The organism is Dyadobacter endophyticus (assembly GCF_014641595.1).
In the GTDB taxonomy this organism is placed as follows: domain Bacteria; phylum Bacteroidota; class Bacteroidia; order Cytophagales; family Spirosomataceae; genus Dyadobacter; species Dyadobacter endophyticus.
In genome coordinates this window covers 1-57,671 of the sequence record NZ_BMIA01000008.1, presented here as the reverse complement: position 1 = coordinate 57,671, position 57,671 = coordinate 1, and the positions used below count along the sequence as shown (strand labels likewise).

Sequence of the window (57,671 nt, the reverse complement as noted above, 5' to 3'; positions counted from 1 at the left end):
GGCGCAACCACATACCCCGACCGTAACCCTGGCGCCAATGCCTTACAAAATGAGCCCACGTAAACGACCATCCCGGCCCCGTCGGCACTTGCCAGCGGAAGCACCGGACTGCTGTTGTAGTGGAAATCGTAGTCGTGATCGTCTTCCAGGATAATAAACCCATACTTCACCGACAAATTCAGCAACTCCACCCGTCGCTCGGCACTCAGCGTGACCGTCGTTGGATAATGGTGATGCGGGGTGATGTACAGCATACGGATCGGTGTGTGCTCGCAAAGCTGCCGCACGGCTTCCACAGAAATACCCTGGTCATCGACGGGTACCGAAAGGATATTCGCCCCGGCCTGCTGGAAGATCATATTAGCAACGTAATAACTCAGGTCGCCCACCACCACATTATCGCCTTTTTTCAGCAGCAGCGTAGATGCCAGGTAAATGCCCATCTGTATGCCTCGCGTTGTGATGATGTTCTCCGCGCCGATGTGCAGGCCGCGGGTGTTGTTGAGATAAGTCGCCAGGCGTTCGCGGAACCAGATATTTCCTTCCACGTGCGAGTAGGTAAGGTATTTCCGGTTGTTACTTCTTCTCAAAACGCTGGAATAGGCCTTCGCGAGCTTGTCCATGGGCGCGAGTCGGACGTCCGGGAGGCCGTCGGTGAATTCCAGATCCACACGCGAAAGTGACACTGGCCGGTCGAGCAGCATACTTTCCTCGAATGCGAAGCCGGTTTGTTGGGGATATTGTTTCAGATCGGTCACGCTCGCCGACAAGGCACTGCCCTGGATGAGCGGGCTCTTCCGGGTCACGAACGTCCCTCGGTTCGGCAGCATTTCGATCCACCCTTGCGCGTCGAGTTCGTTATAGGCGGCCACGACGGTTTTGCGGTGCACATCGAGCATTTCCGCAAGCGCCCGCGTACCAGGTAGTTGCACACCCGTAACGAGTACGCCGCGTTGAATGGCGTTGATCATCTGGTGCGCGATTTGCAGATAAACAGGTGTCGCGGACGCACGGTCCAGCAGGATCACATTTTTAAAAGGTATTTCAACCGGACTACTCATAAGATTCAAACCGGAGCATGTAAACGGGCCGGCAAGATAGTAGTTTTGGGTGAGAAAATGGTGGCCTGCGGCCGTCGGCCGTTGGTGGTCAAAAAAACACAAATCGTTACCAATCCCCTATGAAGCAACATTACGTAATCACCCTTCTATTATCATTCATCACAAACCTGTCCCTGGCGCAGGAAATATCGCTTGACCCGGTTACCGTTACATCTTCACTCGTAGAAAAGCGTGCGTCGCAAACGGGCCGGAACATTGCGGTGATCAAAGGCGAATATTTTCAGCAACTGCCCGTGCACAGCATCGATGACCTGCTCCGCTACGTGCCCGGCGTGGAAATACAGGCACGCGGACCGCAGGGGTCGCAAAGCGACATCATTTTGCGCGGCGGTACCTTCCAGCAAGTGCTCGTGATCCTCGACGGTATTCGCCTCAACGATCCCAACACCGGACATTTCAACAGCTACATTCCCATTTCGCCTGCCGAGATCGAGCGGATCGAAGTTTTGAAAGGCGCTTCCTCCGCATTATACGGTTCCGATGCAGTGGGCGGGGTTATTCACGTAATTTCCAAAACTTTCGCGGCGCGTCTGGCCGGCTCCGAAGAAGGTAACAGCGTACAGAAAACGCAGGTCAACGGGGGGATAAGTGCCGGTGAATATGGTTTGTTCAACGCCAATGTGGGTGCCTTTGTCCAGCGCGACAAGCTGGCGGTTTCCGGCGGATTTCTTTCAAATAATGCTTCCGGCGTGCAGCAACGGGGCATTAAGGGCTATTTCCACAACAATACTGCCTCATTATCGCTGAGTTATGCCATTTCTCCCAGCTGGAACCTCGCCGTTCGCAGCGCTTACGATCACCGCGATTTCGCCGCCCAAAACTTTTATACGGTCCTCAAATCAGACACCGCCAGCGAGAAAGTCAAAATATCGTGGAACCAGGTAAGGTTGAGCTACCAGAAGAACAAAACAGCGTTTTCAATCGACGGGGGGTATAAATCCGTGCAGGACACCTATCTTTTCAACCCGCATTCCATCGCGAACAGCAGCAAATCGAAACTATGGCAGGGGCTTGCTACTTTGCAGCAGAGGCTTGCTTCCAGCACGAACCTGATCGCGGGCGTCAATTTCCAGCAGCGCAACATTAAGTCCAACGACCGCGGCGACCATACCCTGAATCAGCTAGCACCATTCGTTTCGGTTGTGCAGAATTTTGGGGAGCATTTTACCGTGACGCCTTCCGTACGCATCGATTGGCGGGAAAGCATTGGTACCGAGGTATCACCACAAATCAATTTGTCCTACAAAAAATCAGGCTGGCAACTGCGCGCGAGTGCGGGTAAGACCATCCGCGACGCCGATTTCACGGAACGTTTTAATAACTACGCAAAAAAATTGGTCACCGGCGGCAGCGTCGGTAACCCCGACCTGAAAGCAGAACGCTCGTTCAGCTACGAAGCCGGTGCCGACTGGTTCCTTACCAGCAGCCCTGCCACACAGCTCAAAATTTCAGGTACATTTTTCCAGCGCCGTCAGAAAGACCTGATCGATTACGTGACGACACCCTATGCGCAAATGCCGCGCAAGGACAACCTCTCGCCTACCGGCACATTCGGTCTTGCATTAAACATCGCCGAGGTGAATACCACCGGTTTCGAACTCGATATGCAGTCGGCAAACGCCATTTCCGACAACCAGAAACTGATTTTCAATGCAGGCCTTACCTGGCTCGACAGCGACAACAAGAGCCAGATTCAGTCATTTTACCTGTCGTCTCACGCCAAGTTCCTAGCCAATTTCTCGGCCATTTACCAGATAGGAGGTTTTTCGCTGAGTTTGAATGGATTGTACAAAAAACGGGCAGAGCGTGAAGCATTGGCCATCGAAGCCGCTATTTCAAAAAACTACTTTATTCTCAACGCAAGGGCTGAATATGCTTTCCTGAAACGACGACTGGCCCTGTTTGTACAAGCGGACAACGCTTTCGACAAGCACTACAGCGACGTTTTGGGCTCGGTGATGCCTGGCCGCTGGCTGATGGGCGGCGTGCGCTTTAATTTTGTGAAGTAGTGCGCGGCATTGTTTTTGCAGGAGTTCGTATATTCGACGTGAAAGCACCCATCTATGTTTTCGAGTATACGCAACTCCTGCTTTTTATTGGCATTACTTTCATTTTCCGGCCCACAGGCTGTCAGCGCGACCGATAACGCTTCGGTCGATGTTTCCGTAAAGAAATTGAATGTTTACTTCATCAGTGGCCTTGGGGCCGACGAGCGTGTTTTTACCAAACTGAAACTCGACCCGAGGTTAAATGTGAAGTATATCAAATGGGTCAGACCATTGAAGAAAGAGTCGTTGCAGCATTATGCAGCGCGGTTGAGCAAGCAGATCGACACGTCCCAACCTTTTCAGCTCGTGGGTCTATCTTTCGGCGGGGTTGTTGCTTCAGAGATTGCCGATGTCGTTTGTCCGCAGCAGGTCACACTTATTTCGAGTATGTCGACTGGCGTTCCGCTTTCGAAGTTTTATCAGATGATGATCCGGTTTTTACTGATGTCACCATTGTCGGCACCGCTACTCAAATCAGCCAACCGGTTAACTTACAGCTATTTTGGAGCAGATACCCCTGAGCTGAAAAAGCTGCTCAAACAGATCCTGCACGACACCGACAGCAAATTTTTAAAATGGGCATTGACCCGCATGAGTGGCTGGAACCGAAAAGAGCGTGTCGAAAACCTGTTCCACATTCACGGTACAGCCGATAAGCTGATCCCGATCCTCATTGTAAAACCGGATATCATCATCGAAGGGGGTGGACATTTAATGGTTTATGCCCAGGCCGATCAGATTTCAAAAATCCTCAACCACCGGCTTACGGCCATTGATTCAGCAGAATAATCTTGCCGATATGGTCGCTGGTTTCCATTAATGTATGTGCTTCTGCCGCTGCTGCGAGCGGAAATGTCTGCGCGATCACCGGTTTAAACAAGCCCTTTTCCAAAACCGGCCACACGTATTTTTGAATATCGGAAGTTAATGCCGCTTTGAAAGCGTGGTCGCGGTTTCGCAGTGTACTGCCGGTCACTGTGAGCCGCTTACGCATAATCAAGCCAAAATCTGCCTCGTCAGCGCCTTTGACCTTACTGCCTTTCATGGTATTGATAAAAACCAACCGGCCTTCCTCGCGTAGCAAGCGCAAGTTTTTGGGAATATAATCACCGCCGACCATATCGAGGATCACGTCCGCGCCCTGCTCCCTCAATGCTTCCTCGAAGTCTGAAGTTTTATAATTAATACTAATATCGGCGCCCAATGCCTCGCAAGCCGCGCATTTTTCATCCGAGCCTGCCGTCGTAAACACCTTTGCTCCGAATGCCTTGGCCAACTGAATGGCGGTAATGCCTATGCCGCTACTGCCGCCATGCACCAGAAACCGCTCTCCCGCCTGCAACCGCCCTCTCTGAAATACATTATGCCAGACCGTGAACACCGTTTCGGGCAATGAAGCGGCCTGTATATTATCAAAGCCCTCGGGTATAGGCAGGCAATGCGCCGCCTGTGCGAGCGTGTATTCCGCGTAACCTCCGCCCGCGAGCAATGCACATACGCGCTCGCCAGGCTTCCATCCGGTCACATCGGCGCCTGTCTGCGCTATTACCCCGGCAACTTCCAGCCCCGGAACGTCCTGCGGCGCTCCCGGCGGTGGCGGATAGTTCCCTTTTCTTTGAAAAACATCAGGCCGGTTTACACCCGCCGCATATACTTTAATCAGCACTTCCGAAGCGGCGGGTGCAGGTGTTTCACTTTCGTGAATTTCCAGCACTTCCGGCCCTCCCGGCTTCGTGATCACAATGGCTTTCATGAATAAATCTCTTTACCAAAAGGTGTAAAAGACAAGCTCATCAGTTTGAAATGCTGTTTCGCGAAAGGCAGACCGATAATGGTGATCGCCAGCAGTATCCCGAAAATCAAATGCGTAAGCGCGATCCAGATCCCGCCCAGGAAAATCCAGATGATATTGAAAACGGTCGATAAACAACCGATATTCCCAGGGACTTCCCGCACATGCTGACCGAATGGAAAGAGCGTCATAATACCGATCTTGAAACATTGAATGCCGAAAGGAATGCCGACGATCGTCAGGCAAAGCGCCAGGCCGGCGAGCATATATTCGATAAAAACAACAAATCCGCCGAAAATTAGCCAGATAATGTTTCCAATGAGGTTCATGACGCGATCAGTTAATGTGAATGTGGGCTAAAACTAATCCCGCAGGCAACTAGTATGCAGGATTTTCGATGGACGGCTCTACCAGGAAATCGTCGGACGAAATCGATGACTTCCAGTTTTCTATTTTCAGCAGCCTGAAAAATTCGGCCTCCTCTATTTCCCTAACCCCGCCAGGCGGCAGATCACCCAGCTCCAAATCCTCGATACTGGCGCGAATAAGACGCCTGCAACGATGATTAGCCTCCCGCACCATCTTCCTGACCTGGTGAAATTTCCCTTCCGTGAGCGTGATGTTCAACCAGGTATTCGGCACATCGGGCTGGGCTTCGTTTTGATGTGTACTTAAAATCGGGGGGCGGTCGATAATCTCGACTTGGCAGGGTGCTGTGGTGTAATAAACACCACCCTTCACGCGAATGGGAATGCCCGTCCGTAGCAATTCTACTGTTTCAGTCGAAACGATATGGCCCACATTCACCCAATAGGTGCGCTTATGCGGCACTTCGCCCTGGAAAAGCAGATTAGTGACTTTTTTATTGGTAGTAAGGATCAGCAACCCCTCGGAGTGGCTATCCAGCCGCCCCACGGCATGAGTCCCCTCAGGAAATTCAAAATCCAGCGCACCCAGCAACCGGACATCATCGGTGCTGACGAACTGCGAAACCATATTGTGGGGTTTGTTGATAATAAAGTAGCGGCGCGGTGTTGGAGTCATCGATGATTTTAAAATTCCCACTCCAAATTTTCCGGATCCTGACGACTATTCCAAATCGTCAGAATATGTATTTCCGATTCCGTTTCCTCATAAATGACAAAATAGTCGCGGACGATCTTAATGCGAACGTGTTCAACATCGGTTCTCTTACCGATTTAGGGATGCATGGCAACCAACTCAATAGCCTCTTTGAAAAGCTTGTTAAGCTTCCGGCTGTATGTTTTGGATTGGTTTCGGTTAATCCAGTATTCTAATATATGTTTTCGATCAGTGTGTGCTCTGGCGGACCAGATTACTTGTTTAGCCATTCTTCGATTTCTTTGTCGGCCTGGTTATTGGTAAGGTATGCCCCATTCTTGATTTGCTCCCGCGCTTCGTCGATGGCCACTTTTTGCGCATTATTCAGTTTGAGAGGCTCTTCCAAATCGGATTCTGTCGCCAACAACCGGTAGGCCTCGGCCAGAATATCCTCATTATCGATCTCCCTGATCCTATCAATCAACCGCTCTTTCAATCCTGTCGCAGACATCTTTTTCCTATTTGTTTACCCTAATATACGAGTTTTCCCATGCACTTACTCACTTCTTATGCCCCGCCTCATAATGCGCCTGCAATAAATCCTCCCCAAAATCACTGGTCAAATCCCTTACAACGGAGTGAATATGATTCCCGCCGTTTTGCGTGTTGTCAAATTCGATCAGGAACGTCGGGCCGTGGATGCGGTAGTAGTGGCCATGCCCGGTACCGATCTCGGGTTGCTGGTCGCCGAGCCAGGCGAAATGGATTTTGTCGATACCGTTCTTTTCGAGCTCGGCCCATTGCTGGTTTTTGAGCGTGACGTGGTACCGTTGCAGGTAGGCCATAATCAGTTTTTTGAATGCCGTTTTTTGAGCCGCATTCAATTCGCCCATCGCAACGCCTTCCATTTTGGCCAGCGAGGCTTTTCTTGCATTGGATGTAAATATCTCGTTAGGCGCTTTCGCTCCGAGATTTGCTTTTTCGAGCTGAGAGGCATCGAGGCTGTGGAGTAAATCGAATGCAAGGTCCTGCTCGGCTTTGAGTATCCGCTTGCCTTTCTGCGGAACGTCGGCCATTACCTGGCCTGGGTTGCTGCCGAAAAAGCTGGGTGTGTAGGTGACCTGGTTGTCAACCGACGAAAAGTGCAGCGACAAATGGTGCCCTTCCACCCGCCAGCCCCAGGGTTCGTCGCCCGGTGTGCCAAAAACGAGGAATGCATAATTTTCAGGATCGCGGTAGGTGTCGTTGGCGGGTCGGGATTCCACGACGCGCAGTACGTTTTCGAGATCAATGATTTGCTCGGCTTTGCTGTAACCCTCCTGGCTAAGCACTACGCGCACCATCTCCATCGCAGCTTTGCGCTGGGCAGCACTCATAGTCTTAAAAGTAATGCCCTTGCGGGCTCTCGGCGTAAAATTCCAATCGAAACGGGCCAGATCGGCATAGGGAAGAGCGGTTTCCTGTCGCTGTTCGGGGGTAAGGGTTTTCAGAAATGTAGTTACCGCTTCGCGCATTTCACGGGTTAGCGCTTCGTTTTTCTGGGCCGACGCCGGCGAGCCGGTCAAAGCGGTTGAAATAACCCCAAAAAACAAACACCATGCTAGCTTTTTCATATTGTTTCGGTTTGAAATAAATCCTTATCTATGACCCTATTAAAAGCGTGCAGGCTGCCGGTTTCTACCTGAAACCCGCAATAGCTACCTTTCCCTGCACATTTTCGCCGAAAGCCATTAGTTTTGCCGTTTATTCGAAATCAATATGATGAAGTGGGAACAATTGCTGTCGGCCAAACGCTGGGGCAGCGAAGACAAGTACAATTCAGATCCGACCGAGGCCCGCTCGGAATTCCAGCGCGATTACGACAGGCTGATCTTTTCTTCTCCCTTCCGCAGGTTGCAGAACAAAACACAGGTTTTCCCACTTCCCGGGAGTATTTTTGTCCATAACAGACTCACGCACAGTCTCGAAGTAGCAAGTGTAGGCAAGTCACTGGGGCGGATGTTTTATAATAATCTGAAAACCCGGAACCATCAGATTGACGACGAGCTGCCGCTGATCAGTGAGATCGGCAATATCATTTCGGCCGCCTGCCTGGCGCACGATCTCGGCAACCCGGCATTCGGGCACTCAGGCGAAGCTGCTATTTCGCATTACTTTACGGACGGCGATGGTTTGAAATACCAAAAAGAGGTCAGCGAAGCACAATGGGCCGATCTGACGCACTTTGAAGGCAATGCCAATGCGATCCGCATCCTCACGCATCCGTATGCGGGCAAGGGTTATGGCAGTTTTGCATTGACCTACTCCACGCTTGCCGCCATTGCCAAATATCCCTGCGAATCTCTCGCAGGACATCAGAAGGCGAATATTTATACTAAAAAATACGGTTTCTTCCAGTCTGAGCAGGCTGGCTTTCGAAAGATCGCCGCCGAGCTTGGCTTATCGCAGGTTTCGGAATCGCCGATGGTATACAAAAGGCATCCGCTCGTGTACCTGGTGGAAGCTGCGGACGACATCTGCTACAATATTATCGACCTTGAAGATGCTCACCGGCTCAAAATCCTGTCTTATCAGGAAGTGGAAGCGCTGTTGCTTGCACTTTGCAACGATCCGCGGATGCCGGGCCGCCTGGCGGAAATCGAGGATGATGACGCAAAAATCGGCCTGCTTCGCGCCAAATCGATCAGTACACTGATCGGCGCTTGCTCGGAACTGTTTATCAATGAGCAGGAAACGATCCTGAACGGCGATTTCAACGCAGGCCTGATCGACCGCATTCCCGAGCCCCACCGGTCGGCGATGAAGGAGATCGCCCGCATTTCTGTTCATAAGATCTACAACTACTCGTCGGTGGTGCAGATCGAAGTGGCAGGTTATAAAGTAATGGGTGGATTGCTGGAAGAATTCGTACCTGCCTACCTTAATAATAATTCACATTATACCCGTAAGCTGGTGGAACTTATCCCCCGGCAATTCATCACAACCAAAACAGACCCTTATTCCAGAATACAGACCGTCCTCGATTTTGTATCGGGCATGACGGACCTTTACGCCGTAGAACTATTCCGTAAAATCAAGGGCATTTCGTTCCCATCTATTTCGTAGTATAAACCGATTTACATTTGCATTGCAGCGTCAAGCGTAAAATTAATTCGTTCTCAAAAGTTTTATGTAAATTGTTGATCGAATTATTAGTCGCAACCACCTGTATCTATGCAGATTGAACAGTTTGTCTATTCAAATAGGCCGTCTGAAATCCCGTTCTCCTTTTCTCCGCAATTGCTGTTTATCTTCGGCGACCGCGAACTGCTTGAAACGACGGATATTCCGCGCCAGTTGGCATTGCAATATCCCGATGCCGTATTTTCCGGATGCTCAACTGCCGGGGAGATCGCCAACGAGTCGGTAAAGGATCACTCCGTCATTGTGACGGGTGTCGCTTTCGATCAAGTTTCGATCAAAAGTTCTAAAATCAGTCTGGAAGACATTGCATTCGACAGCTTTGAGGCTGGCAAGCAGCTCGTCTCGAAACTTCCGATAAAGGGTCTGAAACATGTCTTCGTCATATCCGACGGGCTGAAAGTAAACGGTACCGATCTTGTGAAAGGCATGACGGAAGGATTGACGGACGGAGTTACGATCACCGGCGGCCTCGCGGGTGACGGCTCCCATTTCGCCCGTACGATAATTATTGAGCCCGATGGAAAAGTCACAACGGAAAGTGTGGCGGCTATTGGCTTTTATGGTGAGAAACTTTCGATCGGCTTCGGCTCGCGCGGCGGCTGGGATAGTTTCGGGCTCGACAGGCGGGTAACCCGTTCTAAGGACAATATTCTTTACGAAATCGACGGGCAGCCTGCGCTCGATCTTTATAAATCTTTTCTTGGCGAAAAAGCAAAAGACCTGCCTGCCTCAGGCCTACTTTTCCCGCTGAGCATGCGCGACAATGAGGACCGCGTCCCTGTGGTGCGCACCATTCTGGGTATCAATGAGGAAGAAAAGAGCCTTACGTTCGCTGGCGACATTCCCGAAGGCTCGTTCGTCAGATTAATGAAGGCCAATAACGACCGGCTCATCAATGGCGCCGAGGAAGCGGCCCAGGAAGCGGCGCGCAGCCTTGATAATAATGCCGAATTTGCGATTCTGGTAAGTTGCGTCGGACGCAAGCTCGTATTGAAGCAAATGGTGGAAGAAGAGGTAGAATCCGTCTCCGAAGTGCTGAACGGACCGGTCATGACCGGCTTCTACTCCTACGGTGAGCTAGCCCCGTTCAACCGCGATTCGTTGTGCGAGCTGCATAACCAAACCATGACTATTACCACTTTCAGTGAATAACCCATGCAAACGCTCGAACTGACCGAAACCACTTATCACCGGCTCTTAAAACGGCAGATCAGGAAGTCGTTACCCCCTGAACTCGCCGATCATCCCGACATACACGACTTCTTACTAGCTGTAAATCAAGCATATACTGAGTATCAAGACGATCTAACGCGGATGGAGCTGATATTGGAACAAAGCTCCGGAGAGCTTTTTAAGGCCAACCGCGAGCTCAGCCGCATTGCACAGGAAAAGACGGAAGAAGCCGCGCTCACAAATAAAAGGCTCGAAGAGGTGGTAGACAGCATTTCGGAAGTATTGGTGCAGCTCGATCGCGACGGCAACTTCACTTACCTCAACCATGCCTGGGAAAGCATCACGGGCTATCCGGTAAGCGCCAGCCTTGGTCAGCGTTTTGCAGGCTTTCTCCCCACTTCCGAATCGAGGGAAAAGCTGGTTGAATTATTAAAAAACGAATCCACAGGAAAAGAAGAAACCCTGAGGATATTCACCGCCGACGGATTGGAGAAATGGCTGGGAATTTCATTGAGCCCCTATTTTGCCAACGGCGAGCACATCGGCTTCACGGGAACGCTTTCGGACGTGACCGCGCGCGTAACGGCCGAAATGAAACTGACCTCCTACACCCGCGACCTGGAACGGATCAATGCGGAACTTGATCAGTTCGCTTACGTCGTAAGCCATGATTTGAAGGCGCCGCTGCGCGCGATCAATAATCTTTCGGAATGGATCGAGGAGGATATCAGCCACATGCTGGAAGGTGAGACTAAGGACCAGTTCAGACTGCTGCGCGGGCGTGTACACCGGATGGAGAACCTGATCAACGGCATTTTGTCCTATTCCCGCGCCGGCCGGATCAAAACCGTGAAAGAGAAATTCCTGATCAGAAGCCTGGTAGACGAATTGTGTGAATCATTCAGTACCAAAAAACCGCTTTCATTCCGGATCGAAGGCGATGCGGGTATGGAGATCGAAGCGGAAAGAATTGCGTTAACCCAAATCCTGCAAAACCTGATTTCAAACGGTATTAAATATAACGATAAGGCGGAGATCAATATAACAATTGGCTGGAAAGACCTTGGCAGCCAGTTCGAATTTTACGTGGCCGATAACGGCCCCGGCATCAGCCCCGAGTTCCACGAGCGGATATTTGTCATTTTCCAGACATTGCAGGCACGCGATGAAATAGAAAGTACCGGCGTTGGGCTGGCTATCGTCAAGAAAATCCTCGACGAGAAACATAGCAGTGTCCGGATCGAAACGGTCATGGGCGAAGAGACTACATTCCTTTTTACCTGGCCAAAAAACGAAGCAAAAGACATCGAGCATGTCAGATAACCCATTTTAACTACTCAAATTAACAAAATGTCCTCTTTTTCTAACCCTGTTCCGATGACCATACTCCTCGTAGAAGACGATGAAGTTGATGTGATGAATGTCAAGCGGGCATTCAAGAAAAACAATATTTCCAACCAGCTCGTTGTCGCATCCAACGGAATTGAAGCACTGTCGTTACTCCGGTCGGAAAGTCAGGATTATCCCAAGCCGAAAATAGTATTACTGGATCTGAACATGCCGAAAATGGGCGGCATCGAATTCCTGAAAGAGATCCGGCAAGACCCGTCGCTAAGCTCGCTGTCGGTTTTCGTGATGACTACTTCCAACGAAGACAGCGACAAAATTGACGCGTTCAACCTGAACGTTGCCGGCTACATCCTCAAACCATTGTCGATGGACCGTTTTATTGCGGCAGTATCCACACTGAACAGCTACTGGACGCTTTGCGAATACCCCCAGTAGCAACATTTACCACTATAAACCTCCGCTATGCTCCCTTTATCCATCCTGCTTGTTGAAGACGACGATATCGACGCTATGAAACTGAGCCGTGCGATCAGCAAGGCCCAGGTGGAAATAGGGGAAATCAGAATATGTAAATATGCCGAAGAGGCGCTCCGAATGCTCGAAAAATGGACGCCCGGCTGCATTTTTCTGGATTACCAGCTGCCCGGAACAAACGGGCTGGAGTTGCTGAAAACCATCAAAGAGCGGGCACCTCACCTGCCTGTGATTGTGCTCACCTCACATGGCGACGAACGCATTGCCGTAGAGATGATGAAGGCCGGCGCACTGGATTATTTTCCTAAGTCTGAGGTTACTTCCGAAAAACTGACGAAGGTGTTCCATACCATGAGCCAAATGCTCGAAATGGAAAAAGGCCGGGAGGTAGCTGAGCACGAACTGGCTGAAAAAGAAGAATTTATCAATAAAATAGCGCTCCTGTCCCCTAATATCATCTACGTAATCGACATCGAGAACTGGGTCAATATTTTCCATAACAAACAGATATGGAAAATATTGGGCTATTCGGAATGTGAGGTGGAAACCAGTACGCGAAAAGGCCTTGCCCGGATTGTCAACGAGCAGGACCAGCACACATTTCGTGCACATTATAATCACATGCGCTATCGTGTGAAAGATACGGAAGTGGTCGAAAAGGAGTTCAGGCTGAAACATAAGGACGGCTCCGAAATCTGGATCATCACCCGCGAAGTGCCATTTAAACGAAATGCGAGGGGGCGCGTACAGGAAGTACTGGGAACGGCCATTGACATTACCGCACGAAAAATAGCCGAACGGGAGCTGATTCAGGCCAAAAAAGACGCCGAAGAAGCCACGCGCATCAAATCGGACTTCCTCTCGACGATGAGCCACGAGATCCGCACGCCGATGAATGCGATCATTGGCTTTACGGACCTGCTGCTTTCGAGCGGTTTTACCGGGCAGGAAGAGCAGTATTTGAAAACCATCAAGTATTCGGCTGATAATCTGCTCGTTATCCTGAACGATATTCTCGACTTTTCGAAGATCGAAGCAGGTAAGTTCGGGTTGGAAAACTTTGAATTCGACCTGCGTGAGAAGTTGGGTTACCTGATGAAAACTTTTGACATCCGCGCCAGGGAAAAATCCATCGATTTTACCTTCGATTGCGGCAGCGAAGTTCCACAGATCGTCATGGGCGATCCTTACCGGCTGAACCAGATCATGGTCAACCTGATCGGCAATGCAATTAAATTCACCGAAGAAAGCGGTTTTGTGAAAGTCACTGTGCATCTCGATAAAGATTACGGCGGTAACATCGACCTCAAAATAGCCGTTTCGGACTCCGGAATAGGCATTTCGGAAGACAAACTCAGCGTTATTTTCGACAGTTTTTCACAAGCGCACAACAACAATGCCGTACGTAATTTTGGCGGCACCGGGCTTGGTTTGAGCATTACCCGGAAAATCACCGAGCTCATGAACGGATCTATTTCCGCTCAAAGCACGCTAGGGAAGGGCAGCACATTCACGGTTGTCCTCAACTTCGGCAAAGGAAGCACCTCTTATGAAGAAGAGAAAACCGATGCGCGCTCTACGTTGTCCCTAAAAGGTTACCGCATTCTGGCCGCCGAAGACATCCTCGCCAACCAGATCCTGCTCAAACATTTGCTTAACAAATGGGAAGCCGAGTTTACGATCTGTAACAATGGAAAAGAAGTGCTGCATGCACTCGAAACCAGCGATTTCGACTTGATTTTAATGGATATTCAAATGCCGGTAATGGATGGTGTGACCGCCATGAAAAAGATCCAGAGTTCCTACCCGAGGCACCGGAATGTACCTGTTATAGCGTTTACGGCCGATACCTTCGCCGAAAAAACGCCTGAAATAGCCGCCTGCCATTTCAGCGGCTTCGTCACCAAACCCTTCAAAGCCGAAGAATTGATCCGTGTTATCAGCCAGTATTTGAAGGTGAATACGGGTGCGAAGCACGTGGCGCTCAGCTGAGTTTTTCGCAATCGTGTTTGCCTGGCAGCAACGGAGCCATTCCATTAGTTTAAGGCCTCGTTGGGAGCCTCCTTCATGCAAACCTAACACACAGAAAAAACCTTTGTTTCAGTGGTAATATAAATCTTCCGGTCGTCGGCCAGCCCCATTTGGTAGCCGCCTGTGAACACGCCGAAGCTGGGAAGAATGGCCTGGTGCTTGTCGATAACGAAACAGGGAAGCCTTACGCTCTGCCTGCCTTTTCCATAGGAGGTAAAAACCGGGTGCACATGGCCTGCAAAGATGAATTTAGCGGGATCAAACTCGACTCTTGGGTGGTGGGTAAAAATAAACACATCTTCCTCATAATCTTCCATATACACTTGCAGGTCGCATTCAAGCAACAGGCTCAAAGGTAGAATATCGTGGTTGCCCATGACGATAATCATTTCGATGTAATGATGCTCAGCGCGCCATTCTCGGAACGTTTCCCATTCGGAATTGTATTGGGCGTGGAAAAGGTCGCCCAGAAAAATGATGCGGGTTGCGCCGGTTTCTTGCACCAGCTCATTGAGTCGCTGGAAGTTGTTGGCCGCAGCGTTGTTCGGGATGGCGATGCCCTCTTTTCTGAAATGCGTCACCTTTCCCAAATGCAGGTCCCCGATCAGTAATGTTTGCGTTTCTTCCCAAAAAACCGCCCGTTGCGTCAATAATATAAAGTGGTTGCCTTTGATCTCAATCTGCATTACCGTACTGTTTGATCATTTTCTGGATCCTGTCGTCCAGTTTTTCCGAAGTTAATTGTTCCCTAAGCCTGTCCACCATGATCGGGAATGAAAATGGCGTCGGTCTGTCGGTGTTTTGTATGACTATTTTCTGATGTTCGATCCGGGCGAGCGCTTCGCGCATGCGTACTTCTTCGAGCTGATAAGTCAGGACTTCCTGATATGCCTGTTTGATGAGCAGGTTATTATCTTCATACTTACTCATCACAGTGAAAAGCAGCGAGCTGGACGCCTGCAACTGTCTTGTTTTGACATATTTGCCCGGGTACCCCTGAAACATCAATCCTGCGATCGCCGCAATCTCCCGGAACTTGCGCTTGGCCATTTCCGTCGCATTTACGCTCTGGTAAATATCGTCCACAAGATGCTTCGTCGAGAAAAGGTCCGTTTCGCCCAGAATCTCGGCCAGATCGATATACTGTTCACTTAACAACTCAAATCCGTAATCGTTCATCGCTACCGAAAACGTGATCGGCCGCAGCTGGCTGATGCGATAAGCGAGCAAAATCGACATTCCCTCATGCACAAGCCGTCCTTCGAACGGAAATATAAAAATATGGTATCCCTCGCGGGTTTCGCATTGTTCGATCAGCAGCTCGTTGGTTTTGGGAATGACCGATCGCTTCTCCTGCAATTCGAGCAGTGGCTGCATTTTGGCTAATTCCACTTCTTTGTGCGGATTTTCGATCGCATCGGCAAGACGTTCGCGGATGAAAGCGGAGAGCTGGGAAGATAGCGGCATCCGCCCTCCCGCCCAACGGACAAGATAGCCTTTTTTGCCTTCGGCCTTTTTTACTGTTACGGTCATTTCATGGATTCGTACAAATTCCACGCTCATGCCGGCAAAGAAGAAAACATCGCCGGCTTTCATCCAGGTAACGAACGACTCCTCAACCGCACCCAGATATTTACCGCTCTGCAACTTCACTTTCAGCGAAACCTCCGAAACGATGGTGCCCATGCTCAGCAAATGCCTGTGCGCAATACGGCGGCTCGTCACTACATAACGTCCATTCACCCGCTCTACTTTCTTGTATTCATCATAAACCGTAAGCGACGAGCTTCCCGTAGTAATATATCCCAAAAGCCACTCCCATTCCTCCCGGTTGAGATATTGATAACCATATGCATTGCGGACTTCCTCAAAAAGCTCCGCCTCATCAAATCCTTCACCCACTGCCAATGTGATCATCCATTGAGCCAAAACATCAAATGCGTGAGCAACCGGTGGGCGGTCCTCGATCATATTCTTGATCACGCCTTCCCGCAACGAAACCGCTTCGATCAGCTCCAATGCATTGGTAGGACAAAAATAAATCTTGCTTTCGACACCCGGCTGATGACCGCTCCGCCCCGCGCGCTGCACGAACCGCGCAATGCTTTTCGGACTTCCTACCTGAATAACCGTGTCTACGGGCCGGAAATCGACGCCTAAGTCGAGACTGGCGGTACATATTACCAGCTTCAAGCGCTCATCGTGTAATGCATCTTCCACCCAATCCCGGATCTCGCGGTCGAGCGAGGCGTGGTGCAGCGCCATAATGCCGGCAAACTCGGGATATTTCTCGATGATCGTGCGGTACCATATCTCTGTCCCCGACCTTGTATTGGTAAAAAGCAGCGTGGTACGGCTCTTGTTCACCACTTCCACCACCTTATCCACCAGCCTTATTCCCATATACCCCGACCAGGGCAACGTCTCCACCCTTTCGGGAATGATACTTTCCACGAGGATCTTCTTTTCGGTATTGGCCCGAACTGTCACAGCGTTTTCCTGTGGGAACTGCATGCCGAGGAGTACCTGCCGGGCTTCATCGAGATTGCCGATCGTTGCGGAGATGCCCCAAGTCTGAAGACTTGGATTGATGGTGCGGAGGCGGGCAAGTGCAAGTTCGGTTTGGGTACCACGTTTGCTGCCCATCAGCTCGTGCCACTCGTCGACCACAACCGTATGGAGGTTTTTGAAGAATTCCGATGCGTTCTTTTGTGTGAAAAGCATATGCAGGCTCTCCGGCGTGATAATGAGCGCGTCGGGCATTTGCCGTTTCTGCTCGTTGCGCTCGCGCGTGCCTGTATCGCCCGTGCGTATCCCCACACGCCAGGTGAGGTTCATTTCGAGCGCCGCCATTTCCATATTCCGGAAAAGGTCTTTCGACAGCGCCCGAAGCGGCGTGATCCAAAGTACTTGCAAGCCCTTTTTAGTTTTCAGCGTTTTTTTAGGAAGGGAATTGATATGCCTGATCAGAATCGGTAACCACAGCGAATAGGTCTTTCCGCTTCCCGTAGGCGCGTTTACCAAACCGCTTTTCCCCGCCAGGTAAGCCGCAGCAGCCTCCTTTTGAAAGGCCGCCCACTTCCACTTTTTATCTTTAAACCATTGCTCAACAATGCTATGTCCGCGGGATTTGGTCAAGGGAAGAGTTTTTGATTTGAATTAACTAAAACTGCTTTGTAAAAGCAATCCAACTTCTGTGCCACAGTTTTAGAATAACAACTTATACAGCCATTACCTCTTGCACGATATTAACGAGTGAAGTGGCCACTATGCCGTCGCCCATGGGAAATGTATCTTTCCCTGAATAGATCACAAACTTTTTATCTGGCTGAATATCCTCGCAGGCAATATGAAACCCTTTGGATAAGTGTGGCGCCGAGTTTCTTTTGATTTCTATCGCCCATTTTTTGCCGTCGGCAAATTCGAGGACCAGATCGACTTCTGCCCCACCCACGCTCCGATAGAAATAAGGTTGCATACGGGCGGGCGCCACACTCATGATATTTTCTATCACAAAACCTTCCCAGCTTCCCCCAACCACGGGATGCGCCAGCAGGTTATTATAGGTTTCTATACCCATTAAAGCATGTGTAATTCCACTGTCTCTCACGTAAATCTTTGGACTTCGCACCAATCTTTTGCCGGCATTTGAAGCCCATGGCTGCAATCGCCTCACAAGGAGCAAATCGACCATCAAATCCAGGTACCGGCTGATTGTCACGCCTGAAACGTCCAGATTTCTCGCCAGGTGCGCTGCATTAAGCACACCACCCTGGTTATGAGCGAGCATTGTCCAGAATCGCTCCAAGGTTGCTGCCGGAATCCGCGGACCGAGTTGTGGAATGTCACGTTCAAGATATGTTCGGATAAAATCCTGCCGCCATTCAAGGCTGTCGCGATCGGAAGCGGCTAGTAAACTTTCCGGAAAGCCTCCGCGAAGCCACAATGTGCTGACCTGTTGAAAATCCTCCGACGCATATTCTATGACATCAACAGGGAAAAGTTCCAGATAGGAAATACGGCCCGCGAGTGACTCACTCGACTGTTGAAGTAAATCAATGGAAGCAGAGCCAAGGAAAAGAAACAAACCTGACCTGTTTCCTTTCCGTCTCTCCTGGTCAATTATTCCCCGTAATTCAGTAAAAAGTTCCGGTATCCGTTGGACTTCGTCGAGAACGATCAAGCGTCCTTTATTTGCATCATAAAATGATCTGATGTCCCTTACTTTTTCAAGATCCAGGCGGCTTTCCAAGTCCAGGTATAGTGCAGGCATGGACTCAACAACGTCGAGCGCGATTGTAGTTTTTCCTATCTGACGGGGTCCCATCAGAGCTATCGAAGCGCTTTTTGACAGGGCCTCCTTAATTTTATTTTCAAGTCTACGCCTAATCATGTATGCAAATCTAACATTAAATATTAGATTTGCATATTTAATATAGAAAAAGTACTAGTAAATATTATTTTAAATACATGAATTTAAAATCTCCCGCAAACTCGCCAAACTATCCGCTTCCTCCGCCTTCTTATCCTTCCGCCACCTCAAAATCCGTGGAAGCCGCACGGCAATGCCCGACTTGTACCGCGTCGATTCACTGCCACGAAAGAACTCAGTAGGCGAAAACTTCGATTCCGTCTGGGGTAGCAATGATCATCCTTGCATCTTGGAGATGTATTGTGATCTGTTCCCAGTTGTTATGAAAAAAAGCGTGAAGGTCTTTAAGCAGCAAATTTCCTAATTTCAAGTGGATAACCTTTGCCGGTCGTTTGTCAAGCAGGCAACGATGGTAGAAATCCGAATCTTTCGTTACGATAACGAGTTCGTGTTCACATGCATATTGCCAAATGTCCCGATCAGGCCACTTTGCATTAATGTCGATCACAAACTCAAAATCAGGGGAATGAAAAAAGCTAAAATATTTAGGTAGATTAACGTCGATCAAATAGCGGCAGGCCGGCATCAGGCAGCAGTGAGGGAAAAATGCTCACCATCAACTGTTTTCGCAGCAAATTCGATACACGCTTTAATATCAGCTTCTTCCAGAAACGGATATGCACTAAGTATACTTTCAACACTTTCTCCTGCCGCCAGATACTCCAATATAGTTTTTACCGTAATGCGAAAACCTCTTATGATAGGTTTTCCATTGCAAATCGCCTCATCTATCGTAATGCGTTCGAGACTAGTGTTCATATCCTTAGTTTTAGCCCATTACAAAAATAACAATAAATAGAAGAGCAGAAAGTGGATATAATCAAATAACCGCGGGATAAGTAACTTATGATCAGCCGGTCATTTATAATTTCCCAAAATCTCCCGCAAACTCGCCAAACTATCCGCTTCCTCCGCCTTCTTGTCCTTCCGCCACCTCAAAATCCGCGGAAACCGAACGGCAATCCCCGACTTGTGCCGGGTCGATTCATTGATCCCTTCAAATCCGATTTCAAAAACCAGCTCGGGCTTCACGGTACGAACGGGACCAAATTTCTCCAAAACATTGCGTTTGATAAAATAATCTACCTGGCCGATTTCCGCATCGGTGAGGCCGGAATAGGCCTTGGCGAAAGGAACGAGCTTGCCGTCGTCGCCCCAGACGGCGAAGGTGTAGTCAGTGAAAAGTTCGGCGCGACGGCCGGAGCCTTTCTGAGCGTAAATGAGTACGGCATCGACACTCAGCGGGTCGGTTTTCCATTTCCACCAGTCGCCTTTTTTGCGTCCGACCTGATAAGTACCGGCTTTCCGCTTAATCATGAATCCTTCGGCAATATTCTCACGCGATTGCGGATGAAGGTGGCGCAGAGTTTGCCAATCCTGGAAGTCTATCAATGGCGAAAGGTTGAAATAGCCTTGCGCGGGTACATTCGCATGCAAGGCTTCCAACTGCGCTCGACGTTGCTCCTGCGTGAGCCCACGGATATCGACACCGTTCGCTTCGAGCATATCGTAGGCCAAAAATGCTACGGGTGCTTCTTCCAGCACTTTTTTAGACAAGTTTTTCCGGCCAATACGGGTTTGCAACACGTTGAACGGCATCGGCCGGCCATTGGCATAGGTCACGATTTCGCCGTCGAGCACGGTACCATCAGGTAAAACGTCGCTCAGGAAATGCAATTCGGGAAATTTTTCGGTGGATAATTCCTCCCCTCTTGTCCAGATGAAGAGCTCCTTATTCCTGTAAATGATCTGCGAACGAATGCCGTCCCACTTCCATTCGGCGAACCAATCACTCGCTTCTCCCAGATCCGCGACATCGCCCTCGATAGGATAGGCGAGAAAAAAGGGGTACGGACGCGACGCATTGTCGTTTTCTCCCTTATCGAGAATAAGTTGCTCGAAAGTCGTTCCTAGCGGGTCCCATTGCCCCATTACCCGATGGGCGATCACATTCGTATCGGTTTCCGTGGCCTCGGCCAATGCGCGCACTACCAAAGTCTGGGAAACACCGATCCGGAAACTGCCCATAAGCAGTTTATTGAATACGAATATCTCGTGCTGGGAAAGCTGCATCCAGGCCTGAATGATATGGTCGCGCTTCTGTTCATCGGTCATGCCAGGCAGCATTCCGAGGTAGTGAAACCACTCGGAGAGCGACTTATCGGAGCCACCAATGCTTGTGCGGGGCAAAAGCAATGAAATGGTTTCTCCTAAATCCCCCACGCTATGATAGCTCTCCTGAAAAAGCCACATCGGAATGCCGGCTTCTTCTGCCGCCCATTCCTTCACCTGCGTGCGATTGACTTTAAATGACGGCCTCCGTCCCGTGAACAATGTCAATGCCCACAGTTTATCCTCATCGGATGCGGTGAGGAAATAGTTTTTCAGCAAATCTACCTTCGCATTCGTTTTGTTCGTGCGATCGAGGTTCATAAAGAGGTCTGCAAACTGTTTCATAACTAAAAACCGTCTTTGTCCGCATTCACCTCTCCGCCGAGTTCCTGTTTATGCTCCTGGTAAGCATCCTGGCCAGCTGCTGCATCCTGCACGGTTTCCTCTTCTTCGTTCTCATCCTCATTGCCGTACATTGTATTTACCTCCGCGGCTTCAATGCCGTTTTCATTGAGCCAACGCGAATAAATGCTGGTATAACCATGCGTAACGTATACTTTTTCAGCACCGGTTTCTTTCACCGCCCGGTTCAGGTCAGGCCAGTCGACGTGGTCGCTCAATACAAAACCCTGATCGACCGCCCGGCGGTTCTTGGCACCTCGCAAAGCCATCCAGCCCGAGCAATATCCGACCGAATAGGGTGCAAACTTTCTGATCCACGTAGTCCCATCCGCAGACGGCGGTGCCAGCACCAGGGCGCCTTTAAATAGTTTACGGTCGGTTTCCCTGGTCACCAGCGTAAGTTCCGGCAGGCCAAAACCTGCCTCACGCAACCGTTCATTCACGGTATAAATGGCCCCGTGGGCATAAATTACAGCGTCCTGCAACTGAATGTTTTTCAAAATCCGCTGCATTTTCCCCAGCGAATAGCCCATTAATACACTGGCCTTATCATCGGCCCGGTTCTGCGCCCACCAGTCGTCGATTTCCGACATCACCTGCTGCTGCGGCTGCCATTTATAGATGGGTAGTCCAAATGTAGACTCGGTGATGAACACATTACATTTCACCGGCTCAAAAGGCGTTGCGAAATGGTCGTCTTCCAGCTTGTAATCGCCGCTGGCCACCCACACCTCGCCCTGGTACTCGACCCTCACCTGCGCCGAACCAATAATATGGCCTGCCGGGTGCAATGAAAACTTCACGCCATTGATCATGAATTTCTCGCCGTACCGCACCGTTTGCAGGTTAATATCCCGCCCGAGCCGCAGCCGCAAAATGGGTTCGCTGTCCTTGTGGGCGAGGTAATGCCGGCTGCCCCACCGTGCGTGATCACTGTGCGCGTGTGTGATGATAGCCCGCCCAACCGGTATCCACGGATCGATATGGACATCGGCGACAGCGCAGTAGATACTTTTTCCGGTAAATTGTAAGAGTGGCTGCTTCGGCATACTCGGGAATTTATCAAAAGTATGCCAAATGCCCCGCGAACCAGGCTGTAAATGTCAGTTGTACGCTCACTTTTTACCCTCGCCACAAAACCTTCCGAAATTTATTCGCAACTTGAATGTTACTTTATTTGAATGTGTTCGTATAAAGGTTAAATATAAACCAACACAGCACTATGGAAGAACTACACAGTCTTTCCTCCACACCTGCGCAGGAAGCCGAACGCTACCTCGACAACGCGCGTAGGATCCTGACCGAAAAAGCCGGCAAGAAGGACGGACTCTATGCCGATGTCAAGTATGTTAAAATGGCGGCAGGTACGGCCTATTCGGCTGCATTGCTTATTCTGGATGAATATCTCCGGCAAAAGGAAGGAATTCATTTTACCAAGCCAAAGAGTATTGAGGATTATATGACACGGTTGAGAAAGTATGACAAAAAACTTCTAAGAATACTTGCCAGTGTCTATGATGAATTGCATCTCGCTGGTTACTATCACGGCACCCGGTCGGTGGATACAATGCAGAAAGGAATGAATGGTGTCAAGCAAATGCTGAACTATATTTGAGCCAAATTTGACTCAATCACTCATTACCAGCAATGTCCAAACTCCCCTATCTGCTCATCCTGCTGACCTTGCTCATCCACGGCTGTACACCATCCGGAAACGAGCAGAAAGAGCAGTCGGCCGCTGCCGATACCGTCACCCAATTTGTTAAAACCGAAATACATCATGCACGGGGATTTGGAATAAGGTATTTCAAAGATTTTAAGCTGGTGAGCATTATCAATCCTTTTGGCGGACAGGGCGATACTTTACAATATATTCTTCAAAGAAAAGGAGCCGTTACGCCCGCTGATTATTCGCACGCGCAGCGCATCGAGATACCAGTAAAAAGTCTGGCGGCGATGTCGTCGATGCACATCGGCCTGCTGGGGTTTCTGGATGCCGAGAATGTACTCACCGGCCTTGGCAGCTTGCAATACGTGTATTCGCCGAAGGTTATCGAATTGATCAAGGCTGGAAAAATAGCGGAAGTAGGTCGCGACCAAGGCCTGAATGACGAGAAGGTGATCGAAATGCGGCCCGACCTCGTAATGACAGTCGGTAACCCCGGCGGAAAAATGGATCATTACCGCACGCTGAGGGAAGCCGGTATACCTGTCATGATCAATTCGGAATGGGTGGAGCAAACGCCCCTTGCCCGTGCCGAATGGGTGAAACTCATGGCTGCATTGCTCGATAAGGAAGGGCTTGTCAACAAAAAATTTGCACAAGTGGAAACAGAATATGAACGCCTCTCGACGCTTGCCCGGAAAGCGACAAAAAAGCCCACGGTACTTTCCGGAATGAATACCAAGGACGCATGGTTCATGCCTGCCGGGAATAGTTACATGGCCCGGTTCTTCGACGACGCCGGCGCCGACTATCATTGGCACGATTCCCCCGCGACGGGCAGCCTTCCCCTCAGCTTTGAAGCTGTATATCCTTTCGCCCTGCAAGCGGAATACTGGCTCAATGTCGGTTTCGACAGCCGCGACACGCGAAGAAGCATCATAGCACAGGATCCCCGCTACGCCGACTTCAAGGCAACTCAAACAGGCAGGGTGTACAGCTACAACCGCCTCATAAGCGACCAGGGCTCTAACGACTTCTTCGAATCGGGTAGTGTGAATCCGCACACAGTACTGGCCGACATGATCCGTATCTTCCATCCCGACCTGCTCCCGGACCATCAATTGGTTTACTACAAACAGCTTCCGCAATGATGCAGCCTATTCAAAACAGAAGCTGGGCATTGCTTTTTCTGGGGATTCTGGCAGTCACCCTGTTCTGCCTGGATATTATGCTGGGCTCGGTGGCGATTCCATTCAAAGAGGTATTCCGGATCGTCACAACAGGCGAATCAGAAAACCGCGCCTGGCTTTTTATCATTGAAAAAATACGTTTACCTAAATCCATTACCGCTATCCTTGCCGGCTGCGGACTCTCCGTGAGCGGGTTACAAATGCAAACACTTTTCCGCAACCCGCTGGCCGGACCTTCGGAGCTCGGCATTACCGCAGGTGCGGGCCTGGGCGTAGCGGCAGTAATGCTAGCAGGCGGCGGCAGCGCGAGTATGTATGCGATAAGCCAATTGGGGATTACAGGAAGCTGGCTTATCATCGGGATGGCTTCGCTGGGGTCGGCCGGGGTTTTAGGGCTCATTCTCCTCATTGCCGGGCGTATCCGCGACAATGTGATCCTGCTCATCGTGGGCGTCATGATCGGCACCATTACGCTATCGATCATCAGCATCTGGCAATATTTCAGTCAGCCCGAGCAGTTACAGGAATACATTATGTGGACGTTCGGGTCGCTGGGCGGTGTTACGGGCTACCATTTATATGTACTATCGGGTGTTGTCGTGGCTGGTCTGCTGCTTGCATTCGCTTCTTCCAAATCGCTCAATGCGTTATTATTGGGTGAAAATTATGCGAGAAGTATGGGGCTCACCGTCGGGCGGACGCGCCTGCTGATCATGCTCAGCACAAGCTTGCTTACCGGCAGCGTAACTGCCTTCTGCGGGCCTATCGGCTTCGTAGGCATTGCTATACCGCACATCACCCGCTCCCTGCTGGGAACATCCAACCACCGGATGCTCATTCCGGCGGCTTGTCTCACCGGCACTGTATTGCTCCTGCTCTGCGACGTCATCGCGCAGCTTCCCGGCACGCAAACCGTAATCCCGATCAACGTCGTGACATCCCTCCTTGGTGCTCCGGTGGTAATATGGATTATTATCAGGCGCAATAACCTCCGTTCCTCATTTTCATGAACAATCATAAGGCCATCGTAGAAACCCGCTCACTAGCGATCGGTTACCGGTCGTCCGGCGCGGCACGAACCGTTGCGACGGGACTGAACATACAGCTCCGGGCTGGCAATATGGTATGTCTGCTGGGGTCGAACGGTGCGGGCAAATCTACTTTAATGCGTACGCTGAGCGGCCTGCAACCGGCATTGTCAGGCGAAATAATGATCGATGACCGCCAGCTGGGCACTTTGAAACCCGCCGAGCTCGCCCAAAAACTCAGTCTCGTGTTGACCGACCGGATCGAGGCGGGTAACCTCACAGCCCGCGAAGTCGTCGCATTGGGACGCACACCTTACACCGGCTGGCTGGGATCGCTCACGAAGAAAGATCATTTCAAAATAGCCCAAAGTATTGAACAAACCGGCATCAGCCTGCTGCTTGACCGCCATATGCATCAACTGAGCGACGGCGAAAGGCAAAAGGTAATGCTCGCCCGCGCGCTTGCGCAGGACACGCCGGTGATCCTGCTCGATGAACCGACAGCTCATCTTGACCTCCCGAACCGCGTTGAAATGATGCGCCTCTTGCACACGCTTGCACGTGCCACGCGCAAGGCGATCCTGCTCAGTACGCACGAGCTGGACCTTGCATTGCAAACCGCCGACGAGCTCTGGCTAATGCACCCCGATGGCACCCTTCTGGCAGGATTACCCGAAGATCTCGTACTGAGCGGCGCATTTGAAGCCACATTTGCCCGCAATAGCTTTTCTTTCGACCGCGCTACCGGCACGTTCATCATTCATCAGCCGCTGGACAATGCCCAGATTTACCTCGAAGGCCCGGAAGGTCCGCTTTTCTGGGCAAAACGGGCGTTGCAAAGGGAAGGGCTCGGGATCAGCAGGTACCGGGATGCGCCTTGCCTCATCCGGGTCGCAGACGCTAAAAATGGTTTTGAGGCCGAAATAATCTTCCAAAACCAGACTTTCAAAGTTTCTTCGGTTCAGGCGCTTATTGTGCAAATGCACCTTCTTTTCCCCTCCCACGGCCGATCCGCAGCGAGCTAATGCGGTTCTTTACGACGAAATAGTTAGTTTGCGGTTCGTATTTGCCGAACAGGACTTTTCTTACGTATGATCCTTTTGATCCCAACGGCGATGGTGCTGGCCACAGCCAATTGTTATGTGGTATTTTACAGAGAGGCGGACCAGTCTTTTCGCCGTTCGCTGATTTCCGCCGCCATTCTCGTTTTCTTATTCATTGCCATCAGCACCGAGGTTTTAGGATTGTTCAACCTGATCAACCGCTTCGCCGTTACGGCGGGTTGGATGGTATTCAATGCTGCCCTGTGCGCAACCTGGTTGAAACTAAAAAGCGCTCGCGATATGACCTTCGGGTCGCTAGCACAGCCCTGGCTCGATAGCACGCGTAACTTTTACAGGGAGCTTGGTCCGTGGACGGTCATCATGCTGGCGGTGCTCTCCTTGATTACAGGGATAGTCGCTGTCATGGCTATCCCAAACAACCAGGATTCCCTCAGCTACCACCTTAGCCGGCTGGGTTATTGGATACAGCAGGGAAATGTGGCGCATTACGCGTCGCACATCGAGCGTTCGATCTCGTTCAGCCCGTTTTCGGAATACGTTCACCTGCACACGTTCCTGCTTTCGGGCTCGGAGCGCTATTTTCAGCTTTTGCAATGGAGTTGTCTGGCCGGGATACTGGCATTGATTTCGATGATTATCCGGCTTTTTTCAAAATCACTTGCCGCACTTCGGATAGGCTTGTGCTTTGCCGCCACGCTGCCGATCGTCGTTCTGGAATCGATGACGACACAGAATGACCTTGTAGTAGCCTTTTTTATCCTTGCCACAGCATTTTTTGCTTTTGACTATACCCAAAATAACCGCCTCACAAGCCTTTACCTCATTCCGCTATGCTGCGCGGTGGGTATGATGACCAAGGGGACATTTCTCTTCTACGCGCTCCCGTTCGGCGGATACCTGCTGATTTCCACGGTGCAAAAGCCGGCATTTCGGCGACCGTCGCTCCGAAAACACACGGCCGGATTCGTAGCCGCTTCGCTGATCCTTACGCTTGCGCTAAATGTGCCCTACTGGTACCGTACGTACGAAATCTTCGGGTCGCCCGTCGGGACGATCAGTGCGGGCAATAAAAATACCTTTACCGGGCCGGCGGATTATGTTTCGTCCGTCAGCAAGCACGTTTTTCTACATCTCGGCTTCGTGTCGCCCGGCAACCGGTACAACGATTTTCTCCTCGGCCAGCTCAAAAATCTTCACGGAGCGATGGGAGTTCCCCTCGATATACCGCGCCTAGGAATGCCATTTAAAATGAACAAGCTGAATTTCAATGAGGATTTTGCTCATAATTTTTTCGGCATCTGGCTCGTCTTTCTGAGCATTCCGCTCCTGCTTTTTGCACGCTTGCCCAGAGCCGCCAAATGGTATGGCTGGCTTACTTTTCTAAGCATTCTGATATTCTGCTTTTTTATCAGTTATCAGACCTACGGCTCCCGGCTACATATTCCGTTCTTCCTCCTGGCCGCACCCATTGTGGGCCTTACCTTCGGTACCATTGTGCCCGCATGGACAGCCAGATTGCTCCCTTTTTTACTCTGGGCGGCGGCGCTGCCATTTGCATTGCTCAGCTCGGCCCATCCGCTGCTTTCCACAAAATGGTTTTTTGAAGAAATATTTCCCCCAATCAATTCCGGATTGCATCTGAACGTTCGGATAGATGGCGCCAACCTGAACCTCAAACAGGAAAGCGTCCTGCACGCTAACCCGGGTCGGTTATTCTGGGGGGATCACTGGCCTGCCTCCGAAGCACTTTTACAACGCGTGAACGCACTCAATCCGCAAAAAATCGGTTTCATTTTTACGGAAGCCAGTTTCGACTACGCCTACCAGTTTTTTTTGCAAAAACCCGGACGGGAATTTGCCCATGTGCTCGTCGGCAACGCGTCGAAGGTATTGGAAGGTCCTGCATTTCAGCCGGATGTGATCATCGCCGAGAAAAGCGAAGGGCCGGGATTTAGTTACCATGGAAAAACCTATGGGCTTACGGTGGAAAGTGATGGTAAGTGGCTGTATGTTCCGTCCAAATGATCCTATTCAACAGTTTATGATGCTATTAAAAAACAAGAAGAACCTGCTGCTGCTCGTCCTGGCGCTTATTATAGGCTATATCGTCTACGATTCCACATCGCAGCCCACCGTAGCCGATCTGAAAGGCGGCTTCCGGGAAGTGGCACTGTATCGGAATGAAAATAATACAGGGCCGATCGTACGGATATATGCCGTGAGTGTGCAGGACACGCTTTCGAAGGATATGCTCAAATACGGCGATCTGATGCCGTATACCAAATATGGCACCACAACGGTCTACTTTTTCAATGCCGCAAAGCCCGTCCCAAGCAGCCTGGTTGCCAATGAGCCGCATTTCGATCCGAGATTCTCTCCTAATTGTCTCGCAATCTATCGAAAGGACGCAAATGGCCAGGTTTCGCTGGATCTTACCCCAAAAAGCTTTTAAACAAATACCCAAAAAATGACTGCACTAGAAACCGTACAGCAATATTATGCAGCCTTCAACGCCAGAAACTGGAAAGGCATGCTCGCGCTGCTACACCCCGAAGTAAGACACGAGGCCAACCAGGGCGACGTGCGCATAGGATTGGAAAAGTTTACCGCATTTCTTCAAAAAATGGATGAAGCCTACGAAGAAACGCTCACCGACATGGTGTTTTTCTCTGAACCGCAGGATAAACGCGTTGCCGTAGAATTCGTCGTGAACGGCATTTATAAGCAGGCGGAAGAAGGCCTTCCCGAAGCGCACGGGCAATCCTATGTGCTGCCTGCCGGAGCATTCCTCGAAGTGACCGACGGCAAAATCAGCCGGGTAACGACCTATTATAACCTGCCGCTCTGGATCGAGCTCGTATCGCGACCATGACTGCCCAACTGACCTTTGTACAAAAAACCGGGGAGAGGATTGCGGACGTTTTTGACGACCTGGCCCGCCTCCGCATTGCCGTTTTCAGGGACTATCCCTATTTGTATGAAGGTAGTGTGGAATATGAAAAGGGCTATTTGCAGACTTACCTGCAATCGGGGCATTCTTTCCTTTTTGCCGTTTACGACGGCAATACGATGATTGGCGCTACGACGTGCATTCCGCTGAAAGACGAAACGGCCGAAATCCGCAAGCCTTTTGAAGACGCGGAGTTCGATGCAGGCGCCATCTGCTATTTTGGCGAAAGCATTCTTTTGCCGGCTTACCGGGGGTTAGGGCTCGGTCATCGCTTTTTCGACGAGCGCGAGGCGCATGCACGAAGCCTGGGCGGCGTCAAAACCTGCTGTTTCTGCTCCGTGGACAGGGGCGAAAATCATCCGCTTAAACCCGCCGGCTATCGCTCAAACGATGCATTCTGGCTAAAACGCGGATATCGGCAAGAGCCCGCATTGCAAAGCATCATGGAATGGCCCGATCTCGGGGAGTCCGTTTCGACGCCCAAAACCATGATCTTCTGGACGAAACCGCTCAACAAATGAATATTATGCAGCAGGTAACCGTTGCTTCGGCGCAATATCCTATTACCGAACATACGGACTTCATATCATGGCAAAACCACATCGAAAAATGGGTGGCAGATGCCGCCATCCGCGGTGCGGAGCTGCTCCTTTTCCCGGAATACGGGGCGATGGAGCTTGTCAGCATTTTCAGTCATGAGATCCGAAACGACATTCGCCGACAAATACACGCGCTGAACGACCTGAAAGCCGACTTTTGTGCCACATTCGAAGCGCTTGCACGCAAATACAAGGTCATCATCGTCGCCCCCAGCATTCCCGTCGTCGAAGAAGGGAAAAAGCTGAACCGGGCTTTTGTCTTTGGCAAGAATGGCCTGGCCGGGTACCAGGACAAGTTTTTTATGACACGCTTTGAAAACGAGCATTGGGGCATCGAAAGTGCACCCAAACAGCTAACGGTATTTGAAGCGCCATGGGGCAAATTCGGCATCCAGATCTGCTACGACGTCGAGTTCCCGCTGGGTGCGCAAAAACTCTGCGAAGCCGGTGCGAAATTGATCCTCGCTCCAAGTTGTACCGAAACTATCCGCGGCGCTACCCGCGTACACATAGGAGCACGTGCCCGCGCACTCGAAAATCAGGCTTACACGATTGTTTCCCAAACGATCGGAGAAGCGGTCTGGTCGCCCGCCGTAGACATTAACTACGGTTTCGCGGCATTCTACACCACGCCCGACAAGGATATGCCCGAAGAAGGCATTGTCGCCACCGAAACGGCGCAGGTGGCAGGCTGGCTGATCCAGAAAATCGATTTCCCGCTTATCGACGAAGTCCGTCGTGACGGGCATGTGTTTAACTTTAAAGATCAGGCACGGGTGAAAATGGAACTGGCGGAGGGGCAGGTTTCCATCATTTACAAAACCCTGTAAATACAAAATAGCGGCACCCAAATTGGACGCCGCTATCCTTTTCCACTTCTACATCTATCTTGCCGTTATACCCGATGGCTGAACCAATATCTTATCAAGCCTTGATTCGATCATTGTCAGTTGGTCATGGATATCCTTACTATCTGCCTTAAAAGCCGCATTTTCAGCTTCCAGCTTCGCGTTCTGGTGTGCCAGTTGCTTCACCGACTCGATCAGGTGAGGGATCAGGCCTGTGTAGTTAAGCGATTTAAAACCCTTATCATCCGTTTTTACGAGTTCAGGAAAAAGCACTTCCACTTCCTGGGCTATCAGCCCGGTTTGCAGGCTTTGATCTTTGTCTTGATCCTTCCAGTAATAATGATAGCCTTTGAGGCCGGCTAACTTTCGGAGGCTGGCCGAAAGTGAGGAGAAGTCGCGTTTTAGACGGCGGTCGGAGAATTGTGTCAGTGTACCTCCCAATGCTCCATTACCCGCATTGTCAACATAGAATCGCCACGCGCCGTTGATAAAAAATCCGATTTGGGCGTCTGTTTTCATGCCCATGAAGCCATCGGCAACATTTTGGGAATTATTGAAATAGATCCCGGACGTCGCTCCATTATGCTTGATGCGCATGCGGCCACCAACGTCAAGCGGAAATTCCGGGGTTACCACATTCCCTCCCACACCTAAATTTCCGTTTCTCAGCATCGTCAAACCACTTTTTCTATCATTGTTTGCCGTTCCGTTTCCTATTTGAAATACGATATCTGTTGGTTTCATACTTGCCGGATCCGCCACATCTGGGGAGTCGTTAAACATTCCGGCGGCAAACTGCCCTCTAAATCTGCTCAACACACCTATTCCAAATGCGGTACTGGAAGGCCCTGAGGCATTAACATCCAACCCTATAGCAACGGAGTTACTACCAGAAGCCACTGCGTTTTGGCCAAATGCAGTTGATAAAAGGCCTGATGCGGATGATACCAGCCCCATTGCAAAACCAAAATCGCCAGTTGCTTCAGTATTACCACCAAATGCAACTGATTTTGTCCCAATTTTAGGTTCCTCCCATTTCCCCCCAAGTGACTCCCCTGCCCTGAATGCTCCTTTGAGAGGATACCAGATCAATCTATTTCCGTCTCCAATTATAGGAAGAAAATATTTTTTAGCATCGGGATCGTTTAACACATCCGGATCATTCGGATCAATATCCGGCCCGAATCCATCTTTTTGCACCACCGGAAACCCGTCGTTCCATTTCGTTGCTTCCGCTGCCTGAATGGCATACGGCACACTTAGCATTTGCGTCGTTCCCAGGTCGCTATACGTCGTTCCGCCCAGCGGGTCCATTTCGAGTTGAAGAAAGTATGGGAACGTTTTCCACGATATATCCGCAAACTTGCCGCTCACAACAGTTCCACCGCCAATTTGAATGTTGAAAATACCAATGGTGTTTGTCTGGCTTGTGTGCGTTTCCTGATAGACTGTAGTTCCCCCTGCCGTTTCGGAATGTACCGTTGTGCGAACGCTTATCGTCGCATTCGCCGCTACTTGGCCATCTGCCTTTCTTGCAACACCCTGGAAGCTGAACTGCTGCGGAGCCTGCGCCAGAATGAACAATCCTCGCAGGACCAGCATCGTACAAATTAAAAATACCTTCATCGTCTGTTTTTTTAGAGCCAGGAATCAGAGGGGCCGTACTTTCGAACCCGGACAAAAAAGAGATCGAGCGAGGCCGGATCGCGAAAAAAGTGACCAAGCGGCACAATCGGATATACCATCGGCAAAAGTAGGATTTTGCCAAGAGATCACGCGCCAACTAAATTGTATTTTTACAATAGTCCACCATGAACCAAAAGAGCCAGCTCCGAATTGCGTCAAAATGTTTAGAAAAAGTCTGATTAAGAATAACTCATCGATAAAAATAGTTTTAATACCACTGTAAGTTATTATAAATCAGATAGATAAAAATACATGTACACGATGATCAATAGTATTTCTATCACCCAGAACAACAAAATCCATAGCATTCAGTACTATTTTTACGCCAACGTATAGCTATATTCAGTTTAGCAGAAAATACTTTACCGTTAACTATATAATTTAATTATTTCAAGATATTGGAATTATATTGATCTAAGATTATTTAGTCACTAAACGTCCTCTATCATGAAAACTTTTTACTTGTGGATATGGATTGCCCTTGCGGCAATTTCTATCCATTCCAAATCTTACGCTCAGTGTGAGCTGGTTGACCCCGCAATTGAACTTAACAGTGTTTCCCCCAATGGTTCAGATTGTATCGTAAATGTCAACCTCTCGTTTACGATCAATAAAAACAACGGTAACAAGTTTACCTATGTGCATTTATGGAAGCCCGCCGATTATCCAGACATTGATTACAAAAAGGCACCCAAACTGGCCGACCTTGGCAACGTACTTGCAACCCTGGCTATCGACACCGATGGTGCGATATCATTACTATCGAGTTACAGTGCCGACGCAAATGTGATTCCTCTATTTACTGGGTTGACCATTCTGGAAGAAGATCTGGGAGGTGGATTATCCCGCATAACGATCGACAACATTCAATTTCCGGTTCCAGGCGCATGTGAAACGCTTCCAATCCTGAAAGGTGACGTCTGGTCAAGCCAGGCATCGAGTGCGAACCCTCCGGTGCACTGCTATAATGAGGACTTCGATCTGCGAATCAACGACCCTGTGATTACCGGCAAGATCAATTGCAACGAACCCGACGGCCCACGCACATACGATCTCGATATCATCTCTACCAGCCCGACCGCATTTGAAGTATCATACACCTTATATCTGGACGACGGCGTTTTAACAAACGGAGAAACAACTTTCGGCGCGGGAGATCTTCCTATTTATTCAAGCGGACCGATCAACCTGTCGGCTTCGCAGCCAATCCAGAGCAAGGACGAACCTTATACGTATGCTTTCCTCGAAGATAAACGTACGATATGGGTGGTATTGACCGGACCAAGCCTGCCGAATGCGATCGTGGCCGAACTCCAAAACGGTTGTACCATCACATTACCCGTAACACTTGCACGCTTCAACGGATCCCTGCTCGACAACGCGGTGAGCCTTTCTTGGACGACGACCGAAGAAGCAGGCAGCAGCCATTTCGACATCGAAAGAAGCGCTGACGCGAAAGAGTTTATCCAACTTGGACGCGTTCAGGCAAAGGGGAATTCGGCAGCCACCCAGCAATACCGGTTTACGGACACGAAACCTATTGCCGGCAACAACTACTATCGCCTTCGAATGGTCGATACGGATGGTAAATTTGAATATTCGAGGATGATCGCCATCGATAATGGTGCCAATAGCGTTGCATTCGAACTCATGGGTAATCCGGCGTCGGGAAGAGAAATCAAATTCTTGCTCAAAAACGAAAATGCTTCGAATGTGAGTCTTTTCGACTTGTCAGGGAAGGCGATACGCTTTTCACTCAGCCAAACAGGCAATGAATTTGTTCTGAAACCCAGGAACGGTATTTCATCGGGTCTTTACATTCTCTCCCTGCAACGCAGCAACGCCAGTGCGCTGACCAGAAAAGTACTCGTGCCCTAACTCTTCACGCTTTCAATTAGACCCCCCGTCGAAGCACTTTCGGCGGGGGTTTTGTCGTATTCGCGGCTATCTGCGGATCATATCGCTACTACTGCGCTTCGCATTCTAAAACACCAATATGCGGCTTTTCAGCATGTTACTTTTAAAAGAACAAGTTTCAATATTTATTTTTCCGAAAATATAATAATCTCAATATCAATATATTACATAATTGTAGAGATATTTTTATTTTGAAATTGAAATCATATGCCTTAAACTTGTTGTAGATTTTATTTTACATGAGAGAAACTTGAAGTAAAATAACATCTACATATTGCTAGTAGAATTTCTTTTTTAACGGAACTCTGTCTGGACAGTAACTCACTCAACGTTAAAAGACATGATAGGAAATTTTTATCAATGGCATTCGCCACGAGGTAGTATGCGCCCCGGACAAGGGCCGCGCCTGTCCGGTCAAAATGAGAATTCGACCTTACCTTTTAATTCTGTTTCAAGGACTCCCGTTCCGGGAACGTCCTACCATCTTCCTCTTACTGATAATTGCGAAAATTCCTTTGGGAATGCGGGAAAGACAAATGCATCCCTGATTATGCCTTACAACCAAATAGGTTGTCGAATGGCATGACAGGAAACATATAGGAACTCCGTTCGCTAACGCGGCTTGCCTTCAAAAGGCTAAGTCCGGGAGAATATTGCACCCATTGAACCAATTTAATAATCCGCCAAATAGTCTTTTTCTCTAAATCAAACTCGTATGAAAACACGTACACTCAGATTACTTACCCTTTTGACGTTCCTTACATTCTTCCTGTATGATTGTAAGGACAAGGAAGCGGATTCACTCGCACCTGCCAACACGGAGCTTTCCAGCCAACTGGACAAGCTGGAACTGGCAACTACCACACTGCAAGAAACACCGGACGTCAAACTCGTGCCCGGAAAAGTGGAGTCTTCGGTTAAAACGCAGGAACTGAACAGCTCGTTGAGCACAGTTACTGCCGGAAATATCCCGGCAAGCGTTTCGAAGGCGGCAGAGGAGGTATCTACCTCACTTACTCCTGCGGAAATCAAGGCATTGAACGAAGTTACTCCATCACAGGCCACCAAAACCGTGCTCAATTCGGACCAGGTACGTGCTATCCTGAGCAAAGCCGCGGCAGATGTAAAACTTCAAGGCTACCTCTCGCTATTCACAGCTGCCAAGGTGGACGGGCTTCTTGATGGTGGACGCACTGGCGGAGTTACAGACGGAACATCTTCGAATAGCGCCGCTGTCGAAAAAGACAATACCGACGACTGTATCGCCCGCGCCAACGAGAAATTTGAAAAAACCAAGGAGCGCCTGGACGACAGCAAAGCGAAAGAGCTCGACAAAATCAACGATGCTTATAACAAGGACCTGGAACGCATCCAGCGCAACCTCGAAAAATGCACAGGCGAAAACAGCCCGGCGCATTTTGAAGCACTTCGTCAGGTTGGGATCAAAATCGCCAATGACGCACTTGCCGCATTGGAAAAAGCGAAACCTTTCCTGAAGCCTGGCCAGTATGAATACCTGAAAGCGCTGATCAACGTTCAGCTGCTCGATTACCTGGCCAAGGTTAACCAGCTCGAAGCCGCCAAAATCGGTACTTGTACAGAAATCGCTGCGATAGCGAAAGCGCGTGCAGAAGAGACTAAAAATTCAAACACCGCCCGCGTAGAAGCTAATTATAACGAAGCTCTTGCCAAAGCGGTGGAATTGAGAGACAAAATGATCGAAAACTGCCACAACCAGGGCAGCGGCAAATAACAATCCGGCGGATAATTCTATTTGTTAGGCGCCCCGTAAGACCATGTCGGTTTTACGGGGCGATTTTTGTTATAAAACACCCAATCCCAGATTATGTCAACTTTGCTTTGAAAAAATCGATCGTGCGTTTCCATGCCAGCTCCGCGGCAGCCTTATCGTACCGGGGTGTGGTGTCGTTGTGAAAGCCATGGTTCGCATCCGGGTAAATGAATGCCGTATATTCCTTGTGGTTTTCCTTTAATGCTTTCTCATACGCAGGCCAGCCTTCGTTCACACGTGTATCCAGGGCCGCATAATGCAGCAATAGCGGCGCCTTGATCTTCGGGACGTCCTCTGCTGCGGGCTGCCCGCCGTAAAACGGCACCGACGCCGCGAGGTCGGGAATGCGAACGGCCATCATATTGGCAATGGCGCCGCCAAAACAGAAACCTACCACACCGATCTTTCCGTTGCAATCCTTGTGGTTTTTCAAATATTCATAAGCTGCAATGAAATCCTCCTGCATTTCATTGCGGTCGCGCTTGCTTTGAAGTTCCCGGCCCGCATCGTCATTGCCCGGGTACCCTCCTAGCGGTGAAAGCGCATCGGGGGCTATGGAAATGAAGCCCGCTAATGCCGCCCGACGGGCTACGTCTTCAATATGCGGGTTAAGTCCCCTGTTTTCATGAACTACCACAATCCCTCCCAGCTTGCCTTTCGCATCCGCAGGCTTCGATAACAACGCCTTGATCGTCTTCCCGCCTTTCGGAGAATCATAATTGACATAATCCGACTGCAAACGCGGGTCCCCTGCCTGAACCTGAATCTGGCCCTGGTAATCGGGCATCAGGAAACTCATGAGCGAAGCCACCGTCACGCCGCCCACCGCGTAGGCCGACAAATTCTGCATAAAATTGCGACGATCGATACGGTCGTGCGCATAATCGTCGTAAAGGTCGAATACTTCCTGTTTGATATCCTCTTTTTTTAGCTGGTCCATTGGCTGGGTAAAAGGTTTGAGGTTAGATTGATTTTGATAAAGTTCTCAATTAAAACTGAAATAGCATTCGGTTTAAAATCAACATTATCAAATATTTACTTGTATTTTGTGTCCGATGTTTACAATTTTATTACCTATTAGAGCCGTTCAAATATTATTCCTCAATACCAATAACTGAAAGCTATGAAACACCTTCTACTGGCAATTTTACTACTGTCACCTGTTATAAGTTTCGGACAAGGATCACTGGAATCGGACCGGCTGGCATTGATAGCACTTTACAACTCCACCAAGGGCCCTGAATGGCTTCAGAAAGCCGGCTGGAACCCCAACGGTAATCCGGGCGACAGCCCCTGCGGCTGGTACGGCGTAACCTGCGAAGGTGGGCGCGTGACAGGGCTGGACCTTTCAGGAAGTGCGATCGACGGAAGTCTGCCTCCTGAGATCGGAAACCTGGATCAGTTGAAAACGTTCATCGTCGACTGGACTATGATTATCGACTGGGAAACGCCTGAAATTCCGCGTTACCTACCTATTCCGACCGAAATCGGCAACCTTACTAACCTGGAACACCTGGATCTCAGCGGTAGGAACAGCGAGGAGCCATTCATGGGTGGGCTCCCTTTACCCGGACCACTGCCAGCCAGCCTCGGCAACCTCACCAAGCTAACCTACCTTGACCTGAGTTGCAGCCTGGTGGATTTGCAATATCGCGGTAATATGAATGGCGCTATTCCCGCCACACTTGGAAATCTGGTCAATCTGAAACATCTCGACCTGAGCAACCAGGTTTTGTCGGGTGCTATTCCTCCTGAACTGGGAAATCTCACACAGCTCGAATACCTGAACCTCACCGGCGCCAATCAATTTACCGGCGGCATTCCAGCAACCTTCAATAACCTGGTCAATTTAAAAACGCTTGGATTGCGTTACTCTAATTACTGTGGCTTCGCGTGCTACGGAACACTCTCAGGCCCCATCCCTGACCTATCGGGAATTCCTGCTTCCGCAAGCGTTGAAATCGCATTCAACTCTTTCAATTTTGAAGGCCTGGATCTTAATATCAGTCGGATAGATTTTTATGATAATCAGGCTAAAATTGACATCAATTATAACATTGGCCTCAAATTACTCACTGCCGAAGCAGGCGGAATTATTGCCAATAATACCTATAAATGGTACCGAAACAACGTGCTCATCGCCACGATAGTCGGTAACAAAAACTACAACGTAACGGAAGACGGTACCTATTATGCCACAGTTACCAACAGCGCCGTGCCCGGCCTTACCCTCACTACCGAAAACGAAGTCGTGACCACGCTCCCGGTAACCCTGGTATCGTTTTCAGTCAGCAACGAAGGCGATCAAAATAACCTCGCATGGAAAACCAGTTTTGAAAGCAACAGCCAAGGTTTTGACATAGAACGTAGCTGGAATGGTAACAACTTCGAAAAAGTAGGATTCGTAGCCGGCCATGGCGACAGCAATAGGGGAAGCGATTATAGTTTTATTGATAGAAGTCCGCTATTCAACAGCTATTACCGACTCAAACAACTGGATTTCGACGGCAGATTTGCGTATTCGAGGGTGATTTCCGTTAAGAGCCCCGACGCTGAAATTGTTGCTTATCCGAATCCGGCCGGAGATCATTTTTATCTTAAAAACCTAAAAGAGAAAAGTGAGATTATTGTCCGAAATCCGGAAGGAAAAATCATCGGTAAAAGGGTTGCCGAGCCTGGCAAGCCTGTCGACACCACCAATCTTACGCCCGGCCTGTACACCATCACCTCGCCCGGGGTGGTCCAAAAGATTGTAATCCGGAAATAGGGTTGTTTCGTGTTTTATATGAATGGGCAATTGATGGCGCGGGGTTCGCAGGTCAAGAGTAATAGTTTTTCGGTTACATCCGAAACTGATGCTATTTATTTAATTATACTTGCATTTTTGAGAACCTCTAACAATTATCTTTTTATATGCTAAGATTATACGCCAAGCTGACAGTCCTCGCCGTTGGCCTTTTCTCATTCTCTTGTAGCCTTCAGGATCACGTAATTCCAGCGACGCCGGATGTGTATGTGACCGGTTATTCGCACACAAATGCCGACAAAATAGCCCGATATTGGAAAAATGGAGAGGCCGTAGATTTGCTGTCGAATATCAATGGTGCGGCCGCCACTTCCATTGCCGCGTCGGGAGGGGATGTATATGTTGTTGGATGGGATGCAGACAACAGTTCCTCATCGCGGGCCAAGTATTGGAAAAACGGGGTTCTCCAAACCCTTTCCGGCCCGTACACGGCGACAGTGCTGAGCAAGGTGTTACTATCCGGCAGCGATGTATATGTAGCGGGTTCGGGGGCCAACCAAAGCGGCTACTATGCCATGTACTGGAAGAACGGGGCACCGGTGGTCCTGAACGACTCCCGCGACGGCTGGGCCAGGGATATGGCCATCGACAATGGCGATATATATGTTACCGGAAATGCTTCTGGCGGGCCGGGTGAATTGGCCGTTGCCAAATACTGGAAGAATGGGGCCAGTGTTCAGCTAACCAGCGGGCCTGAACAGCAGTATCCAAACGGGATTGCTGTGTCGGGTAGTGATGTGCACGTTGTAGGCACGCAAAATGGCGATGGTACGCATGGGACAATCGCGAAATACTGGAAAAACGGCGTAGAAACGATATTAAGCCCTTCATCTTACCACTCCAATGCAAACGACATTGCAGTAGCCGGCAGTGACGTTTATATAGTCGGCAACGTAGCTGGCAAAGACAATTATTACACGGCGAAGATTTGGAAAAATGGTATTGCCTCAACCCTCCCCGGGGGCGTCGAAGCTTCCGGTATTACCATTGTGGGCAGTGACATTTATGTTTCCGGAACGGGCTTGAACGGATTGACAAACGTTGCAAAATATTGGAAAAACGGCGTCCCGGTGGATCTCACTAATGGGATGCTGAATAACATTACTACTTCCATTTTCGTAGTAAACCCCTGAACGGGGCCACATGATTGACAAAAAAGCTGCGTAGTGATCTGCGCAGCTTTTTTGTTGCTTATTGGAATAAAGCCAACGGCAGGCCAACCCGCCACCGGTAACTAAGAAATTGTAATTAACAGGAAATATTTAGGACAATATTTTTTTAATCTCACAAATTATCGAGAACTAGGTATCACAATTCGCTGGTTACCAGTCACTCCCCTCCATTGATAGTGAAAATACGGTTGCTTAACATGTTAGACTATGCAAAGCGATATTTACACCCGTCAATTATTTCTTCTTCAGAATAAGGACCTGTTTCGGCAATTACTGGAAAAATTTTCCGGTGTCGTGAACCTGGGCATCGGCGTAAAGGAGATCAATGGATTGTTGACCGACCAGATCTGCTACCGGATATATGTTTCCAAAAAACTTCCGCCCCATGAAATTCCCGCCGACCAGCTGATACCCGCCGAAATGAATGGGTTTACAACCGACATTTTGGATTGGGAAGAATATGAGGAGATGGTATTGGATGCTTCAAAAGCGCGGCCGCTTCTGGGTGGCGTCCAGATCAAGAATGACCATTACCGGTTTGGCAGCACGCGGGGAGTAGGTACGCTGGGCTGTCTCGCGGTGATGAACGACGGCTCCAACAAGCTTGTCGGCCTGACCAACGAGCATGTCGTGCGACTGAACCCGGCTGACAATATTATCGGAAAAGACATTGGCCAGCCCCACAAGATCAAAAAATGCTGTGGCTGCACTTACAATGTGATCGGCAAAGTGCTGGGCGCTGTAAAAAATTTCGAAGTGGATTGCGCGATCATCGACCTGGATAGCGACATCGCCAGCGAAATTATCCGCAATGACAAAAGAGGCGAGATCAAGGAAATCGGGAAATTAACCGGCTCCGCACCCGCCGTCGCGACGGATATAGTGACAAAAAGGGGGGCTGCTACCGGGCTAACCCAGGGAACGATTGTCGACGTAGCGTTCGATCTGACCAATCAGATACTCATCAGGCCATTGCCTGCGCACGCCAAATTTGCGGATTTCGGCGATTCCGGATCTGTAATTGTAAACGCAGCCAAAAAGGTAGTCGGCCTTTTATGGGCAGCCAACCGAACGCAAAAGGCCCAGGGCGTTGCCAATCACATCGGACCTGTCCTTTCGGCATTAAACATCCGGATCTTCGTCGCCCCACCGGTCACGACTATTTCCGTCGATCCGGCCGATACCAAAACGCACCAGATTCCGAGTACGATCCTACCGGCCGAGCTCTCTGTCCAGCATTTCGTTACCGCCAAAGGCACCGGCGACATCCTGTTGAAAGCCACATTTGCCGAGCCCGTCGACAATGCCAAAATTACCTGGACCTCGTCGGATCCCGGCGCGCCCGTCACTCCGGTTTCAGCTGCCGACAACTCCCTCGTAAAAATTAGCCGGAATGTACCGGCAGGCTTGAAAACCACGATAACCGTTTTTGTGGAAGGAGAGTTTGCCAAACGATTTGACGTCTGGATTGTCTGGGCCGCCGGAAGTATCATTAATACGCTCAACCCCATTGGTCAGAATAGTAGCGACAGCACGCTTTTTTCCATCACGGGAGGTTTCAATTTCGAATTCAAAATCCAGCCGGCTTCGATTATTCCCGATAATCCGATCCTGGATGATGTACCCAATTTTAAAGGAAACAAAACCATCGACCCGCCCGATGTGCCTACCGGCGACACCGATGTATATCAGCAGGGAATCAGCCTCGCCGGTGGCGCCGACAAAAAATGGGATGTATCCAGAAGGTTGATCCACAAAATTATCAACCCCTCCAATGTTCCTTTACCCGAGGACCCTTCCGATCCGGGAGGCCTTATTTTCAATACCAGTTACGGTACTTTCCCTAGTGATCCGGTTGTCGGCAATGATGACAAAGGTGTGTTGGAAGATGAAATGAATGATCCTTATGATGATTTCAAGAGGATTACATCACGCGATAATCCACAGTTCTTTCTCCGAAATGCTGATGGTACAATAGGGGATACCGTGGAGCATCGTGTCAATTTTCAGGAATTCGCAAGATTACAGATCGGAGATTCCTGGTATGTGATATCCGACTATCTGCTATGGCGGTTTCATCTGAAATTTAAAAAGCTATCGGCAGCCCAGTGGGGTGACGATAACAGCATTCTGGCTCTTAATCACGACGATTTTTAAACTAAAAACTGATGCCCGCACAATTTGACCTTTCAAAGTTCAAAAAACTGGGCTCCCTCGCCGAGGCCGCTCAGGTCCTGGACGAATTGCAGGAATCGGGATCCTACGAGAACCTGCGCCAGGCGATGACCCATCCTCTCACGGAGATTAAGAACGAGGCAGTGAAGCGGATTAAGCAAGCTGGTGATAAGCACGCGCTGCCAGAACTTATCAAAGCATTGCAGCATGCGAATGTCCCGGCTATGGGTAGTGAACATGCTACTGCTCAAACTGTCTATAAAGAAAATTTGATCAAAGCAGTTAATGCATTGTCGGGACAAAATTTCAATGTAGCGGACGCGAACAACTTGAAAGAATTGAGTGAGGTGGTCAGTCGCATGACGAGGTGGACGGATGAAAATCTCTAACTGGTATGGTGAAGCTGGAACTGTTCGAAAGAGAGCTGAACAATACGATCGGCGGACGAAAAATCATGGCTGAACTCGCTGGGAACATGGATGAGGTACTGCACCTGATCAACCGGAACCGTGAAGTGATGGTGGTATGGCAGCGGAACAAAGGCCCACAGTTTTTTGCGGATATCCTGGCCAGCGGCTTCGAGCCAAAGGCTGTGGTGGTGAAACAGATCGGGGATGTGAGCCTGGCAGCATTGATCAGACGCATGGCGGCGGCCTTACAGGAAAACGGCAGCGCCGGACTTAAAAAGCTGATCGACAATTATTTCCTTACCATTATCAATGAGGTGCAGACCTCCGACAATCTTTATCAAGTATTCCTAAAATTGCGCGAAAATGGATAAGACCAGACAAGAGCGATTGGACGAACAAAACCGCCTGCTCGCCAGACAAGAGGAAATTGCGGCGATTCTGCAGACGTACCCGAATGTGGCCGGAACTGCGGTAGGCGTAAAGGAGGTCGGCGGAAAAATAACGGATGAAATAGTAATCCGGGTTTATGTTCAGGACAAAAAGCCGCTTGAAAGCCTGCGTCCCGACGAGATCATTCCTGCTGAAATAGATGGGATCAAAATAGACGTCAACCAAATGCCGGCTGAACTTTCGGGCTGTGTAGATGACCATGAATACAGGCCGATGATTGGTGGAAGCCGGATCATAAGTGCAAAATCCAACGGTAGTGGAACAGTAGGTTGCTTTGCCATCGACAATGTCGATTCGTCGGTTGTTTTGCTCACAAATTACCATGTTTTAATGGATAATGGTGAGCAACCCGGCCACGCCGTTGCACAACCCGACTTCTGCTGCGACGCCTGTTGCTGCCGGTGCGGCGAAGTGGCGACGCTGGTAAGGGGTGCGGATTTCGCCAATCCAAATGAATTTCTCGATTGCGCTATTGCCAAGCTTTCCAATGGCCAGGAAAACAACTACGTGAATGAAGTTTTGGAGATTGGGCCACTATATGGGATCACACCGACGCTCGTGGCAGGTGATCACGTATTTAAAAGAGGCAAAGCAACTCACCATACCGAAGGCATTGTGAACGCAGTCAGGATCGCTGCCCTTACACCCGTAAGATTTGAGTCGGGTATCAAAAATTTTCGCAATCACATGATTATCACTCCGGCAAATCCCGCCAAACCTTTTTCGCACAAAGGAGATAGCGGCTCGGTCATTGTGGATACACAAAACAGGGTTGTAGCTTTATTATTCGGTGACGACAGCAAAGAGGATCCGTATCGGGCCGCCACAGTTACGCTGGCTAATCACATTACCGACGTCGTCGCCAAACTAAACATTACCATCCCGGAAGTCGGCACTCCAAACGCTATGCCATTGAAATCCGAAGGAAACGCAATCCCGATCGCCGAAGCTCCGCTGGCCCGTTTGCAAAAACTGATCGAAAGCGAAGCAAATGGTCCTCTGCTGATCGGCCTTTTTCACCGACATAACAAGGAAATCATGTCGCTCATCCATACTAACAGGGATGTGAAAGTGGCCTGGAATCGCTTCAAAGGGCCTGTCTTCACGGCAAATCTGGTCGAAAAAAGCAGAAATCCTGAGTATGTCCTGCCGCAGGAAATCGAAGGTTACACGGCAATGCAGCTCCTGCTCAAAATGTCGACCGTACTCGAAAAACATGGCAGCACCACATTAGCCAGGGACATTGAAACGCATAGTACCGACGTCATGCAGCTTTTTCAGAAGCTCAGTGAAGAACAATTGGCGGTAACCAATTAGCCTGAACAACCGCATCTTAGGCGTAAAATATGGGAACAATCGAACAAATACTGGTCGGCCTGGCCAGGATCATGCAGCCCCTCTTCACCCGGATCGAAGAGGGGGAAACTGAGCTTCTGCTTTCCGAACTGGGTCTCGAACTGCCGGCATCCGTCAGGAACAATACCGCATTTCAGTCTGTATTAAATGCTTTCAGCCAACATATCAGGTCGGTCTTTTCCCTCGTCGGCGAGCTTCGGCAAGCGGCAGATGCGGACCAGACTCAAACCATCATTCAAAAATCCGCCGAACTCGCCGTGAAGATCAAAGCGCTGATCGATGACTTCGGCATCATGGCAAACAGCATACGAAATGATCTGGGTGCAACGTCTCTGGGTATCACGCAGGCGGAACTGGATACTTTCCTGGCCGACCTTCCCAAGCGTTTGTTCGACTATCTCTTTGTCACCAACATTGAAAACCGCCTGCCTTCGATGGCGGATATACTGGAACTTTTCGGGGTTATAGAAAGGACTGAAACTACCGGCGGCAGCAATCCCGCTTTGCCGGCATTCACCAGGAGCGTCGTCCATCTCGGTGAGTTGACCGACACTGTTTCCAATCCTGCCGGGCAACTGTCGGAGCTTTATGACTGGGGGAAACCGTCTTTTACAGGGACAAAACTATTTCCGGTCCTTTCAAAAGTGCTGCTGCACTCCGGCTTGCCCGTGATATACGATCAGGCAGGGGCACCTTCGGAGATCAATCTGCTTTTCGTGAAGGCAGGGGTTGATCACTCGCAAGCGATACCCGGGCTCTTTATCGAGCCTGCGGCGGGACTTCGATTCACGCCGGATATCGACATCAGTCAGCCGGGATGGAGATTCAGGATATCTATTTTGCCCGAACTGGGTGGCGGGGCAAGAATTTCACTATTTCCAAACGGAAACCTCGACATTACGGCACCCTCCTTTCCCGGCGGCTCCATGAGCGCGGAATTCAATGCCGGATTTCCTGACAAGCCGTTTGATATTCTGAATTTTTCGGCATTAAGCAAAATCGAAGCCCAATCCTTCGGCGCAAAAGTAACGGCAGACATTGACGCTGCTGGCCATGGAAAAATGATGCTGGAAGGCGCACTTGAAAAGGGCCATTTACTGATTGATCTCACACAGGCAGACGGTTTTATTTCAAAAATACTCCCCGCGCTGAAAATCGATTCCGGTTTCGATTTGCGCTTCGGGTATTCGTCGGCATCCGGTTTTTTTATCGAAGGCAGTAGCACCCTTGAAATAAAACTGCCGACGCACATTTCCCTGGGCCCAATCGAGATTACCGGGCTGACGGTAAGTGCCGGACTGGGTAAAAACCCACTTCCACTCACTGCCGGGGCAGATTTCAAGGCGGCATTAGGCCCCCTCGAGGTGGTGGTAGAGGACATCGGATTTACAGTATTTGCCAGATTACTTGATGACAACTCAGGCAATCTCGGCCGGATTGATCTCAGGCCGGGCTTCAAACCGCCGAAGGGTTTGGGACTCGTTATCAATGCCGGGGCGGTCACCGGTGGCGGATATTTGTATTTTGATTTTGACAGACAAGAGTACGCCGGCGCACTGGAACTAACCATCGCCGGGTTTATTTCTGCCAAAGCGATCGGACTCGTTTCAACCAGGATGCCCGACGGAAGCAAAGGTTTTTCCATGCTCATCATCATTACCGCCGAGTTCAATCCTCCATTTCAGCTCGGCTATGGGTTTACATTGATGGCAGTGGGAGGTCTTTTGGGACTGAACAGGACAGTACTGCTGAATCCCTTGCGTGAGGGCGTCCGTACCGGGGCGGTCAACAGCATCATGTTCCCGCAGAACGTGATCGCCAATGCGCCACGCATTATTTCGGACCTTAAAACCATTTTTCCGCCCTACGAAGGCCGTTTTCTGATCGGTCCGATGGGCAAGCTCGGCTGGGGCACTCCCACCCTGATCAGCCTCTCGCTTGGCGTGATCATCGAAATTCCAGGAAACATTGCGATACTGGGCGTGCTGAAAATAGCGCTGCCCGAAGAGCGCGTTCCATTGGTGCAGATCCAGGTCGCATTTGTCGGCACCATCGACTTTGATAAAAAAATGATCACTTTCGACGCGAGCCTGTACCAATCCTTTTTGCTGGGTATGCCGCTGGAAGGTGACATGGCTGTGCGGCTGAAATATGGCGATAATCCTGATTTTATTCTGACCGTCGGCGGCTTTCACCCGTCTTACACGCCTCCGCCGCTGGCTTTGCCCACATTAAGAAGGCTTTCGCTCAACATTCTGAACAAGGACAATGCGAAAATACGGGTGGAATGCTACCAGGCCGTCACTTCCAATACCGTACAGTTTGGTGCGAAGGCTGAGCTTTATTTCGGTTTCAGTTCTATTGCGGTCAGCGGGCACATTGCATTCGATGCGCTGTTCCAGTTTTCGCCTTTCTATTTCATCATAGACGTATCCGCCTCGGTTTCGCTGAAAATTTTCAGTATGGGCGTGTTCAGTATCAGGTTGAAATTTTCGCTGGAAGGGCCAACACCCTGGCGCGCAAAAGGCTCGGGAAGCATTTCTTTCTTTTTCTTCGATGTATCAGCCGATTTCGACATTACCTGGGGCGAGTCGCGAAACACTTCCCTACCCGACATCCAGATCCTTCCGCGTTTTGTCGAGGAGATCAAAAAACCGGAGCAGTGGACGGCGGTTCTCGCGGCAAACCGGAGCCTCCTGGTCTCGCTGCGTCAATTCGAGGCTATCGACGGGCCGTTGCCGCTGGTACTGCATCCAGCCGGTGCTTTGGAAATCAGGCAAAAACTGCTGCCGCTTACGGTCAATATCGACAAGATCGGCAATCAGAAAACCAGCGATATCCGCAACGTTTCCATTTCCGGCGCTTCCAGCAACGGAACTGCATTGAGGGTCGATCATGTCGACGAGTTTTTTGCCAGCGCCCAGTACCAGAACATGAGCGATGCTGATAAGCTGTCCAAACCTTCTTTTGTCAAAATGCCGGGAGGTGTGCGCATTTCGCTCGACGGCAGCCATGTCAAAAATGGCAAAATGGTCAGAAAAGTGGTCGAATATGAAGTTACCATCATTGATAAAGAGCCTAAAAGAGCACCGAAAGGGAAGTTCAAACGCTTTTCCGGCACCCTCTTTACGCATTTTCTCAAAGGCAACAGCGTGTCCAGATCAGCATTGTCGAAAGGCCGGTTTGTTCAAATGCAGCCAAAATCTCAGAAACTTAATGTAGTAGAGGAAGGATTTGCGCTGGCCTTCCAGGATAATAATAAAGTCTTTGACCTGCAATCGGTTTTTGCCAATGAAATGCTGGCCCAAACTTATCTGAACGAGCAGATCAGCAAGAATCCACGTCTCAGGAACGACATACACGTAATCTCAACTTTTGAATTACAGGAATCATGAGCGACCCCATAGCAACCTATTCCTTCCTGCCCTGGCTGCGGCAGGGTTTAGCCAACCACATTCAGTCGGGCAACGAAAACATTGCCGGCAAGCTCAGGGCTAATATTCCGGTGCGCCTTTCGATAGCGGCTACCCAAACCGATGGAAATGCAGCGACGGTGGATCCTATTGACAAAAATATTGAGATTTATGGCCCCGGCGATATTGTAGGCATTGATTCCAGGGCGATCGTGAAAACCGAGCCGCGCAATTGGATCACAAATTTCGAACCCAATTACCTGCCCTACATTGATTTTTACGATGAAGATTTCCCCTGGCGCTATACACCTGCTGCACCAGATCTTGCCAAAAACCGCCTGATTCCCTGGCTTACGCTGGTCGTGTTAAAAGAAGACGAATTTGAAGATGGCGCAGGCGCGAAAGGGAAACCGCTACCATTTTTTAAAATGAAGGATGGAAAGAAACCAACGGACATTTTCCCGCCGGTGACGCAGCTCTGGGCCTGGGCCCATGTGCATGCAAACGAAGACCTTTCCGATGGTGCCGCTCCGAATACCGCAGATCCCGTAAATGTAAATGCAGGCATTACAAGCCTGATCGAAAACAACCCGGACAATGCTTGTTCCCGGATTATTTCGCCAAGAAAACTGGAAACCAATACGTCGTACCATGCTTTTTTGATCCCTACATTTGAAAGCGGCAGGCTTACAGGACTCGATTTCACTCCTCCCGATACGCTAACCGCCACAAAATGCGCATGGGAAAACCCGGCAAACATTGAATTTCCCTACTACCATCGCTGGTATTTCAGGACCGGGGATGTGGGTGATTTCGAATATCTCGTAAACCTGCTGAAACCGAAACCGGCCGATAAGAGCGTCGGCGTCCGGGATATTGACATCATCCACCCGGGCTCCAATTTACTTAAACCAGAGGTTATCAGCGATTTACAAGGCAAGTTGAATGGCATCCTGAAACTCGGTGGCGCGCTCCGGGTACCTTTTGACTCACTGAAAGAGGAAGACCAACAGGAAGTAAAAAAATACGATGATTGGGACGAAAACCCTTATCCCCACGCTTTTACAACAGCCCTGGCGCAGCGCATAAACCTGGCCGACGACTATGTCGACCCAACAAAAACCGTTTCGCAGGCAAACGAAAATGCGCAAGTTCCTCTGCACGAAGGCCAGGCCGATCCCGATCCGGTGATCACACTTCCACTCTATGGCCGCTGGCACGCCATGCAGCAACGGCTTTTGACAGATCAGGCAGGCGGCGATTTGCCTCATAACAAAAACTGGGTACACGAGCTGAATCTGGACCCCCGGTTTCGCGTGGCTGCCGGGCTGGGAACAAAAGTGGTTCAGAAAGGACAGGAAGAATACATGCAGGCGGCCTGGGAGCAGGTAGGGCAGGTGATTGAAGCCAACAACAGGATTAGGATGGCGCAGCTCGCGCAGCAGGTTTCTGTCAGGCTGTACCAGAAACATATTACGCCGCTCATTGCCGACAAGGCTTTCACATTCACGGCGCCGGTACAGCGCAGGCTGCTTTTCCAAAACCTTACCGTACATAAACAGGTGAAATACAGCCTGGTACCAAGCGCGCTGCTTTCCGGCACATTCAGAAGGATCGTCAGGCCAAGAGGTACGGTCATGAAAAAGTTTGCATTGGATAATACGCCGAATATAGGCAACATGGCAACGTTGGTCAACGCCGGAAAGCTGGTAGTGGTACCGCCGAAAGGCGATCCATCGGGAGCTATCAATCTGTCGGATGTGACCAAACTGAATCCCGGACGCGTGCCGGGGCTTAATGCAGCAACGCTGAATTTTATCAAACAATCGGGGATACTGACCAAAGCGGCGCAAAATACCAAAGCCGTCGCACGGTTTACAAAAAGTGCCCGGTTTGTGATTTCCGAGCCTCGCAGAACCCGCCTTACGCTCCTGGGAAACGAGCGCGACAGCAAGGAAGCGACTGTATTTAAAGCGGCATTGAAAGATGCATTTGAGTTTGTACAGATCAGCGACCAGGCGCCGGAAAAAACGATTCTGAAATTTGCGGAGATGGTAACGCAGGTCAAAAAGCTGCTTGATCCGGCTGTAACGATCCCGAAACGCACTTTTGATACTGTCAAAATTCCGTCCAGGATCAGGGACAGGATGGTGGAAACCTTTGCACCAGTGATGGTATATCCCGAGATCGACCTGCCGATGTATAAACCGCTGGCCGATATGTCTGCCGAGCTTTTCCTGCCGAACATTAACCTCATCGAGCAAAACAGCATTACCCTGCTCGAAAATAACCAAAAGTTTATCGAGGCATATATGGTGGGTATCGACCACGAAATGTCGCGTGAACTGCTCTGGCGGGAATACCCGACCGATCAGCGGGGAACCTATTTCCGTCAATTTTGGGACGTAACAAGCTTTTTGCCTCCACAACCTGTGCCCGAAAACATCAAGGAACAGCTCTACGACATTCCACCGATCCACAAATGGTCGAAAATTGACACTTCCAAACTAAACCCCACCGACCCCGGCTCACCTCAGAAGAATGAACTGGGAACACACAATCAGCGCGCATTGACCAGCGGCAAAACACAACTGGTACTGGTAATCAGGGGCGAGCTGCTTAAAAAATATCCGACGGCGGTTATCTATGCCCATAAAGCTGATTGGGGCAAAAAAAATAACGTGCCCGATGTGAACGAGGAAAGGGTACTGACCGAACTAACGGAGGCTCAAAAGCTTAATCCGCCCGAAACTCTCATCAAAACCCCGCTCTTTGAAGCGAAAGTGGAGCCGGACATTTATTTCTTTGGTTTCGATCTCGACGATGAAGAAGCAAGAGGGACATTAAACCCCACTTCGACCGGTAACAATTCCGGATGGTTTTTTGTGATCAAAGAAAGGCCTGGAGAACCCAGATTTGGCCTTGATATTGAAAAAACAAAAACTGAAAACGGTGATGTTCGCCTGATCAACTGGAATAACTTCTCCTGGGAACATACTGGTACTGAGGCGGCAAGATGCATTGAGCTTAATTCGGCCGCTTCATTTACCACGGCCAATTTCAATGTTCCCGATCCCAATGTAGACCAGGAAAATGTGAAACATCCTGACGATATCCAGGCCGGCTGGACACCCGATAGCGACGCCGCCGAACTGGCGTACATTCTTTACCAGGTACCGGTTTTAGTAGGCGTGCACGCATCCCGAATGTTACCTAAATGATTTTGAACCATGAGCGACTTATTCAATCCGGTTACTAAAATCGCCGAACTGAGCGATGCGTTCCCGATCCTCTTATTTCCGCTGAGGCTCGAAACCCGCTTCAAAACGGCCGGAACCGCCCGGGAACTGTGGTTAAGGGTCTTTCCGGACGATTGCAATATTAACCACAAAGAGGAGCAGCTGTCCGAGTCGGAGCTTCGTAATGCAAAATCATTCTGGACTGAGATATGGAAGGCTGATGGTGATGAAACGCTCGAAAAAGGCGCGTGGAAAAGTCTGGTCAACAGCCACGGCGCCGGACGGGCCGGCTGGATCGTCTCGCATTACAAACCACTCAACCCGCAACCTGCCGACCTTCAATTTCCCGACGATGCCACCGTAACCACCTCGCCTACATCCTGGACCAAAGCCCCGAAGGCGATTGCATTGCCTGACCGGTTTGTAGCGATCGGCTATAATGGTTCGGCCAAACAAATTTTTCTGTTTGACCAGAATGTGTCGGAGAATCTCTCCGTCGGCCCGGATCCGTCGCTGCCGGCCGACAAGCAAATCAAAAAGGATGCGAACGGTGACCTGATCGTCAATGAGGACTTGCAGTGGATGGTTGATTTTGAGAAGGCTGTTGCGGCCGGAATGGGTGTTAAAATTCCCATGAACACGGCCGGTGCGGCGATTGGTTTTGACAAACTCTTCGTGGTAGGTGTACGCTACTCGACCGATCAGGATAAAAGCCAGGCATTGCTCGAAAAATTGTTATCCGATCATTTTGAGAGCAAAGGGGGTTTTGAGCTGCTCAGGCAGGGCACGCCGACAAACAATACGGATGACGAGGATTCCGGGGCCTCGTCTGTTGAAGATCCCGATGAAAGCTTCGCGCGCATATTCAAAAAATCCACGGAGTTCGATGAGTCGGACGATTTCGCGACGAAATCGGATGGGCAAAAATTAGCGGACCTGCTGGGTATCGACCCCGGCATTTTGAAAAAAGTACCCCATGCAAACGGCAGCGACCAGTTGGAAGCCAATGCCATGAACACCGCCCTCTTCCCGGCCACATTGGGTTATTTTATGGAAGAAATGATGACACCACTTTTTACCGACGACCTGATTAACCGGACTAAAACATTCTTTGCCGACTATGTGTCGGGGCGTGGACCAGCGCCTGCTATTCGGATCGGGAAACAGCCTTACGGGATACTTCCTGTTACGGCGTATTCCAGGCTAAAATTCCCCGCACCACAAACCGGCCCTGTCCTGGCGCCCAGAAAAAACCTCCAGACGATCTTTCTCAACAAGCTGCATCGCCTCCTGATGCAGATGGATTCAAGCTGGTCAAGCCTGGTTCCGGAAGTATCGAGGATCAGCAAGAATAATGCGGACCCGCAGCAAACATTGCTGAATGTGCTAGGCCTGCACCCTAATTCGGTAGAATTTCACCAGCGATATGCTCAAAGCGCCAAACAGCTTTATAATCAACTTATCCTGCAAAAAGATGTAGCATTCGCCGGTACTATTGATCACGCGCTGGACGAAATCAGAAAAGACATTGCATCGGCTGTGGACAGAGATAATCTGTTCAACATCAGCAGCCTGCCTATTTCTAAAAAATACTTCCTGGGTGGAGCAAATTTGCTTAGCGGACCATTGGTGGATGACCTGCCGATATCGGAGTCGGTGCCGGTCAGACCATATACTGCCGATGGGAATAAAAACTACCTGGAATGGCTGGCGACCTCCAATGCCGAAACCATCAGGACGCAGGATTTTGGTGGGCGTGCAGCGCCCAATGCGATTCTCTATCTGCTTTTGCGGCATGCGCTGATGCTCGCCCAGGCGGATGCGGCGGCGAGGCTGAACATTACCAAAGACCCAACCAAAAAATTAAGTGACTTTTTTGATCCCGACTTCATTGGCGTACAGCGGGAAGGCGGCAGAAGCAAGTTCGAATCATTATACGCAGCCGACCGCAACATCACGGGAAACGATACCCAGAAATTGGTTGAATATATTTATAAACCCGAGATCCTGGATAAATCCGCCGAAACGAAAAGGCTGAAAGATACCATCGAGGCCATCCAAATACTTGTCAATACGCCCACCGCGCGCCTCGAAAGATTGCTCGTCGAGCATCTGGATTGCTGCAATTACCGCATTGACGCCTGGCTGACGGGTCTAACAAATTACAAGCTGAGTGAACAACGAAAGATCGGGCAGCCAGAGAGGAAAAATTCAAAAGGCATTTTTATGGGCGCCTATGGCTGGCTAACCGACGTACGGCCAAATAGGAAAGTACTGGCGGACATTCAGTTGTCGCCTGAACTGGACAGGGTACTCAACCGGGAAGCGGGTAAGCCCCTGCAAACGTACGCCGATAACCTCGGATACATTCATGCACCGTCACTAAACCAGGCCGCGACCGCCGCGGTGCTCAGGAGCGCCTACGAGTCCAACAAGCATTCGGGCGATGGAAATCCATTTGCGGTCAACCTTACTTCCAACCGGGTCAGGGTCGCCAATCAATTTCTGGACGGGATACGAAACGGGCAAAGCCTGGCAGCGCTGCTCGGTTACCAGTTTGAACGCGGGCTGCACGACCGAGCCGGCGAGATCGAACTCGATTCGTACATATATCCTTTGAGAAAAGTATTTCCGCTGGTGGCCGATAACCTGAAAGATACATTGAGCGACCCAGCCGAGAGCATTACGACGGTGCAGGCGAATCATGTGGTGGACGGACTGAAACTGGTTGCCCAGATACAAAAATCAGGTACCAGCACATTTCCTTTCGGTCTGCCTCCTTTTGCCGGGTTGAACGAAAGCAGCCCGCAAGCAATCGCGATTAATGCGGAAGCAGCCAGGATATTGGATATCAACGACGCCATTTCCGATTTGGTAGTGGCTGAGCAAGCCTATCAGATGGTTCAGGGGAATTTTGAAAGGGCCGCGGGTGTGGCCGACGCATTCAGCAAGGGAAGCTATCCGCCTGAAATCAACGTTGTGCAGACACCCCGAAGCGGCGTTACGCTTACACAAAAAGTGGCGGTGCAGTTTGACACCGATGCCGACCCGTCAGCTTCGCCTTCGTCTATCGCCATGACGCCCCGGGCAAAGGCAGAGCCCGGTATTAATCAATGGCTGGCCGACATTTTGCCGCCGCCCGAAAAGGTTCTTTGCCAGGTGGATTATATTAAGCCGGGATCAGCATTGACGTCTGTAGAAGTTTCTCAAACCGACCTGGGTGTGCAACCTATCGACCTACTGTATCTCCTGAACCTCGACTCCGAGCAATTCATGACTGAACTGGACGATCGCATCTCGCATTTTGTGCGGTATCAGATTTCAGAACACCCTAAAACAGAGGTGAAGATCAATTATACCAGACCCATTGATCCCGCCGACAAATCGAAAGTTTCGTTTTTCGAACTCGCAGCACTCATTAGAAGCCTGCGACAGATACTGATCGGCAGCAAGCCATTGGATCAGAATACCTTCACCTTGCCGGGGTCGGGTCAGCAGCTCGCTCCGATTGTGGATGATGTTCAATTCAAAAATCGCGTCTCGGCACTCAGGAATGAACTTGAAATGCTCAAAACTCAGATTGATAGTTTGCTGGCAGCACATTCCGGCACGAGCATTGATGATTTGATTGAAAAAACTTCGACCCTGTTCCTGAAACTGGCACTTTATGAAAACAGTCAGACCGGCATCGGCTTCATGCAGCAGGCGAACTCCGATAACGATGATACGGAAGCTGAAAACAGGAGGCTTGTTTCGCTCCAAGAAGACATCGAAACAGCCCTGAAAAACATTCAAAAATCGGTAACAGACAAACTGGTAACATGCGCAGATCTGATACAAAAAGCGAATGCAGCCACCGTTAATTCCGACAAAATTTCCCTGCTGCAAAGCGCATTTAAAAAGCTATTGGGAGAAGATGCATTGGTATTGATGCATTTCAGGCTCGCCGAACAAGAGGGCAATGCATTTGAAAGTTCGTTTACAAACAGCAACCAGCTGCTGGCTTTTACCAGGACCCATGAAAAGAGGTCTTTCCCGGTCGACGACTGGCTGGCCGGCGTTTCGAGAGTCAGGGAAAAAGTATGGCATTGGGAGAACGTGGCATTGCTTTCCGCAGCTTTTAAACCGGAAAACGCCGTTGAGCTAACTCCCCTGCAATTCCCATTCAGGGAAAACGACCGGTGGGCGGCCATGAAGTTCAAAAACGAAAAGGACGAAGCCGATACGTTTGCAATCAACAGCGATACATTATTATATACCGCTCATTTTGCCCAGCCATTTGATAAAACCAAAACCCAATGCGGCATTGTGATTGACGAATGGACGGAGGTGATCCCATCAAAGGAACAAAACACCGGCATAGCCTTTCACTACGACCAGCCGAACAGCGAACCACCGCAGACCATGCTGCTGGTAACTCCGCCGGATTTTACCGGCAGCTGGGAATGGGACAACCTGCTCACCGCACTGGAAGAAACCCTGGAAATGGCCAAAAAACGAGCAGTAGAACCTGCTATGTTGGAAAAAACAAGGTATGCTCAATTTCTGCCGACTACCATGATGGCCGTCACATTACATTGGATCACGGTCGCGACTAATTTGGCAATCAACAACAATGTTTACCAACGCATTGAAAACAATTAGGTCATGGAAGATAAATTCAACCCCAGGGATATCAGTAAAGCACTGGCGGAGCGGCTGCATCCCACGGTCATGATGTGGAACCGGCTGGAAGGACGTCCCCGCACTCATGATTTTGACAGGGCCATGAAAGCGGAGGTACGGGATGCATTGTGGATGCTCACAAGGCAATGGCAAATGGGAGAATTCACCAGCGACGACGCGGGCTCCCCAGTTTTCGCCAAAGTACATATTTCCAACTCCCAGCTCGACCTGTATAAGGCGGCGAACCGGAAGGAAGAGCCGTATGAAGATAATGTTCCACTAGAAGTTAAGGCCGAGCAAAAGAAGATACTCTTTTCGAGGGAAGGAAAAGAATTGAGTATTGATATCAGGCTGCAAATGGGCAGATATTGGCTGAAACTTTTGAAATCCAGAAGTCTTGATTTGGCCGCAGCTTACATTAGGCAGTATACTTTCGTCTTGCCGGATCCCGCCCGCAATACCGACCATATCCACGCGCACCGGGAGGTGTGGCAGCAATATGCGGCAATCAGTGGCCGCAGCATGGACGGCTACAAATTTTTACAATATATTGAAATCATTGGCAACCAGGCCTCCGACGATATTACTTCCGATGCCGGGCAGATAGGCGTGCTCGCCGAACTTGCGGAGAATTTCAGATTGTGGTTTAAAAAACTTTACTACCAGCCGGAGGAGGACGAAAATAATGCCTGGCTCCCCGATCGGCTCGAATACCAGTTTGAAAGTTCGGCGCTCTCGGCGGCAGATATCAAAACCCTGACCGCGAAAGAATATTACGATGGCCATCTGGATTGGTATGCATTCGATATCGATCAAAAAGAAGGCCTCGCAACCGAAAAACCGAAAGATACGGTCACTGAAACATTCATTCCGGCACATGTGCAGTTTGACGGGATGCCTGACACCCGCTGGTGGAAATTCGAAGACGGAAAAACCAATCTGGGTGCAGTAAGACCTTCAACAACAGACCTTTCCAAGTTACTTTTAATGGAATTTGGCCTGATTTATGCCAATGACTGGTTTATTTTTCCGCAAACGCTTCCGGTTGGCGTGCTCACGAATATTGAAGGACTGACGGTCCGCAACAACTTTGGAGAAACGATCTGGGTGAAGGCGGCCGAACAGGAAAGTGTTGCCGCTGAGCCGTGGAGCATGTTTAAGCTAAGTTCGCAGACACAAAATAATACGCTGTTTCTAGCACCTGCAGCCATGAAAGTGCAGGAAGGGGAGCCTTTGGAAAAAATCATGCTGATCCGCGATGAAATGTCCAACATGGTGTGGGGTATTGAAACGGCCGTACCGCTGCCGATCGGAGTTGCCGACAAAGGCGGTGAGGCGGCGCTGAGAGTAAGGCAATACCACGAAAACATCGTAAAGGCGAGCACATCCGCCGCGCAAGTGCCCTTTACCGCAAGGATCAGCTACCAGGCGATGACCGACGTGCCCGAAAACTGGATACCGTTTATTCCTGTGCATGTCAAAAACGATAACCGCCAGACCCAGCTGCAAAGGGCGTCGATGTTACGAATCATTGAAGGAGATCCTCACGAACCGGTGAAGGTTAAACCGCGCACAAGTATTTTGCGGGAAGGGTTGGACCACCTCGGTACTGACCTTACTACACCGGCACCTCTGGCTTTTTTCATTCACGAAGAAGAAGTTCCACGTGCAGGTGTGAGTGTATCTCAATCCTTCCAACGTACGCGTTGGGTCAATGGCGAGGTTTTTGTATGGCAGGGGATGAAGAAGAACACCGGTAAAGGCGAAGGCAGCAGCAACCTGGCCTTCGACCAAATCAGGGCTGTTGAGAAATCCTGATCCGTCTGCTTCCCTATGAGAGGAGCCTCTTCCAACTGCATTTAACTTTTGTAAGAAAAGGTGAGTAGATTGGTATAAACACACAAAAGCCCATCCCCAAAAGGATGGGCTTTTGTGTGTATTAATAATTGTGGCGGCTACCTACTTTACCAGGTTTGATCCGGGACGCGTAGTCCAAGTATCATCGGCGGTTCGGGCCGGGATGGCCTGCCATTGGGAAGAGTTGAACACCGAGTCTATAAACGCA

General features: G+C 50.0%; 43 protein-coding genes (1 of these 43 running past the window's edge). 28 read left to right on the top strand and 15 right to left on the bottom strand.

The annotated features are described in order from the left end of the window. Positions 1 to 1,061 carry the 5' portion of a MocR-like pyridoxine biosynthesis transcription factor PdxR gene (pdxR, locus tag IEY24_RS31505; protein WP_188939276.1) on the bottom strand. It extends 427 nt beyond the left edge of the window, so 1,061 of the gene's 1,488 nt are visible here — the first part of the coding sequence; the start codon lies at positions 1,059 to 1,061; its stop codon lies off the left edge, out of view. A 119-nt stretch (positions 1,062 to 1,180) separates the two neighbouring features. On the opposite strand from pdxR, the gene IEY24_RS31500 reads away from it, so the two are divergent. Together IEY24_RS31500 and IEY24_RS31495 are read left to right on the top strand one after the other, a co-directional pair. Beyond that, entirely contained in the window at positions 1,181 to 3,130 is a 1,950-nt protein-coding gene (locus IEY24_RS31500) for a TonB-dependent receptor plug domain-containing protein (RefSeq protein WP_188939275.1), read from the top strand. A 54-nt stretch (positions 3,131 to 3,184) separates the two neighbouring features. After that, positions 3,185 to 3,958: an alpha/beta hydrolase gene (locus IEY24_RS31495; RefSeq protein WP_188939274.1), complete on the top strand. Its 774-nt coding sequence runs from the start codon at positions 3,185 to 3,187 to the stop codon at positions 3,956 to 3,958. Here the strand turns inward: IEY24_RS31495 and IEY24_RS31490 are convergent. The 5 genes from IEY24_RS31490 to IEY24_RS31470 form a co-directional block, all read right to left on the bottom strand. Then, the gene (locus IEY24_RS31490; RefSeq protein ID WP_188939273.1) at positions 3,933 to 4,922 is read right to left on the bottom strand and encodes an NAD(P)H-quinone oxidoreductase; all 990 of its coding nucleotides are present in this window, start codon (positions 4,920 to 4,922) and stop codon (positions 3,933 to 3,935) included. The genes IEY24_RS31495 and IEY24_RS31490 overlap by 26 nt on opposite strands. Next, the gene (locus IEY24_RS31485) at positions 4,919 to 5,290 is read right to left on the bottom strand and encodes a YccF domain-containing protein (protein ID WP_188939272.1); all 372 of its coding nucleotides are present in this window, start codon (positions 5,288 to 5,290) and stop codon (positions 4,919 to 4,921) included. Before IEY24_RS31485 ends, IEY24_RS31490 begins: the two co-directional genes overlap by 4 nt. A gap of 49 nt (positions 5,291 to 5,339) precedes the next feature. After that, positions 5,340 to 6,005, bottom strand: a complete 666-nt coding sequence (locus IEY24_RS31480) for a pseudouridine synthase (RefSeq protein WP_188939271.1) — start codon at positions 6,003 to 6,005, stop codon at positions 5,340 to 5,342. Positions 6,006 to 6,297: 292 nt separating this feature from the next. Further along, complete coding sequence (locus IEY24_RS31475) at positions 6,298 to 6,534, bottom strand: hypothetical protein (RefSeq protein ID WP_188939270.1); 237 nt, start codon at positions 6,532 to 6,534, stop codon at positions 6,298 to 6,300. Positions 6,535 to 6,583: 49 nt separating this feature from the next. After that, on the bottom strand, positions 6,584 to 7,636 hold the full coding sequence (locus IEY24_RS31470) for a DUF3500 domain-containing protein (protein WP_188939269.1): 1,053 nt from the start codon (positions 7,634 to 7,636) through the stop codon (positions 6,584 to 6,586). Positions 7,637 to 7,781: 145 nt separating this feature from the next. Between IEY24_RS31470 and IEY24_RS31465 the strand changes: the two genes are divergently transcribed. The 5 genes from IEY24_RS31465 (at position 7,782) to IEY24_RS31445 (ending at position 14,195) form a co-directional block, all read left to right on the top strand. Beyond that, on the top strand, positions 7,782 to 9,128 hold the full coding sequence (locus tag IEY24_RS31465) for a deoxyguanosinetriphosphate triphosphohydrolase (protein ID WP_188939268.1): 1,347 nt from the start codon (positions 7,782 to 7,784) through the stop codon (positions 9,126 to 9,128). Between the two features lie 108 nt (positions 9,129 to 9,236). Next, entirely contained in the window at positions 9,237 to 10,358 is a 1,122-nt protein-coding gene (locus IEY24_RS31460; RefSeq protein ID WP_188939267.1) for an FIST signal transduction protein, read from the top strand. Positions 10,359 to 10,361: 3 nt separating this feature from the next. Continuing rightward, positions 10,362 to 11,702, top strand: a complete 1,341-nt coding sequence (locus tag IEY24_RS31455) for a sensor histidine kinase (RefSeq protein ID WP_188939266.1) — start codon at positions 10,362 to 10,364, stop codon at positions 11,700 to 11,702. Positions 11,703 to 11,756: 54 nt separating this feature from the next. Beyond that, on the top strand, positions 11,757 to 12,164 hold the full coding sequence (locus tag IEY24_RS31450) for a response regulator (protein ID WP_188939265.1): 408 nt from the start codon (positions 11,757 to 11,759) through the stop codon (positions 12,162 to 12,164). Positions 12,165 to 12,191: 27 nt separating this feature from the next. Beyond that, complete coding sequence (locus tag IEY24_RS31445; RefSeq protein ID WP_188939264.1) at positions 12,192 to 14,195, top strand: hybrid sensor histidine kinase/response regulator; 2,004 nt, start codon at positions 12,192 to 12,194, stop codon at positions 14,193 to 14,195. An 83-nt stretch (positions 14,196 to 14,278) separates the two neighbouring features. Here the strand turns inward: IEY24_RS31445 and pdeM are convergent, their stop codons facing one another. The 7 genes from pdeM to IEY24_RS31410 all read right to left on the bottom strand — a co-directional run bounded on the left by pdeM (position 14,279) and on the right by IEY24_RS31410 (position 22,229). Beyond that, a complete protein-coding gene (gene pdeM, locus IEY24_RS31440) occupies positions 14,279 to 14,920 on the bottom strand; it encodes a ligase-associated DNA damage response endonuclease PdeM (RefSeq protein WP_188939263.1) in 642 nt (213 codons plus the stop codon). Further along, complete coding sequence (locus tag IEY24_RS31435; RefSeq protein ID WP_188939262.1) at positions 14,910 to 17,372, bottom strand: ligase-associated DNA damage response DEXH box helicase; 2,463 nt, start codon at positions 17,370 to 17,372, stop codon at positions 14,910 to 14,912. The genes pdeM and IEY24_RS31435 overlap by 11 nt, the downstream gene beginning before the upstream one ends. A gap of 82 nt (positions 17,373 to 17,454) precedes the next feature. Continuing rightward, entirely contained in the window at positions 17,455 to 18,627 is a 1,173-nt protein-coding gene (locus IEY24_RS31430) for an ATP-binding protein (protein WP_188939261.1), read from the bottom strand. Positions 18,628 to 18,841: 214 nt separating this feature from the next. Then, on the bottom strand, positions 18,842 to 19,192 hold the full coding sequence (locus IEY24_RS33175) for a DUF5615 family PIN-like protein (RefSeq protein WP_188939260.1): 351 nt from the start codon (positions 19,190 to 19,192) through the stop codon (positions 18,842 to 18,844). Further along, positions 19,192 to 19,425, bottom strand: a complete 234-nt coding sequence (locus IEY24_RS31420) for a DUF433 domain-containing protein (RefSeq protein ID WP_188939259.1) — start codon at positions 19,423 to 19,425, stop codon at positions 19,192 to 19,194. Before IEY24_RS31420 ends, IEY24_RS33175 begins: the two co-directional genes overlap by 1 nt. A 99-nt stretch (positions 19,426 to 19,524) precedes the next feature. After that, positions 19,525 to 21,123 (bottom strand): ATP-dependent DNA ligase, encoded by a 1,599-nt coding sequence (locus IEY24_RS31415; RefSeq protein WP_188939258.1) that lies wholly within the window; start codon positions 21,121 to 21,123, stop codon positions 19,525 to 19,527. A 2-nt stretch (positions 21,124 to 21,125) separates the two neighbouring features. Beyond that, positions 21,126 to 22,229 carry a ligase-associated DNA damage response exonuclease gene (locus IEY24_RS31410; protein WP_188939257.1) on the bottom strand — a complete coding sequence of 368 codons (1,104 nt, stop codon included), beginning with the start codon at positions 22,227 to 22,229 and terminating at the stop codon, positions 21,126 to 21,128. Between the two features lie 173 nt (positions 22,230 to 22,402). Here IEY24_RS31410 and IEY24_RS31405 point away from each other — a divergent pair, with 173 nt between their 5' ends. From IEY24_RS31405 to IEY24_RS31365, 9 genes are all read left to right on the top strand, one after another. Beyond that, positions 22,403 to 22,795: a DUF5618 family protein gene (locus IEY24_RS31405; protein ID WP_188939256.1), complete on the top strand. Its 393-nt coding sequence runs from the start codon at positions 22,403 to 22,405 to the stop codon at positions 22,793 to 22,795. A gap of 32 nt (positions 22,796 to 22,827) precedes the next feature. Further along, complete coding sequence (locus IEY24_RS31400) at positions 22,828 to 23,997, top strand: ABC transporter substrate-binding protein (RefSeq protein WP_188939255.1); 1,170 nt, start codon at positions 22,828 to 22,830, stop codon at positions 23,995 to 23,997. Further along, positions 23,994 to 25,046, top strand: a complete 1,053-nt coding sequence (locus tag IEY24_RS31395) for a FecCD family ABC transporter permease (protein ID WP_188939254.1) — start codon at positions 23,994 to 23,996, stop codon at positions 25,044 to 25,046. Before IEY24_RS31400 ends, IEY24_RS31395 begins: the two co-directional genes overlap by 4 nt. After that, positions 25,043 to 26,089 carry an ABC transporter ATP-binding protein gene (locus IEY24_RS31390; RefSeq protein ID WP_188939253.1) on the top strand — a complete coding sequence of 349 codons (1,047 nt, stop codon included), beginning with the start codon at positions 25,043 to 25,045 and terminating at the stop codon, positions 26,087 to 26,089. Before IEY24_RS31395 ends, IEY24_RS31390 begins: the two co-directional genes overlap by 4 nt. Positions 26,090 to 26,155: 66 nt before the next feature. Beyond that, on the top strand, positions 26,156 to 28,153 hold the full coding sequence (locus IEY24_RS31385) for an ArnT family glycosyltransferase (protein WP_188939252.1): 1,998 nt from the start codon (positions 26,156 to 26,158) through the stop codon (positions 28,151 to 28,153). Between the two features lie 16 nt (positions 28,154 to 28,169). Then, on the top strand, positions 28,170 to 28,580 hold the full coding sequence (locus IEY24_RS31380; RefSeq protein ID WP_308420653.1) for a hypothetical protein: 411 nt from the start codon (positions 28,170 to 28,172) through the stop codon (positions 28,578 to 28,580). Positions 28,581 to 28,595: 15 nt separating this feature from the next. Then, positions 28,596 to 29,000, top strand: a complete 405-nt coding sequence (locus tag IEY24_RS31375) for a ketosteroid isomerase-related protein (protein WP_188939251.1) — start codon at positions 28,596 to 28,598, stop codon at positions 28,998 to 29,000. After that, positions 28,997 to 29,599 (top strand): GNAT family N-acetyltransferase, encoded by a 603-nt coding sequence (locus IEY24_RS31370; RefSeq protein WP_188939250.1) that lies wholly within the window; start codon positions 28,997 to 28,999, stop codon positions 29,597 to 29,599. The genes IEY24_RS31375 and IEY24_RS31370 overlap by 4 nt, the downstream gene beginning before the upstream one ends. Further along, positions 29,596 to 30,507, top strand: coding sequence for a carbon-nitrogen hydrolase family protein (locus IEY24_RS31365; RefSeq protein WP_308420652.1), 912 nt, complete (start codon positions 29,596 to 29,598; stop codon positions 30,505 to 30,507). Before IEY24_RS31370 ends, IEY24_RS31365 begins: the two co-directional genes overlap by 4 nt. 54 nt (positions 30,508 to 30,561) lie before the next feature. Here the strand turns inward: IEY24_RS31365 and IEY24_RS31360 are convergent, their stop codons facing one another. After that, the gene (locus IEY24_RS31360; RefSeq protein ID WP_188939249.1) at positions 30,562 to 32,151 is read right to left on the bottom strand and encodes a tail fiber domain-containing protein; all 1,590 of its coding nucleotides are present in this window, start codon (positions 32,149 to 32,151) and stop codon (positions 30,562 to 30,564) included. Between the two features lie 507 nt (positions 32,152 to 32,658). Between IEY24_RS31360 and IEY24_RS31355 the strand changes: the two genes are divergently transcribed. Both IEY24_RS31355 and IEY24_RS31350 read left to right on the top strand, forming a co-directional pair. After that, on the top strand, positions 32,659 to 34,089 hold the full coding sequence (locus IEY24_RS31355; protein ID WP_188939248.1) for a T9SS type A sorting domain-containing protein: 1,431 nt from the start codon (positions 32,659 to 32,661) through the stop codon (positions 34,087 to 34,089). Between the two features lie 754 nt (positions 34,090 to 34,843). Continuing rightward, on the top strand, positions 34,844 to 35,881 hold the full coding sequence (locus tag IEY24_RS31350; protein WP_188939247.1) for a hypothetical protein: 1,038 nt from the start codon (positions 34,844 to 34,846) through the stop codon (positions 35,879 to 35,881). A 91-nt stretch (positions 35,882 to 35,972) separates the two neighbouring features. On the opposite strand, the gene IEY24_RS31345 is transcribed toward IEY24_RS31350, so the two are convergent. Continuing rightward, on the bottom strand, positions 35,973 to 36,860 hold the full coding sequence (locus tag IEY24_RS31345; RefSeq protein ID WP_188939246.1) for a dienelactone hydrolase family protein: 888 nt from the start codon (positions 36,858 to 36,860) through the stop codon (positions 35,973 to 35,975). Positions 36,861 to 37,043: 183 nt separating this feature from the next. On the opposite strand from IEY24_RS31345, the gene IEY24_RS31340 reads away from it, so the two are divergent. From IEY24_RS31340 to IEY24_RS31295, 10 genes are all read left to right on the top strand, one after another. Next, complete coding sequence (locus tag IEY24_RS31340; protein WP_188939245.1) at positions 37,044 to 38,687, top strand: T9SS type A sorting domain-containing protein; 1,644 nt, start codon at positions 37,044 to 37,046, stop codon at positions 38,685 to 38,687. 146 nt (positions 38,688 to 38,833) lie between these two features. Next, positions 38,834 to 39,859 carry a hypothetical protein gene (locus IEY24_RS31335; RefSeq protein ID WP_188939244.1) on the top strand — a complete coding sequence of 342 codons (1,026 nt, stop codon included), beginning with the start codon at positions 38,834 to 38,836 and terminating at the stop codon, positions 39,857 to 39,859. Between the two features lie 246 nt (positions 39,860 to 40,105). After that, positions 40,106 to 42,055 carry a chymotrypsin family serine protease gene (locus IEY24_RS31330; protein ID WP_188939243.1) on the top strand — a complete coding sequence of 650 codons (1,950 nt, stop codon included), beginning with the start codon at positions 40,106 to 40,108 and terminating at the stop codon, positions 42,053 to 42,055. A gap of 11 nt (positions 42,056 to 42,066) precedes the next feature. Then, complete coding sequence (locus IEY24_RS31325) at positions 42,067 to 42,462, top strand: HEAT repeat domain-containing protein (RefSeq protein WP_188939242.1); 396 nt, start codon at positions 42,067 to 42,069, stop codon at positions 42,460 to 42,462. A 5-nt stretch (positions 42,463 to 42,467) separates the two neighbouring features. After that, positions 42,468 to 42,854, top strand: a complete 387-nt coding sequence (locus tag IEY24_RS31320) for a hypothetical protein (protein WP_188939241.1) — start codon at positions 42,468 to 42,470, stop codon at positions 42,852 to 42,854. Beyond that, positions 42,847 to 44,250, top strand: coding sequence for a S1 family serine peptidase (locus tag IEY24_RS31315; protein WP_188939240.1), 1,404 nt, complete (start codon positions 42,847 to 42,849; stop codon positions 44,248 to 44,250). Before IEY24_RS31320 ends, IEY24_RS31315 begins: the two co-directional genes overlap by 8 nt. A gap of 29 nt (positions 44,251 to 44,279) precedes the next feature. Next, positions 44,280 to 47,684, top strand: a complete 3,405-nt coding sequence (locus IEY24_RS31310; protein ID WP_188939239.1) for a DUF6603 domain-containing protein — start codon at positions 44,280 to 44,282, stop codon at positions 47,682 to 47,684. Next, complete coding sequence (locus tag IEY24_RS31305; RefSeq protein ID WP_188939238.1) at positions 47,681 to 50,923, top strand: hypothetical protein; 3,243 nt, start codon at positions 47,681 to 47,683, stop codon at positions 50,921 to 50,923. The genes IEY24_RS31310 and IEY24_RS31305 overlap by 4 nt, the downstream gene beginning before the upstream one ends. Before the next feature lie 9 nt (positions 50,924 to 50,932). Next, positions 50,933 to 55,585, top strand: coding sequence for a hypothetical protein (locus tag IEY24_RS31300; protein WP_188939237.1), 4,653 nt, complete (start codon positions 50,933 to 50,935; stop codon positions 55,583 to 55,585). A gap of 3 nt (positions 55,586 to 55,588) precedes the next feature. Beyond that, entirely contained in the window at positions 55,589 to 57,424 is a 1,836-nt protein-coding gene (locus IEY24_RS31295) for a hypothetical protein (protein WP_188939236.1), read from the top strand. Positions 57,425 to 57,671: the final 247 nt, after the last annotated feature.

What these genes read in the sequence shown, in the direction of transcription:
- IEY24_RS31355 (WP_188939248.1), top strand. Translation starts at nt 32,659, where the DNA reads ATGAAAACTTTTTACTTGTGGATATGGATTGCCCTTGCGGCAATTTCT.
- IEY24_RS31395 (WP_188939254.1), top strand. Translation starts at nt 23,994, where the DNA reads ATGATGCAGCCTATTCAAAACAGAAGCTGGGCATTGCTTTTTCTGGGG.
- IEY24_RS31480 (WP_188939271.1), bottom strand. Translation starts at nt 6,005, where the DNA reads ATGACTCCAACACCGCGCCGCTACTTTATTATCAACAAACCCCACAAT.
- IEY24_RS31320 (WP_188939241.1), top strand. Translation starts at nt 42,468, where the DNA reads ATGGTGAAGCTGGAACTGTTCGAAAGAGAGCTGAACAATACGATCGGC.
- IEY24_RS31380 (WP_308420653.1), top strand. Translation starts at nt 28,170, where the DNA reads ATGATGCTATTAAAAAACAAGAAGAACCTGCTGCTGCTCGTCCTGGCG.
- IEY24_RS31415 (WP_188939258.1), bottom strand. Translation starts at nt 21,123, where the DNA reads ATGAAACAGTTTGCAGACCTCTTTATGAACCTCGATCGCACGAACAAA.
- IEY24_RS31350 (WP_188939247.1), top strand. Translation starts at nt 34,844, where the DNA reads ATGAAAACACGTACACTCAGATTACTTACCCTTTTGACGTTCCTTACA.
- IEY24_RS31330 (WP_188939243.1), top strand. Translation starts at nt 40,106, where the DNA reads ATGCAAAGCGATATTTACACCCGTCAATTATTTCTTCTTCAGAATAAG.
- pdeM (WP_188939263.1), bottom strand. Translation starts at nt 14,920, where the DNA reads ATGCAGATTGAGATCAAAGGCAACCACTTTATATTATTGACGCAACGG.
- IEY24_RS31300 (WP_188939237.1), top strand. Translation starts at nt 50,933, where the DNA reads ATGAGCGACTTATTCAATCCGGTTACTAAAATCGCCGAACTGAGCGAT.
- IEY24_RS31495 (WP_188939274.1), top strand. Translation starts at nt 3,185, where the DNA reads ATGTTTTCGAGTATACGCAACTCCTGCTTTTTATTGGCATTACTTTCA.
- IEY24_RS31315 (WP_188939240.1), top strand. Translation starts at nt 42,847, where the DNA reads ATGGATAAGACCAGACAAGAGCGATTGGACGAACAAAACCGCCTGCTC.
- IEY24_RS31310 (WP_188939239.1), top strand. Translation starts at nt 44,280, where the DNA reads ATGGGAACAATCGAACAAATACTGGTCGGCCTGGCCAGGATCATGCAG.
- IEY24_RS31370 (WP_188939250.1), top strand. Translation starts at nt 28,997, where the DNA reads ATGACTGCCCAACTGACCTTTGTACAAAAAACCGGGGAGAGGATTGCG.
- IEY24_RS31430 (WP_188939261.1), bottom strand. Translation starts at nt 18,627, where the DNA reads ATGATTAGGCGTAGACTTGAAAATAAAATTAAGGAGGCCCTGTCAAAA.
- IEY24_RS31400 (WP_188939255.1), top strand. Translation starts at nt 22,828, where the DNA reads ATGTCCAAACTCCCCTATCTGCTCATCCTGCTGACCTTGCTCATCCAC.
- IEY24_RS31345 (WP_188939246.1), bottom strand. Translation starts at nt 36,860, where the DNA reads ATGGACCAGCTAAAAAAAGAGGATATCAAACAGGAAGTATTCGACCTT.
- IEY24_RS31365 (WP_308420652.1), top strand. Translation starts at nt 29,596, where the DNA reads ATGAATATTATGCAGCAGGTAACCGTTGCTTCGGCGCAATATCCTATT.
- IEY24_RS31485 (WP_188939272.1), bottom strand. Translation starts at nt 5,290, where the DNA reads ATGAACCTCATTGGAAACATTATCTGGCTAATTTTCGGCGGATTTGTT.
- IEY24_RS31360 (WP_188939249.1), bottom strand. Translation starts at nt 32,151, where the DNA reads ATGAAGGTATTTTTAATTTGTACGATGCTGGTCCTGCGAGGATTGTTC.
- IEY24_RS33175 (WP_188939260.1), bottom strand. Translation starts at nt 19,192, where the DNA reads ATGCCGGCCTGCCGCTATTTGATCGACGTTAATCTACCTAAATATTTT.
- IEY24_RS31470 (WP_188939269.1), bottom strand. Translation starts at nt 7,636, where the DNA reads ATGAAAAAGCTAGCATGGTGTTTGTTTTTTGGGGTTATTTCAACCGCT.
- IEY24_RS31410 (WP_188939257.1), bottom strand. Translation starts at nt 22,229, where the DNA reads ATGCCGAAGCAGCCACTCTTACAATTTACCGGAAAAAGTATCTACTGC.
- IEY24_RS31420 (WP_188939259.1), bottom strand. Translation starts at nt 19,425, where the DNA reads ATGAACACTAGTCTCGAACGCATTACGATAGATGAGGCGATTTGCAAT.
- IEY24_RS31325 (WP_188939242.1), top strand. Translation starts at nt 42,067, where the DNA reads ATGCCCGCACAATTTGACCTTTCAAAGTTCAAAAAACTGGGCTCCCTC.
- IEY24_RS31465 (WP_188939268.1), top strand. Translation starts at nt 7,782, where the DNA reads ATGATGAAGTGGGAACAATTGCTGTCGGCCAAACGCTGGGGCAGCGAA.
- IEY24_RS31405 (WP_188939256.1), top strand. Translation starts at nt 22,403, where the DNA reads ATGGAAGAACTACACAGTCTTTCCTCCACACCTGCGCAGGAAGCCGAA.
- IEY24_RS31445 (WP_188939264.1), top strand. Translation starts at nt 12,192, where the DNA reads ATGCTCCCTTTATCCATCCTGCTTGTTGAAGACGACGATATCGACGCT.
- IEY24_RS31340 (WP_188939245.1), top strand. Translation starts at nt 37,044, where the DNA reads ATGAAACACCTTCTACTGGCAATTTTACTACTGTCACCTGTTATAAGT.
- IEY24_RS31335 (WP_188939244.1), top strand. Translation starts at nt 38,834, where the DNA reads ATGCTAAGATTATACGCCAAGCTGACAGTCCTCGCCGTTGGCCTTTTC.
- IEY24_RS31295 (WP_188939236.1), top strand. Translation starts at nt 55,589, where the DNA reads ATGGAAGATAAATTCAACCCCAGGGATATCAGTAAAGCACTGGCGGAG.
- IEY24_RS31500 (WP_188939275.1), top strand. Translation starts at nt 1,181, where the DNA reads ATGAAGCAACATTACGTAATCACCCTTCTATTATCATTCATCACAAAC.
- IEY24_RS31375 (WP_188939251.1), top strand. Translation starts at nt 28,596, where the DNA reads ATGACTGCACTAGAAACCGTACAGCAATATTATGCAGCCTTCAACGCC.
- IEY24_RS31455 (WP_188939266.1), top strand. Translation starts at nt 10,362, where the DNA reads ATGCAAACGCTCGAACTGACCGAAACCACTTATCACCGGCTCTTAAAA.
- IEY24_RS31460 (WP_188939267.1), top strand. Translation starts at nt 9,237, where the DNA reads ATGCAGATTGAACAGTTTGTCTATTCAAATAGGCCGTCTGAAATCCCG.
- IEY24_RS31305 (WP_188939238.1), top strand. Translation starts at nt 47,681, where the DNA reads ATGAGCGACCCCATAGCAACCTATTCCTTCCTGCCCTGGCTGCGGCAG.
- IEY24_RS31490 (WP_188939273.1), bottom strand. Translation starts at nt 4,922, where the DNA reads ATGAAAGCCATTGTGATCACGAAGCCGGGAGGGCCGGAAGTGCTGGAA.
- IEY24_RS31390 (WP_188939253.1), top strand. Translation starts at nt 25,043, where the DNA reads ATGAACAATCATAAGGCCATCGTAGAAACCCGCTCACTAGCGATCGGT.
- IEY24_RS31475 (WP_188939270.1), bottom strand. Translation starts at nt 6,534, where the DNA reads ATGTCTGCGACAGGATTGAAAGAGCGGTTGATTGATAGGATCAGGGAG.
- IEY24_RS31385 (WP_188939252.1), top strand. Translation starts at nt 26,156, where the DNA reads ATGATCCTTTTGATCCCAACGGCGATGGTGCTGGCCACAGCCAATTGT.
- IEY24_RS31450 (WP_188939265.1), top strand. Translation starts at nt 11,757, where the DNA reads ATGACCATACTCCTCGTAGAAGACGATGAAGTTGATGTGATGAATGTC.